At 71.1% G+C, this 56,918-nt stretch carries 48 protein-coding genes (1 of these 48 cut by a window edge); 21 read left to right on the top strand and 27 right to left on the bottom strand.

Translation table 11 applies throughout. From position 1 onward, the window contains the following. The 6 genes in view from JYK18_RS28475 to JYK18_RS28500 are tightly spaced (at most 58 nt apart) and all read left to right on the top strand, a layout consistent with a single transcriptional unit that may run on beyond the window. Nucleotides 1-2,831, top strand: the 3' portion of a protein-coding gene (locus JYK18_RS28475) for a non-ribosomal peptide synthetase (RefSeq protein ID WP_206806523.1). The gene continues 661 nt to the left of window position 1, outside the view; 2,831 of the gene's 3,492 nt are visible here — the last part of the coding sequence; the start codon falls outside the window, past its left edge; the stop codon is at nucleotides 2,829-2,831. Further along, nucleotides 2,828-4,219 carry a condensation domain-containing protein gene (locus JYK18_RS28480; protein WP_206806524.1) on the top strand — a complete coding sequence of 464 codons (1,392 nt, stop codon included), beginning with the start codon at nucleotides 2,828-2,830 and terminating at the stop codon, nucleotides 4,217-4,219. Before JYK18_RS28475 ends, JYK18_RS28480 begins: the two co-directional genes overlap by 4 nt. Beyond that, a complete protein-coding gene (locus tag JYK18_RS28485; RefSeq protein ID WP_206806525.1) occupies nucleotides 4,216-5,559 on the top strand; it encodes an MFS transporter in 1,344 nt (447 codons plus the stop codon). The genes JYK18_RS28480 and JYK18_RS28485 overlap by 4 nt, the downstream gene beginning before the upstream one ends. Next, nucleotides 5,559-5,738, top strand: a complete 180-nt coding sequence (locus JYK18_RS28490) for an MbtH family NRPS accessory protein (RefSeq protein ID WP_206806526.1) — start codon at nucleotides 5,559-5,561, stop codon at nucleotides 5,736-5,738. Before JYK18_RS28485 ends, JYK18_RS28490 begins: the two co-directional genes overlap by 1 nt. Next, the gene (locus JYK18_RS28495) at nucleotides 5,735-6,886 is read left to right on the top strand and encodes a thioesterase domain-containing protein (protein ID WP_206806527.1); all 1,152 of its coding nucleotides are present in this window, start codon (nucleotides 5,735-5,737) and stop codon (nucleotides 6,884-6,886) included. The genes JYK18_RS28490 and JYK18_RS28495 overlap by 4 nt, the downstream gene beginning before the upstream one ends. 58 nt (nucleotides 6,887-6,944) lie before the next feature. Beyond that, nucleotides 6,945-7,763, top strand: a complete 819-nt coding sequence (locus tag JYK18_RS28500; RefSeq protein WP_206806528.1) for an AraC family transcriptional regulator — start codon at nucleotides 6,945-6,947, stop codon at nucleotides 7,761-7,763. Here the strand turns inward: JYK18_RS28500 and JYK18_RS28505 are convergent. Together JYK18_RS28505 and JYK18_RS46970 are read right to left on the bottom strand one after the other, a co-directional pair. Continuing rightward, on the bottom strand, nucleotides 7,741-8,076 hold the full coding sequence (locus tag JYK18_RS28505) for a CrcB family protein (RefSeq protein ID WP_206806529.1): 336 nt from the start codon (nucleotides 8,074-8,076) through the stop codon (nucleotides 7,741-7,743). The genes JYK18_RS28500 and JYK18_RS28505 overlap by 23 nt on opposite strands. Further along, on the bottom strand, nucleotides 8,073-8,468 hold the full coding sequence (locus JYK18_RS46970) for a CrcB family protein (protein ID WP_307796105.1): 396 nt from the start codon (nucleotides 8,466-8,468) through the stop codon (nucleotides 8,073-8,075). The genes JYK18_RS28505 and JYK18_RS46970 overlap by 4 nt, the downstream gene beginning before the upstream one ends. A 292-nt stretch (nucleotides 8,469-8,760) precedes the next feature. On the opposite strand from JYK18_RS46970, the gene JYK18_RS28515 reads away from it, so the two are divergent. The 4 genes from JYK18_RS28515 to JYK18_RS28530 all read left to right on the top strand — a co-directional run bounded on the left by JYK18_RS28515 (nucleotide 8,761) and on the right by JYK18_RS28530 (nucleotide 14,601). Continuing rightward, the gene (locus tag JYK18_RS28515; RefSeq protein ID WP_307796106.1) at nucleotides 8,761-10,218 is read left to right on the top strand and encodes an aminotransferase class I/II-fold pyridoxal phosphate-dependent enzyme; all 1,458 of its coding nucleotides are present in this window, start codon (nucleotides 8,761-8,763) and stop codon (nucleotides 10,216-10,218) included. Continuing rightward, nucleotides 10,215-11,489, top strand: a complete 1,275-nt coding sequence (locus JYK18_RS28520) for a lysine N(6)-hydroxylase/L-ornithine N(5)-oxygenase family protein (RefSeq protein ID WP_206806531.1) — start codon at nucleotides 10,215-10,217, stop codon at nucleotides 11,487-11,489. The genes JYK18_RS28515 and JYK18_RS28520 overlap by 4 nt, the downstream gene beginning before the upstream one ends. An 89-nt stretch (nucleotides 11,490-11,578) precedes the next feature. Then, complete coding sequence (locus JYK18_RS28525) at nucleotides 11,579-13,318, top strand: IucA/IucC family siderophore biosynthesis protein (protein WP_206808177.1); 1,740 nt, start codon at nucleotides 11,579-11,581, stop codon at nucleotides 13,316-13,318. After that, a complete protein-coding gene (locus JYK18_RS28530; RefSeq protein ID WP_206806532.1) occupies nucleotides 13,315-14,601 on the top strand; it encodes a glutamine synthetase family protein in 1,287 nt (428 codons plus the stop codon). The genes JYK18_RS28525 and JYK18_RS28530 overlap by 4 nt, the downstream gene beginning before the upstream one ends. Here the strand turns inward: JYK18_RS28530 and JYK18_RS28535 are convergent. Next, nucleotides 14,561-15,793 (bottom strand): glycosyltransferase 87 family protein, encoded by a 1,233-nt coding sequence (locus JYK18_RS28535; protein ID WP_206806533.1) that lies wholly within the window; start codon nucleotides 15,791-15,793, stop codon nucleotides 14,561-14,563. The genes JYK18_RS28530 and JYK18_RS28535 overlap by 41 nt on opposite strands. A gap of 27 nt (nucleotides 15,794-15,820) precedes the next feature. Beyond that, a complete protein-coding gene (locus JYK18_RS28540; RefSeq protein ID WP_206806534.1) occupies nucleotides 15,821-16,792 on the bottom strand; it encodes a GlxA family transcriptional regulator in 972 nt (323 codons plus the stop codon). A 95-nt stretch (nucleotides 16,793-16,887) separates the two neighbouring features. Between JYK18_RS28540 and JYK18_RS28545 the strand changes: the two genes are divergently transcribed. The 3 genes from JYK18_RS28545 (at nucleotide 16,888) to JYK18_RS28555 (ending at nucleotide 20,147) form a co-directional block, all read left to right on the top strand. Next, complete coding sequence (locus JYK18_RS28545; RefSeq protein WP_206806535.1) at nucleotides 16,888-17,586, top strand: DJ-1/PfpI family protein; 699 nt, start codon at nucleotides 16,888-16,890, stop codon at nucleotides 17,584-17,586. 112 nt (nucleotides 17,587-17,698) lie between these two features. Then, on the top strand, nucleotides 17,699-19,006 hold the full coding sequence (locus JYK18_RS28550; RefSeq protein WP_206806536.1) for a glycosyl hydrolase family 18 protein: 1,308 nt from the start codon (nucleotides 17,699-17,701) through the stop codon (nucleotides 19,004-19,006). Between the two features lie 163 nt (nucleotides 19,007-19,169). Further along, entirely contained in the window at nucleotides 19,170-20,147 is a 978-nt protein-coding gene (locus JYK18_RS28555) for a sorbosone dehydrogenase family protein (RefSeq protein WP_206806537.1), read from the top strand. Between the two features lie 121 nt (nucleotides 20,148-20,268). Here the strand turns inward: JYK18_RS28555 and JYK18_RS28560 are convergent, their stop codons facing one another. Beyond that, a complete protein-coding gene (locus JYK18_RS28560; RefSeq protein WP_206806538.1) occupies nucleotides 20,269-21,027 on the bottom strand; it encodes a D-Ala-D-Ala carboxypeptidase family metallohydrolase in 759 nt (252 codons plus the stop codon). A 151-nt stretch (nucleotides 21,028-21,178) separates the two neighbouring features. Then, on the bottom strand, nucleotides 21,179-23,812 hold the full coding sequence (locus JYK18_RS28565; protein WP_206806539.1) for a BTAD domain-containing putative transcriptional regulator: 2,634 nt from the start codon (nucleotides 23,810-23,812) through the stop codon (nucleotides 21,179-21,181). An 81-nt stretch (nucleotides 23,813-23,893) separates the two neighbouring features. Here JYK18_RS28565 and JYK18_RS28570 point away from each other — a divergent pair, with 81 nt between their 5' ends. Continuing rightward, the gene (locus JYK18_RS28570; protein WP_206806540.1) at nucleotides 23,894-24,922 is read left to right on the top strand and encodes a methyltransferase; all 1,029 of its coding nucleotides are present in this window, start codon (nucleotides 23,894-23,896) and stop codon (nucleotides 24,920-24,922) included. Here the strand turns inward: JYK18_RS28570 and hpaD are convergent. From hpaD to JYK18_RS28600, 6 genes are all read right to left on the bottom strand, one after another. After that, on the bottom strand, nucleotides 24,900-25,943 hold the full coding sequence (gene hpaD, locus JYK18_RS28575) for a 3,4-dihydroxyphenylacetate 2,3-dioxygenase (protein ID WP_206806541.1): 1,044 nt from the start codon (nucleotides 25,941-25,943) through the stop codon (nucleotides 24,900-24,902). The two genes, JYK18_RS28570 and hpaD, sit on opposite strands and share 23 nt — an antisense overlap. Continuing rightward, entirely contained in the window at nucleotides 25,940-27,451 is a 1,512-nt protein-coding gene (gene hpaE, locus JYK18_RS28580; protein WP_206806542.1) for a 5-carboxymethyl-2-hydroxymuconate semialdehyde dehydrogenase, read from the bottom strand. The genes hpaD and hpaE overlap by 4 nt, the downstream gene beginning before the upstream one ends. A gap of 2 nt (nucleotides 27,452-27,453) precedes the next feature. Then, complete coding sequence (gene dapA, locus JYK18_RS28585; RefSeq protein ID WP_206806543.1) at nucleotides 27,454-28,383, bottom strand: 4-hydroxy-tetrahydrodipicolinate synthase; 930 nt, start codon at nucleotides 28,381-28,383, stop codon at nucleotides 27,454-27,456. Nucleotides 28,384-28,408: 25 nt separating this feature from the next. After that, a complete protein-coding gene (locus JYK18_RS28590; protein WP_206806544.1) occupies nucleotides 28,409-29,092 on the bottom strand; it encodes a GntR family transcriptional regulator in 684 nt (227 codons plus the stop codon). Then, nucleotides 29,074-30,501 carry a fumarylacetoacetate hydrolase family protein gene (locus tag JYK18_RS28595; RefSeq protein WP_206806545.1) on the bottom strand — a complete coding sequence of 476 codons (1,428 nt, stop codon included), beginning with the start codon at nucleotides 30,499-30,501 and terminating at the stop codon, nucleotides 29,074-29,076. Before JYK18_RS28595 ends, JYK18_RS28590 begins: the two co-directional genes overlap by 19 nt. Before the next feature lie 125 nt (nucleotides 30,502-30,626). After that, nucleotides 30,627-32,060: an aldehyde dehydrogenase gene (locus JYK18_RS28600; RefSeq protein WP_206806546.1), complete on the bottom strand. Its 1,434-nt coding sequence runs from the start codon at nucleotides 32,058-32,060 to the stop codon at nucleotides 30,627-30,629. 147 nt (nucleotides 32,061-32,207) lie between these two features. Here JYK18_RS28600 and JYK18_RS28605 point away from each other — a divergent pair, with 147 nt between their 5' ends. Further along, entirely contained in the window at nucleotides 32,208-33,653 is a 1,446-nt protein-coding gene (locus JYK18_RS28605; protein ID WP_206806547.1) for a GMC family oxidoreductase, read from the top strand. Here the strand turns inward: JYK18_RS28605 and JYK18_RS28610 are convergent. From JYK18_RS28610 to JYK18_RS28620, 3 genes are read right to left on the bottom strand one after another with little or no spacing between them, the layout of a single operon-like run. Further along, entirely contained in the window at nucleotides 33,637-34,563 is a 927-nt protein-coding gene (locus JYK18_RS28610; RefSeq protein WP_206806548.1) for an alpha/beta hydrolase, read from the bottom strand. The two genes, JYK18_RS28605 and JYK18_RS28610, sit on opposite strands and share 17 nt — an antisense overlap. Then, nucleotides 34,560-35,510, bottom strand: coding sequence for an aldo/keto reductase (locus JYK18_RS28615; RefSeq protein ID WP_206806549.1), 951 nt, complete (start codon nucleotides 35,508-35,510; stop codon nucleotides 34,560-34,562). The genes JYK18_RS28610 and JYK18_RS28615 overlap by 4 nt, the downstream gene beginning before the upstream one ends. Before the next feature lie 9 nt (nucleotides 35,511-35,519). After that, entirely contained in the window at nucleotides 35,520-36,623 is a 1,104-nt protein-coding gene (locus JYK18_RS28620) for a zinc-binding dehydrogenase (RefSeq protein WP_206806550.1), read from the bottom strand. Between the two features lie 50 nt (nucleotides 36,624-36,673). Here JYK18_RS28620 and JYK18_RS28625 point away from each other — a divergent pair, with 50 nt between their 5' ends. Beyond that, nucleotides 36,674-37,999 carry an amidohydrolase gene (locus JYK18_RS28625; RefSeq protein WP_206808179.1) on the top strand — a complete coding sequence of 442 codons (1,326 nt, stop codon included), beginning with the start codon at nucleotides 36,674-36,676 and terminating at the stop codon, nucleotides 37,997-37,999. Here the strand turns inward: JYK18_RS28625 and JYK18_RS28630 are convergent. Then, on the bottom strand, nucleotides 37,916-38,692 hold the full coding sequence (locus JYK18_RS28630) for an SDR family NAD(P)-dependent oxidoreductase (protein WP_206808178.1): 777 nt from the start codon (nucleotides 38,690-38,692) through the stop codon (nucleotides 37,916-37,918). The genes JYK18_RS28625 and JYK18_RS28630 overlap by 84 nt on opposite strands. A gap of 42 nt (nucleotides 38,693-38,734) precedes the next feature. Here JYK18_RS28630 and JYK18_RS28635 point away from each other — a divergent pair, with 42 nt between their 5' ends. Continuing rightward, a complete protein-coding gene (locus JYK18_RS28635; protein ID WP_206806551.1) occupies nucleotides 38,735-39,670 on the top strand; it encodes an aldo/keto reductase in 936 nt (311 codons plus the stop codon). A gap of 132 nt (nucleotides 39,671-39,802) precedes the next feature. Here the strand turns inward: JYK18_RS28635 and JYK18_RS28640 are convergent, their stop codons facing one another. The 5 genes from JYK18_RS28640 to JYK18_RS28660 are packed head-to-tail and all read right to left on the bottom strand — an operon-like array spanning nucleotide 39,803 to nucleotide 45,661. After that, complete coding sequence (locus tag JYK18_RS28640; RefSeq protein ID WP_242582179.1) at nucleotides 39,803-40,507, bottom strand: alpha/beta fold hydrolase; 705 nt, start codon at nucleotides 40,505-40,507, stop codon at nucleotides 39,803-39,805. A 12-nt stretch (nucleotides 40,508-40,519) separates the two neighbouring features. After that, nucleotides 40,520-41,374 (bottom strand): ABC transporter permease, encoded by an 855-nt coding sequence (locus JYK18_RS28645; protein ID WP_206806552.1) that lies wholly within the window; start codon nucleotides 41,372-41,374, stop codon nucleotides 40,520-40,522. Next, nucleotides 41,371-42,324 (bottom strand): ABC transporter permease, encoded by a 954-nt coding sequence (locus tag JYK18_RS28650; protein ID WP_242582181.1) that lies wholly within the window; start codon nucleotides 42,322-42,324, stop codon nucleotides 41,371-41,373. The genes JYK18_RS28645 and JYK18_RS28650 overlap by 4 nt, the downstream gene beginning before the upstream one ends. Then, nucleotides 42,321-43,901, bottom strand: a complete 1,581-nt coding sequence (locus JYK18_RS28655) for an ABC transporter substrate-binding protein (RefSeq protein WP_206806553.1) — start codon at nucleotides 43,899-43,901, stop codon at nucleotides 42,321-42,323. The genes JYK18_RS28650 and JYK18_RS28655 overlap by 4 nt, the downstream gene beginning before the upstream one ends. After that, complete coding sequence (locus JYK18_RS28660) at nucleotides 43,898-45,661, bottom strand: ABC transporter ATP-binding protein (protein WP_206806554.1); 1,764 nt, start codon at nucleotides 45,659-45,661, stop codon at nucleotides 43,898-43,900. The genes JYK18_RS28655 and JYK18_RS28660 overlap by 4 nt, the downstream gene beginning before the upstream one ends. A gap of 213 nt (nucleotides 45,662-45,874) precedes the next feature. Here JYK18_RS28660 and JYK18_RS28665 point away from each other — a divergent pair, with 213 nt between their 5' ends. Together JYK18_RS28665 and JYK18_RS28670 are read left to right on the top strand one after the other, a co-directional pair. Continuing rightward, a complete protein-coding gene (locus JYK18_RS28665) occupies nucleotides 45,875-46,861 on the top strand; it encodes a methyltransferase dimerization domain-containing protein (protein ID WP_307796107.1) in 987 nt (328 codons plus the stop codon). After that, complete coding sequence (locus JYK18_RS28670) at nucleotides 46,858-47,793, top strand: alpha/beta hydrolase (protein WP_206806556.1); 936 nt, start codon at nucleotides 46,858-46,860, stop codon at nucleotides 47,791-47,793. Before JYK18_RS28665 ends, JYK18_RS28670 begins: the two co-directional genes overlap by 4 nt. On the opposite strand, the gene JYK18_RS28675 is transcribed toward JYK18_RS28670, so the two are convergent. From JYK18_RS28675 to JYK18_RS28690, 4 genes are read right to left on the bottom strand one after another with little or no spacing between them, the layout of a single operon-like run. Further along, nucleotides 47,780-48,367 carry a TetR/AcrR family transcriptional regulator gene (locus tag JYK18_RS28675; RefSeq protein ID WP_206806557.1) on the bottom strand — a complete coding sequence of 196 codons (588 nt, stop codon included), beginning with the start codon at nucleotides 48,365-48,367 and terminating at the stop codon, nucleotides 47,780-47,782. The genes JYK18_RS28670 and JYK18_RS28675 overlap by 14 nt on opposite strands. Nucleotides 48,368-48,408: 41 nt before the next feature. Then, nucleotides 48,409-50,040 carry an amidohydrolase gene (locus JYK18_RS28680; protein WP_206806558.1) on the bottom strand — a complete coding sequence of 544 codons (1,632 nt, stop codon included), beginning with the start codon at nucleotides 50,038-50,040 and terminating at the stop codon, nucleotides 48,409-48,411. Nucleotides 50,041-50,043: 3 nt separating this feature from the next. After that, nucleotides 50,044-50,832: a molybdenum cofactor biosynthesis F family protein gene (locus JYK18_RS28685; protein WP_206806559.1), complete on the bottom strand. Its 789-nt coding sequence runs from the start codon at nucleotides 50,830-50,832 to the stop codon at nucleotides 50,044-50,046. Continuing rightward, complete coding sequence (locus tag JYK18_RS28690) at nucleotides 50,825-52,693, bottom strand: primary-amine oxidase (protein WP_206806560.1); 1,869 nt, start codon at nucleotides 52,691-52,693, stop codon at nucleotides 50,825-50,827. Before JYK18_RS28690 ends, JYK18_RS28685 begins: the two co-directional genes overlap by 8 nt. Nucleotides 52,694-52,815: 122 nt before the next feature. Here JYK18_RS28690 and JYK18_RS28695 point away from each other — a divergent pair, with 122 nt between their 5' ends. Beyond that, nucleotides 52,816-53,535 carry an SDR family NAD(P)-dependent oxidoreductase gene (locus tag JYK18_RS28695; RefSeq protein ID WP_206806561.1) on the top strand — a complete coding sequence of 240 codons (720 nt, stop codon included), beginning with the start codon at nucleotides 52,816-52,818 and terminating at the stop codon, nucleotides 53,533-53,535. Between the two features lie 13 nt (nucleotides 53,536-53,548). Continuing rightward, nucleotides 53,549-54,343, top strand: coding sequence for an SDR family NAD(P)-dependent oxidoreductase (locus JYK18_RS28700; protein ID WP_206806562.1), 795 nt, complete (start codon nucleotides 53,549-53,551; stop codon nucleotides 54,341-54,343). Between the two features lie 49 nt (nucleotides 54,344-54,392). Here the strand turns inward: JYK18_RS28700 and JYK18_RS28705 are convergent, their stop codons facing one another. Beyond that, entirely contained in the window at nucleotides 54,393-55,088 is a 696-nt protein-coding gene (locus JYK18_RS28705; protein ID WP_206806563.1) for an ABC transporter ATP-binding protein, read from the bottom strand. Further along, entirely contained in the window at nucleotides 55,085-56,785 is a 1,701-nt protein-coding gene (locus JYK18_RS28710) for an ATP-binding cassette domain-containing protein (protein WP_206806564.1), read from the bottom strand. The genes JYK18_RS28705 and JYK18_RS28710 overlap by 4 nt, the downstream gene beginning before the upstream one ends. Nucleotides 56,786-56,918 lie beyond the last annotated feature (133 nt).

Consider the following 56,918-nt stretch of genomic DNA (forward strand, 5'->3'; position numbering starts at 1 on the left):
CCGACTTCGGCGTCCGCAGTTCGATCGCCGCCGGTCTGCGCGAGCTCGCCGCCGCCGAAGACACGTCGGTGACCACCGTGGTCGCGGCCGCGTTCGCGGTGTTGCTGCACCGCCAGCTGCGCACTCCCGAACTCGTGCTCGGCGTGCCGGTCGACAGCCGGGAAGCGGGCGCGGAACAGGCGATCGGCCCGTTCACCGAAGCGCTGGTGCTGCGATTGCGCCTGCCCCATGACCCGACGTGGCGCGAGGCCGTCCAGGCGGTGCGCGACGGGATCCGCGAGGTCGAGGCGCACGGGGAGATCCCGTTCCGGGTGCTGGCCGGCTTCGCCAGACCGGACTGGCACCCGTCGATGCACCCGCTGTTCCAGATCCTGGTCACCGGCGAGCCCGCCGCGCCGCCGCCGCGCACGGTCGCCGGGGTCACCTACGACCTGCGGACCGTCGACCCCGGGCGCTCGCCCTACGACGTCGAGTTGCGGGTGTCCGAATCGGACGTCCTCAGTGGAGCTTTGACCTTCCAGGAGGACCTGTTCGACGGCCAGGACATGGCCGGACTGGCCGAGCAACTGGTCCGCCTGCTGCGGCAGGCCGCCGCCGAACCGGACCGGCACCTGTCGAACTGCGCGTTGCTCGGCGAAGACGAACGCGAGCGCGTGCTGTACGGCTGGAACCGGACCGAGGTGGACTTCCCGCGGCACAGCGCGGTCCACGAGCTCTTCGAGGAATGGGCCGACCGCACCCCCGACGCGCCCGCGCTGCACTGGGAGGGCACCACCTACACCTACGCGGAACTGGACCGCCGCGCGAACCAGCTGGCGCACTACCTGCGCGGGCTCGGTGCCACCGAGGAAACCCGGATCGGGCTCCACTTCGGCTACGCGGCCGAATGGGTCGTCTCGGCGCTGGCCGCGCTGAAGGCGGGGGCCGCCTACGTCCCGCTCGACCCGTCGTACCCGCCGGACCGGCTCGCGATGATGTGCGAAACGGCGGGCGTGGAAATCCTGCTCACCCACGCCGGAGCCGGGGAATCCCCGGAAACGGCGGGGATGCGGCACGTGCTCGTCGACGAGGAACAGGCGATCGACGCCGAACCGGACACGCGGCCGGGCATCGGCGCGGGACCGCATCAGCTCGCGTACGTCATGTTCACCTCCGGTTCCACCGGCCGCCCCAAGGGCATCGCGGTGACCCACCGCAACATCGTCCGGACCGTGCGCGGCATCACCTACACGCGGTTCGCGCCGGGGGACAGCGTCGCGCAGGGGTCGAACATCTCCTTCGACGCCACCACGCTGGAAACCTGGGGCGCCCTGCTCAACGGCGCGCGGCTGGTCGGGCTGCGCAAGGCCGACCTGCTCGAACCGCAGCGGCTGGAGCGCCAGCTGGTCGAGCACCGGATCGACATGATGTTCCTGCCCGCCGCGCTGATGAAGCAGCTGGTGGCCGAGGCCCCGCACACCTTCGCCTCGCTGCGGTACTTCCAGTCCGGCGGCGAGCAGGCGGACTTCCACACGCACCAGCGGATCATCGCGCACGGCCCGCCGGAGAACCTGATCAACCCGTACGGTCCGACCGAGACAACGGTGAACGCCACGGCGTACCGCACGAACGGGCTCACCGACGCCGAACGGCACGTGCCGATCGGCTTCCCGCTGGCCAACACCACCTGCTACATCCTCGACCAGTACTGGCAGCCGGTGCCCGCGGGTGTGGTCGGCGAGCTCTTCGTCGGCGGTGACGGGGTTTCCCGCGGTTACCTCGGGCAACCCGGGCTGACCGCGGAGAAGTTCGTGCCCGACCCGTACGGCGAGGTGCCCGGCGCGCGGCTCTACCGGACCGGCGACCTGGCCAGGTACCGCGCGGACGGCGCGATCGAGTTCCTCGGCCGGGCCGACCGGCAGGTGAAGATCCGCGGGTTCCGGGTGGAACCGGGGGAGGTCGAGGCCGCGGTGCTCCGCTCGGGACAGGTGCGCGAGGTGTCCGTGCAGGTCGGCGTGGACGCCGGGGGAGACCAGGTGCTGGTCGCCTACTTCGTGCCCGCGGTGCCCGGCGCGGATCCGGCCGCGTTGCGCGAGTTCACCCGCGAGCAGGTGCCGACCTACATGGTGCCCGGGGTTTTTGTGCCGCTGCCCGCGTTGCCGTTGAACGCCAACGGGAAGCTGGACACCGGGGCGCTGCGGGAGTTCCTGCCCTCGGCCGTGCCCGCCGAGCTGGTCGAACCGCGCACGGCCACCGAAGGCAGGCTCGACGTCCTGCTGACCACGGCCCTGCAGGTGCCCGCGATCAGCGTGCACGACAACTTCTTCCGGCTGGGCGGGGATTCGGCCAAGGCGGTGGCGCTGGTGCTGCGGGCGCGCACGGTGTTCGGCATGGACCTCCCGCTGTCCTCGTTCTTCGGCAATCCCACCGTGGCCGGGTTCGCCGCCGAGATCGACCGGCTCCGGACCGGCGGGGTGGTGGTGCCCGAACCCGAGCCGGTGCCGGTACCCGTGCCGGTCGAGCCGGTGCGGCGGCCGTCACCACCGCCGGTCCGGGTGGAGTCCGGTGGCTCGACCTCGGCGCGGCTGGTGGAGATCTGGCGCGAGGTGCTCGACCTGCCGGACCTCGGGCCGGAGGACGACTTCTTCGCCAACGGCGGGCATTCGCTGAAGGTCACCAGGGTGGCGTCGCGGGTGAAGGCCGAGTTCGGCGTGAACGTGCCGTTGCGCCTGCTGTTCGCGAATCCGACGGTGATCGCGTTCGCCCGTGCGGTGGACGAACTGCTGCAGCCGGGTTCCGGCGCCCGTGGGCTGGACGCCCTGCTCGACGAGGTGGAACGGCTCCCGCGATGAGCGACGTCGTCAGCGTTGTCGACCGGTTGGACAACCTCCCGGTGCACCGTCGCCGGGCCGCGCTGGAGGTGATGCGCGAGCGCGGCGCCGAGTTCGGTGTCCACCCGCTGACCTCGGCGCAGCGGCGGCTCTGGTTCCTCTGCACGCTCGACGGCGACCTCCCGATCTACAACGTGCCGTACGCGTTCCGGTTGCGCGGCCCGGTGGATCCCGGCGCGATGAAGGCCGCCGTCGAGGCGGTGATCGCCCGGCACGAGATGCTGCGCGCGGTGTTCTTCGACATCGACGGCGAACCGTTCTACGCCGTGCATCCGTCGATCGCCACGCCGTGGACCATGCGGGGCCTGCCCGCCGATTTGGCCGCACTGCTCGACGAAGAGGCGCGACGCCCGTTCGACCTCCGCCGCGGCCCGCTGCTGCGGACCGGGTTGTGCACCAACGGCACGGACGAGCACGTTCTCCTGCTGACCCTGCACCACCTGGTCTGCGACGGCTGGAGCCTGGCGATCATGTTGCGGGAGCTGGGAAACGGCTACCTCGCGATCCGTGACGGCCGGATACCGGACCTCGGCCCGCCGCCCGCGGGCTTCGCCGAAGCTGTGCGAAGACAGGAGATCGCCGAGCTGAACGGCCGCGCCGAGCACCTCGCCTACTGGACCGACCGGCTCGCCGGTGCACCCGAACTACTGCCGTTGCCGACCGACTTTTCCCGTCCCGAGGTGGAAAACCACCGCGGCGCCCAGGAGATCTTCTTCTGGCCGCTCGAACTCCGCCGGGCGGTCGAGGAGTTCTCCGCGCACCACCGGGCAACGGTGTTCATGACCGCGCTCACCGCGTTCGAAGTGCTGCTGCACCGGCTCACCCGCAGCGAGGACCTGGTCGTCGGCGTCCCGGTGTCCGGCCGGACCAGCCTGGAAACCGAGGACCTGGTGGGGTTCTTCGTCAACACCGTCGCGGTGCGCGTCCGTCCGGCGGCCCGGATGGCCTTCGCGGAGTTGCTGGACGAAGTGCGCGAGGCGGTGCTGGCCGCGCAGGCCCACCAGGAAACCCCGTTCGAGGTGCTGGTCGAAGCGCTGGGCACGCGGCGGAACCTGGACCACCACCCGCTGGTCCAGGTGTGCTTCGTGGTGCTGGAGACGGAGAACGAACTGCTGCGGCTGCCCGGCGTGCGCACCGAACTGGTCCAGGGGCACACCGGCACCAGCAAGTTCGACCTCACCCTGTCGCTGATCGCGGTCCCGGCGGGGCTGCGCGGGGTGGTCGAGTACGACAGCGACCTGTTCCGCCGCGAAACCGTCCGGCGGCTGATCGACGACCTGCGCGCGATCCTCACCGACGCCGTCGCCGATCCGGCGCGGGAAATCGCGGTACTGGGGGCGTCGCGGTGAAGCAGCTGACCGGCCTCAAGGGCTTCTCCGTGTTGTGGGCCGGGCAGATCCTGTCCGCGGTCGGCACCCGGATGACCAACTTCGTGCTGGGCATCTGGGTCTGGCAGGAAACCGGGCAGGCCTCCGCGCTGGCCCTGCTGACCTTCTGCGCGTTCGGCGCCACCGTGTTGTGCAGCCCGCTGGCCGGTTACCTGATCGACCGGCTGAGCCGGCGGGTGACCATCATGCTCAGCGACCTCGGTTCGGCGCTGGCCACCGGGATCATGGTGCTGCTGTTCCTCACCGGCGACGTCCAGCTGTGGCAGCTGGTCCTGACCAACACGCTGACCGGCGGCTTCCTGGCCTTCATGTTCCCGGCCTACGCCGCGACGGTGGCCGAGCTGATGCCCAAGGAGCACTACCCGAAGGCCAACGGCATGCTCTCGCTGGTGCGGTCGGTGCCGGGGATCGCCGCGCCGGCACTGGCCGGGGTGCTGCTCGGGGTGGTCTCGCTGAGCACGCTGCTGCTGGTCGACGTGTGCTCGTACCTGATCGCGATCGGCACGGTTTTCCTGGTACGGCTGAAAAAGCGCGCGCCCACCGGGGAACGGGCCGAATCGCGGTGGCGGGACTGGACCGCCGGGTACCGCTACATCGCGCACCGGCGCGGGCTGGTCGGCCTGCTCGCGCTGACCGTGGTGATCGGGTTCACCTCGGCGATGGGCTTCATCGTGCTGATCCCGATGATCCTGGCGCGCACCGGCGACAACGAGGCGCAACTCGGCCTGGTCCAGTCGATCGGCGCGGTCGGCGGGGTGCTCGGCGCGCTCGCGCTGACCCGCCTGCGGTCGCCGTCGCGCAAGATGCCCGCGGTGTTCGCCGCGGTACTGGTGTTCAGCCTGCTCGGCCAGGTCGGCATCGGGCTCGGGAACACGGTCGCGCTGTGGGCGGTGGCCTGGTTCTTCGCCTGGCTGGCGGTGCCGTTCGTGGAGGGCTACAGCCAGTCGATCTGGCAGCAGAAGGTGCCGCACGCGGTGCAGGGCCGGGTCTTCGCCGCCACGCAGTTGTTCGAGAACCTGGCGCTGCCGATCGGCTTCGCCCTCTCCGGTCCGCTGGTGGACCACGTCTTCGCGCCGCGGATGGCGCCGGGTGGCGGGCTGGCCGAGGTGTTCGGCCCGCTGGTCGGCACCGGCCAGGGCGGCGCGATGGGGCTGGTGTTCCTGCTCGCCGGCACGATCGGCGCGATCACCGCGGTGGTGGCGGCGTGTACCCCGAGCGTGCGGAACCTCGAAGCCCGGTTGCCCGATCACGACGAACCGCCGGTGGCCGCGAGCGCGACCGGCCGGAGCGGGGAGGACTGATGGATCGCCCGGTGGCGAAAGTGGTGGTCAACGACGAGGGGCAGCACGCGCTGTGGCCCGCGTTCCGGGAGAACGCGCCGGGCTGGCGCGACGAGGGCTTCCGCGGGAGCGAGTCGGCCTGCCTGGCCCACATCGCCGAGGTGTGGCCGGACATCCGGCCGTTGAGCGAGCGGAGATGAGCGCCGTGCACCGGGTCCCGCTCCTGGCGACCGCCGACCTCACCCGGCTCGACCACGCCTGGCGCCAGGTGGTGGTCCGGAACTCGCTGTGCGCCGGTCCGCCGCCGGCGCTCGGGCGGGTGCGGTGGGCCGAGGCGGACGACGCGCTGCACGAAAGCCTGGCGGGCGAACTGGCGACCGCGCCGGTCGACGGGGTCCGGGCGGTGGCGCTGCGCACGGGTGAGCGCGCGGAACTGAACCTGTGCGCCGATCCCGCGGTGCTCGACGGCGCCGGTCTCGACCGGCTGGCGGCGAGCGTGCTGGAGGTCTTCCGGCGACCGGGACCGGTGGCGGCGATCCCGGCACAACGGGAGAACCGGGCGCCGGTGCCCGCGGCGAACCCCTCCGCCGCACCGCCGGAACTGGTGGTGCTGCGGGACGCGGGCCGTCCGCACGCGCACTTCTACTACCCGGGTTCCGGGGTCGGCGCGGCGTACCGCGACCTGGTCGCGGCGCTGCCCGCGCACTGGACCGTGACCGCCTGCGACGACGTGGCGTCCGCGAACACGGTCGAGGGGATGAGCGAGGGCTACCTGTCCGTGCTCGGCGGGCGGTTCGCCCGGCCCGACCTGCTCGGCGGCTGGTCGATGGGCGGGCTGGTCGGCCTGGACGCGCTCCGGCGGCTGCCGTCCCGGGGCGCGCCCGCGTTGCTGCTGCTGGACAGCCCGCCGCCCACCGTGCCGGGCACGGAGTCCGGTCAGGGCGAGGACGTCGGCGCGTTCGCCGAGTTCCTCTGGGAATCGTTCGGCCTGCGGCAGTTCCGGCCCGCCGAGCTCTCGGCCGGTGACGACACGCTCGGGCTCGGCTTGCTCGCGCACGGGCTGGCCAAGGCCGGTGAGGAGGTCCCGCTCGGCTGGCTGAGCGCGTGGCTGGCGGAGTACCGGCGGCAGTTGCGGCTGCTGGCCGGTTACGTCCGGCGGGATCTGGTCGACGCGCGCGCGGTGCTGTTCCTCGGGGAACTCCTTGAGGCGCAAGTGGTGCGGTGGCGTGGGCTGATCGGGTCGGACCTGGTGGTCGAACGGCTCGGCGGCGGGCACTTCGACCTGCTCCGCCCGCCGCTGGTGACCGAGGTCGGCCAAACACTGGCCAAGACCTGGGAAGCGTGGTGACCGGGACGGCTAGACTGAGGTGGCTGTGATCGCGGTCACTCGACGAAATGAGGGGGACATGCGCAGCACCACTCGGCTGGCCGGTGGGCCCGGCTTCGCCATCGACGACATCCGCGTCCGGATGGACGCCCCGTGCTGGACCCGGCCGGAAGCCACCCCGGCCTACCGCCTGGTCTTCGTGCGCCACGGGGTGTACCGGCTGCGGCTGCGGCGCTGGGAACTGCTGGCCGATCCGGCCACGGTGTACGCCGCGCACGCCGGGGACGAGCAGTCGATAGCCCATCGCGCCGGGGCGCAGGACACGGCCACGGCGATCACGCTTTCCCCGGAACTGCTGGCGGATTTCGTCGGGGACGGGAAGCCGGCCCCGGCCGGCCCGCAGTTCACCGACGGCCGGATCGATCTCGCGCACCGGGTGCTGCTCGCGCGGGCCCGCCGCGGTGCCGACGACTTCGAACTGGCCGATCGCGTGCTGCACCTGGCCGGGGAAGTGCTGGCGCCCCAGCGGGATTCCGCGCGCCCGGCCGCCGCGCGCGGGAGCGGGGCGGGCAGGCGGATGGCCGAGTCGGTCAGGGAAATCCTGGTGCACGACCCGGTTTCGCTGTCGCTGGACGGACTCGCCGCCAAGGTCAACGTCTCCCCGGCGTACCTGTCACGGGTGTTCTCCAGGGAGACCGGGCTGACGCTGACGCGGTTCCGCAACCGGTTGCGGGTGCGCCGGGTGCTCGACCGGATCGAGGAGGGCGAGACCAGCCTGTCCTCGCTGGCGGTGGAACTCGGGTTCGCCGACCACGCCCACCTGAGCCGGACCGTGCGCGAGGAGATCGGCTGCTCGCCGTCGGCGGTGCGGGTCGCTATGGGAACAGCTGCCAGGTGAGCGCGGCGCTGCCGAACCCGGCGGCGAGCGTGGCGCTCACGTAACCCAGCGCCCGGGCGGTTTCGCCCCGGTTGAGCAGTTCGACGGTCTCGTAGCCGAAGGTGGAGTACGTGGTCAGCGCACCGCAGAGGCCGACGCCGAGCAGTGCCTGCACCGCGCCGGTGGTGCCGGTGAGCAAGCCGAGCAGTGCCGAGCCGGTGACGTTGACCCAGAAGGTCGGCCACGGGAACCCGGGCGATTTCCCCAGCCGGTGCACGAGGTACCGCAGCACCGCACCGACCGCGCCCCCGGTCGCGACGAGCAGCACGGTCATTTTTCGCCCGATCGGGTGGCCAGCCGCGGCGCCGGTGCGAGCCGGATCCCCGCCGCGACGGCCAGCAGGCAGGCGGCCAGTGTGCCGAAGGTGTACCCGAACGCGGTGAGCAGGTGTCCGTTTTGCCCGGCCCGCAGGGCATCGAGCACGGCGGTCGAATACGTGGTGTAGCCGCCGAGCACACCGACCCCGAGGAACGGCCGCCACAACGGGTGCGCGGTGACCGTGTAGAGCACCCCGATCAGCAGGCAGCCGGTCACGTTGACGAGCATTGTGGACACCGCGAATCCGCCCGGCGGGTGCGGAAACACCCCCGACAGCCCGAAACGGGCGACGCTGCCGAGCGCACCGCCGAGCGCCACCGCGCCCAGAGTGGTGAATAACCGATTCACCACGGTGAAGCTGTCCTCGCGAGAAGCCGCCTGAGAACCCGCTGCGGTGCGGGTGGACGGCCCACAGCAAGCGGCTCCGCCGCTTCGAGCAAGACCACGTGGCTGTCCGGACCGGAAGACCGGCTGCTCACCACCCGCATCGGCAAGATCGTCACCTCCGCGGGCGAATCTACCTCGTGGGGCGGGAGGTAGACCGGATGGCGGAACCGTTGCGCGCCCGGCCACCCACATGATGAGGCGGGCAACGGCGGTCCGTACCCTTGATCAGGGTAGGCATACCTAAGGAGGACGGGTGGCGAACTCGCGCGGGGAACCGGGGCCGGCACTGGCCGGCGGGGCGGCCGGGCACGAGCGGCTGGCCGAGCTGATTCCCTTCGCGTTGCGGGGTTTCGCCCGGGGCGCCGCCGAGCGCGGCGGGCCCGCGCCGGAGGGCGGACCGGCCGCGGTGGCGGCGGAACTGGCGTCCGCGTTGCCGGGTGGGACGCTGCTCGCCGACGGCGTCGGCGCGGAACGCGCGCTCACCGAACTGGGCGCGCTGCTCGCCGCCGGCTCGGTCGATCCCGCGGATCCTTGGTGCGCCGCGCATCTGCACTGCCCGCCGCTGGCCGTGTCGGTGGCCGCGGACGTGGTGGCCGCCGCGCTCAACCCGTCGATGGATTCCTGGGACCAGGCGCCGATGGCCAGTGAGCTGGAACGCGAGTTCACCGCCGCGCTGGCCCGGGTGTGCTTCCCCGTAGACACCACTGCCGCCGCTCCCGACGCCGTGGTGACCAGTGGCGGCACCGAATCGAACCTGCTCGGCCTCCTGCTCGCCCGCGAACACGCGCCGGGCAACCGCGTGGTCCCGGTCTGCGGGGCCAACGCGCACCACAGCGTGGCGCGCGCGGCGTGGGTGCTGGGCCTGCCCGCCCCGGTGGTGGTCGCCTGCGACGGTGACCGCCTCCGCCCCGACGCGCTCGCCGACGCGCTCGGCGCGCTCACCGAACCGGCCGTGGTGGTGGCGACCGCGGGCACCACGAACACCGGGGAGATCGACCCGCTGGCCGAGATCGCCGCGGTGTGCCGGGCCGCGGGCGCGCACCTGCACGTGGACGCCGCGTACGGCGGCATGGCCCTGTTCAGCCCGGCGCACGCGGGACTGCTGACCGGGCTCGCCGAGGCCGACTCGGTCGCACTGGACATGCACAAGTTCGGCTGGCAACCGGTCGCCGCCGGCGTGCTGGCCTGCCGCGACGCCGACCGGCTGACCGCGCTGAACGTGCGCGCGGAGTACCTCAACGCCGACGACGACACCGAAGCCGGGCTGCCCGACCTGCTCGGCCGGTCGATCCGGACCTCCCGGCGGCCGGACGCCTTCCGCATGGCGGTCACCTTCTACGCACTGGGGCACCGGGAGATCGGCAGGCTGGTCGCGCGCTGCTGCGAGACCGCCACCGAGGTCGCCGAGGACATCGCCGCCGATCCCGGGCTGCGCCTGTGGGCCGCGCCGTCACTGTCCACTGTGCTCTTCCGGCCGCGTGGATCGGACGAGGTGGTGGCCGGGGTCCGCCGGACCCTGCTGGAGGCCGGGACCGCGGTGCTCGGCCGGGCCACCATGCCCACCGGGCCCGGCGGGGCCGACCAGGTGTGGCTCAAGCTGACCCTGCTCAACCCGGAGGCCACCGCGGCGGACTACCGGCCGTTGCTGGCGCTGGCCGGGAAAACGGCCGCGGCGATGGCCGCCGCCGGAGAGGAGCGGGTTCTTTCGTGAACCGCCCGGTGGACCTGGCCGGGGTCGGCATCGGCCCGTTCAACCTGTCCTTGGCCGCGCTGGCCGCCGGGGTGCCGGGACTCGACGCGGTGTTCTTCGAGCGGCGGCCCGTTTTCCACTGGCACCCCGGCCTGCTCATCGAGGGCACCACCCTGCAGGTGCCGTTCCTCGCCGACCTCGTCTCGCTCGCCGACCCGACCAGCGAACTGTCCTTTCTGAACTACCTGCGCGCGAAGGACCGGCTCTTCCCGTTCTACTTCGCCGAGCGCTTCCACATCCCGCGCGCGGAGTACGACGACTACTGCCGCTGGGTGAGCGAACGGCTGCCGTCGTGCCGGTTCGGGCGTACGGTGACCGACGTGCGCTGGAACACCGAGGAGAACGCGTTCACGCTGTCCTTCGAGGAAGGCGATCCGGTGGCCGCGCGCAACGTGGTGCTCGGTGTGGGCACCTCCCCGCGCGTGCCGGAGCCGTTGCGGGAGCTCGTCGACGATCCCGGGGTGCTCGCCGTCCATTCGGCGGATTACCTCCAGGCGCGGGAAGAACTGCTCATCGCGCCGTCGGTGACCGTGCTCGGGTCGGGGCAGTCCGGCGCCGAGGTGTTCCTGGACCTGCTGCGGGCCCGGCCGCACGGCCTGCGCTGGCTGAGCCGGACCCGTTCGTTCGCGCCGATGGAATATTCGAAGCTGGGCCTGGAGCAGTTCACCCCGGACTACACCGACTACTTCCACGGCCTCGCCGAACCGGTGCGCGATCGCCTGGTCCCGTCGCAATGGCAGCTGTACAAGGGCATCGACGCGGAAACGATCGCCGCCATCCACGACGAGCTGTACGAACTGGGCATCGGCGGGCGCTGGCCGGACGTGACGCTCACGCCCGGCGTGGAGGTGACCGGCGCCGGGCTCGCCGACGGCGGCATCGAGCTGCGCCTGCGGCACCCCGAGCAGGGCACCACCGCGACCGTCCACACCGGAGCGGTGGTCGCCGCGACGGGGTACACCGAGACGCTGAGCCCGTTCACCGGCGACTGCGTGCGCGACGGCAGCGGGCGCCCGGCGATCGGCCGCGACTACCGGCTGGCGCTGCCGCCCGAGGTGACCGGTTCGATCTTCGTGCAGAACGCCGAGCGCCACACCCACGGCGTCGGCGCCCCCGACCTCGGCCTGGCGGCCTGGCGATCGGCGAGCATCCTCAACGCGCTCGGCGGGCGTACGGTCTACAGGTTGCCGGAACGCACCGCGTTCACCAAGTTCGGACTGGAGGGCTCGTGACCGAGACAGCGCAGGTTTCCCTGGCCACCGACGACCCCGCGGACGCCGCCGCGGCGTGGCGGGCGGCCGGTGCGCTCATCGTGCACAAGATGCTGGGGGAGCTGTCCTACGAGGGCCTGCTGCGGCCGGAACCCGCCGATCCGGCGGACCCGGGCACGGACCACCGCGGCTGGGTGCTCACCCTGCCGGACGCGCGCTACGAGTTCCGCGCGCGCCGGGGCGCGTTCGACGCGTGGACCGTGCAGGCGGGCAGCGCGAGGCGTTTCGCCGACGGTGCCAGCGCGCCCGCCGACGACCCGCGCACGCTGGTGGTGGACGCGAGGGCCGCGCTCGGGCTGAGCGGGCTGCGCCTGGCCGATGTGCTCGCCGAGCTGACCGCCACGGTGGCCAACGAAGCCGCCCGCATCGCCGGCGCGCCGAGCGCCGCCGTGTTGTCCACTATGGACTACAACCTGGCGGACGGGCACCTGACCGGGCACCCGAGGCTGGTGCTGAACAAGGGCCGCGTCGGCTTCTCCGCCGCCGACCGCGAGCGGTACTCGCCGGAATCCGGCGCCGACGTGGTGCTGCGGTGGTTCGCCGTGCACCGCGACCACGCCCAGTTCCGCTGCATCGACGAACTCAGCGAGGAACGCCTGCTCGCCGAGGAACTGGACCACGACCTGCGTGCCGATTTCACCGCGCAGCTGGCCGAGTACGGCGATCCGGCGGACTACCTGCTGGTGCCGGTGCACCCGTGGCAGGCCGACGAGATCATCGGCACGCTCTACGCCGCCGAGCTGAGCACCGGCGTGCTGATCGACCTCGGCCAGGGCCACGACCACTACCGTCCACACCAGACGGTCCGGACGCTGGCGAACGTGGGCAGGCCGGAGCGCCGCGACGTGAAGACGGCCGTTTCGGTGCGCAACACGCTGGTCTACCGCGGTCTCAACTCGGCGGCCACGCTGGCCGGACCGGCGATCACCGCGTGGCTGAAGCAGGTCAGCGACGCCGACCCGCTGCTCACCGAGCAGTACCGCTTCGAACTGCTGGGTGAGGTGGCCAGCGTGTCGGTGAGCCACCCGCTCTTCGGCGCGCTGGACGAACTCCCGTACCGGTTCCACGAAACGCTCGGCGCGCTCTGGCGCGAACCGCTGCGCGAACGCGTCGCCGACGGCGAGCACGCGCTGTCCTTCGCCGCGCTGCCCTATCGCGGACCGGAGGGGCCTTCGGTGCTCACCACGCTGATCCAGCGGTCGGGGCAGAGCCCGGAAGACTGGTGCGCCAAGGTGTTCGACCTGCTCCTGACGCCGCTGCTGCAGTGGCTGCTCCGCTACGGCGTGGGGTTCTGCCCGCACGGCCAGAACCTGGTCCTGATCGTGGACGAGGACGGCAGGCCGTTGCGCGTGGCGATCAAGGACTTCGCGCAGGGCGTGGACCTGCTCGACGAGGACGTGGATGTGTACGCCCAGCTGGCGCCGGAGGCGGCCGAGGAGATGTTGCGCTGGCCCGCGCACCTGCTCGCGCAGTCGCTGTTCAGCTCGGTGTTCTCCGGCCAGTTCCGGTTCTGGGCCGAGCTGCTGCTGGACGAGCTTTCGCTGCCACGTGCCCGGTTCTGGGAGCTGGTGCGCGAGGTGGTCACGCGGTTCCGCGAAGCCAATCCCGAGCTGGCGGCGCGCTTCGACGCGTGCTCGCTGTTCGCGCCCGACGTCGAGCGGGTGACGCTGAACCGCGAGCACCTCGCGGGCGGTGGGTTCGACAAGGTCGAGCGCGACGACGAGTTCGACGTGCGCTGGGGCCGGGCGCCGAACCCGTTGCACAGCCCCGATCCGGCGGGCGCCTGGTGACCGGTTCACCGCGTCCGGTCGGGCCGCGCAGCCTGGCGCAACGGCGGGAAGCCGCGCGGGTGCCGGACGGCCTGGCCGACGTGGGCCGGGTGCTGCTGCTGGTGCCCGACCCGCACGCCCGGTTCGCCGGGGTCGAGCTGGACGGCCGGTTCTTCGCCGACGGGGTGGTCACCGGCGGGTACGGCGTGTGCTCGTACGTGTTCGTCTGGGACGTGCACCGGGACGTACCGGCCACTCTGGATGAATCGCTGCGCCGCTACGCCGACCGGTTCGGCGATCTGCGGATGCGGCCGGACTTCGCCACGCTCACCCCGGTACCGGACGCGCTGGCGGTGGTCTGCGACGTCGAATGGCCGGACGGTTCGGCCGTCGACATCGCGCCCCGCACGGTGCTCACCCGGCAGCTGGCGGCACTGGAGGAGCGCGGTCTGGTGCCGTCGATCGGCATCGAGCACGAGGTGACCTTCCGCGGTCCCGACGGCGAACCGCTGACCACGCAACCGGTGGACTACGCGCTCGGCGGCACCGAACGCCTCCGCCCGGTGCTCCGGACCGCGGCCGCACTGCTCGACCGCGCGGGCCTCGGCGTCGAGTCCGCGCGGGCCGAGTGCCACCCGGGCCAGTACGAGATCGTGCTGCGCCACCGGGACGCGCTGGCCGCCTGCGACGACGCGCTCCTGCAGCAGTTCCTGGTCCGCCACGCCGCCGCCGGGCACGGTGTCACCGCCGGGTACCTCGCCGCCGAGCAGACCGGCCGCGGCAGTTCCGGGCACGTCCACCTTTCGCTGTCCACTATGGATGGTCAGCCGGTGGAGCGGCGGCGGCTGAACAGTTTCCTCGCCGGTGTGCTGCGGGAGGCCAGGGCGCTGACGCCGATCTGGGCGCCCACCTGGAACAGCTACGTCCGCCTGCGCACCGGGCCGTTCTCACCGCGCGTGCTGCGCTGGGGCACCGACGACCGGACGGCGTCCGTGCGGGTGGCCGGTGGTGACGAGCCACGCCTGGAGTTCCGGTTCGCCGGTGCCGACGCCCAGCCGCACCTGGTGGTCGCGGCCCTGCTGGCGGCGGGCATGACCGGCCTCGACGAGGACCTGGAACCACCGCCGGAAGGGGAGTCGTGCGGTGAGCTGGCGGGCAGCCCGTGGGAGGCGCTGGCGGGGATCTCCGGTCTGCTCGGCCCGGAGGTGACCGCGCAGCAGACCTCGTTGCTGCGCGCGGAGATCGACGCAGGGCTGGAGTCGGTCAGCGATTGGCAGCGTGATCGGGCTCGTTCGCGCTCCTGAGCCGGGCGAGCGCGGGCAGCGCCAGGCAGAGCAGGAAAACCAGCGCCAGCAACAGGTAGATGTTCCCGGCGAACTGCTCGCCGGTGGTCCACAGCAGTTCCTTGTCGTTGTAACCCGGCAGTTCGTGGAACGGCGCGAGGGTGAAGGCGATCGTGGTGGCCAGCGCGGCGGTGAACCAGCCGACCGCGGTCAGCGAGCTCTCGGTGACCCGGCGGACCACGTAGGCCAGCATCACCACCAGCGCGGGCACCACCCAGACCCAGTGGTGCGACCACGAGGTCGGTGAGATGACCAGTGCCAGCGCGGCGTTCGCCATCAGCGCCGGGGCCGGGTCGGAGCGGCGCATCGCCACGACCGTCACGCCGAGCACGACCAGCCCGAGCACGATCCACCACACCGTCACGTCGGTGGGGGAGAGGCCGAACCGGGCCAGCGCCGCCTCGATCGCCTGGTTGGTGCGGAACGGTGAACCGCTGACCTCGGCGAGCCCGTCGGAACCCCCGGTCCAGAACTTCACCGAACCGGCGAAGTCGACGACGAACCCGGCCGCGGTGGCCGCCACGCCGGTGATCGCGGCCACGAGCGCCGACCGGTAATCCTTGCGCAGCAGGAAGAACAACACGAACGCGGCGGGTGTGAGCTTGACCGCGGCGGCGAGGCCGACGCCGATGCCGCGGGGCCACCAGGTCTTCGGCGCCAGGCAGTCGACCGCGACCAGGCCCATCAGCAGCAGGTTGACCTGGCCGAAGGAGAAGGTGTCGCTGACCGGTTCGAGGAACACCGACAGCGGGGTGGCCGCGGCGGTGATCATGATCGCGCCCCGCGGGCCGCCCGCGGGCCACACGTGCCTGCCGACCACGTAGACGGTGGCCGCGATGGCGGCGAAGTTGGCCAGTACCAGCAAGGTGTTCGCGGTGAACCAGGGCAGCGCGGCGAACGGCAGCAGCGCGATCAGCGCGAACGGCGGGTAGATGAACGGCAGCGGGTTGCCGATCTGGGTTTCCGGCATCACGCCGTAGAGGTCGCCGTCGGCCAGCCAAGCGTGGTAGCCGTTGCGGTAGACCTCCAGATCGATCTGCCACGCGCCGGCGTCCTCGACCAGCGGCCACAAGGTGAACCAGGCACCGGCGACACCGAGCGCGAGCACCACCCAGAAAAACCTCAGCGCGACCGGCTTTTCGTTCGTCAACATGCCCCCTTGGCTGAAACCGCGCACAGTCTAGGCGCTGTGCTGCCGCCGGTGCGTGCGGCGGTAGGCCGAGGGCGGGGTGTCGTAGTGGTCGAGGAACGCCTGCCGCAGTGACTCGGTGGAGCCGAACCCGCACCGCCGGGCGACCGCCGCCAGCGGCAGCTCGGTGGTGGTGAGCAGCTGGGCGGCGACCTCGGTGCGCACCCGGCGCACGTGCCGGGCCGGGGTGGTGCCGAGGTGGGTGTCGAACAGGCGCGTGAGCTGCCGGGTGCTCAGGCCCGCCCGCGCGGCGAGCGCGGGGGCGCCGAGATCGGCGTCGAGACTGCTGGCGATGTACCCGGTCAGGTCGCCGACCAGCCCGTGCTCGGGCGGCGGCGCGCTGAGGAACATGCTGACCTGCGCCTGGTTGCCCGGCCGCTGCAGGTAGGTGACCAGGTACCGGGCGATCTGCCTGGCCATCGACGGGCCGTGGTCGGCCTCGACCAGTGCCAGTGCGAGGTCCAGCCCGCTGGTCACCCCGGCGGAGGTGTAGACGTTGCCGTCGCGCACGTACAGCGGCGCCGGGTCGACCTCGATCTCCGGGTGCTGCCCGGCCAGCCGCGGCGCGTCGACCCAGTGCGTGGTGCAGCGGCGGCCGGTGAGCACCCCGGCCGCGGCGAGCAGGGTGGCCCCGGTGCACACCGAGGCGATCCGGCGGCTGACTCCGGCGAGCCGGCGGATCTGGGTGATCATCCGCCCGTCCGCGGCGGCGGCCAGGTGCCCGAAGCCACCGGCCACCAGCAGCGTGTCGATCGGCCCGGTGACCTGGTCGAGCCGGGCCTGCGGGGCGAGCGCGAGCCCGGACTGGCACCGGATCGGCTTGCCGTCCAGCCCGGCCAGCCGGATCTCGTAGGCGGGCTTCGCCCGGAGCCGGTTCGCCGCGTCGAACACGTCCGACGGGCAGGCGATGTCGAGCAGCTCCGCCTCGGGGAACGCCACGATGAGCACCTGCCTGGTCGTCATGGCGCGACGATAGCAGCGGATGTCTTACCGACACGGATCGCAGGATTCCGGACATCGGCACCTCGCCGGGTGCGGGCGGCCGCCAGGGTGGCCGTATGACTGAACCGAAGACGATCGCGTGTGTGCTGTACCCGGGGCTGACCCCGCTCGACCTGGTGGGCCCGCTGCAGGTGTTCGGCGCGCTGGCGGGGGTGACGCAGGGGTACCGGGTGGTCGTGGTGGGCCGGGGTCGGGAGGTGGTGGACACCGACACGCCGCTGGGGCTTCGCCCGAGCCACACCTTCGACGAGGTGCCGTCGCCGGAGATCGTGGTCGTGCCCGGCGGGGGCGCGCCGACCTGGCGGGCCGCCACCGACGAGCGGCTGCTGGCGTACCTGCGGCAGGCGGCGGCCGAGAGCGCGGAGGTGGTCGCGTCGGTGTGCACCGGTTCGCTGATCCTCGCCGCGGCCGGGCTGCTCGACGGCCGCAAGGCGAACACGCACTGGAGCCACCGGCGGTTCCTGGCGGAGTTCGGCGCCGAGCCGGTGGCCGACCGCTGGGTGGAGGACGGGAAGTTCCTCACCGCCGCCGGGGTGTCCGCCGGGGTCGACATGGCGCTGCACCTGGTGGCGCGGCTGGCGGGGGAGCAGGTCGCGCGCGCCGTGCAGTTCGCCATCGAGTACGACCCCGAACCGCCGCAGGGCGCGCTGGACTGGGCTCAGGCACCGCACGAATGGTTCGCGCCGTGGACGGACCGCATGATGCGCGAGGGTTTGGCCGGAACGGCTCTGGCCGAACGCCTGCTCCGGGAGTAAGGTCTAGACCACCCCGCCGCCGCAGGGATTCGAAGGGAACTCTTCCATGCCTTCACTCGCTCCCCGGCGACGGTGGGCCGCGGCGGCGGTCGCCGTGGCCACGGTCGCGACCGTGACGACCGGATTCTCGGTCGCCGTCGCCTCGGCCGAAAGCCCGGGCGTCGCCGCGCTACCGGACGGTTTCCGCAGTGTCGGCTACATGCCGTCCTGGTCCGGCAGCGTCAACAGCATCCAGTACGGCAAGCTGACCCACATCAACTACGCCTTCGTGCTGCCGAATGCCAACGGCAGCCTGCAGGCGGTGCCCGATCCCGGGAAGTTGTCGTCACTGGTGACCCAGGGGCACAACAACGGCGTCAAGGTGTCGCTGGCCATCGGCGGTTGGAACGACGGCAACGACTCGGCGTTCGAAGCGCTCGCGGCGAACTCGGGCAGCCGGACCACGTTCGTCAACAGCGTGGTCAACGTGGTGAACCAGTACCACCTCGACGGCGTCGACATCGACTGGGAGTACCCGGATCCGGGCACCTCGGGCAGCAACTTCACCGCGTTGATGCAGCAGCTGAGCACCGCGATGCACAGCCGGGGCAAGCTGCTGACCGCCGCGGTGGTTTCCGGCGGCAACACCGCCAACGGGGTGCAGCCCGCGGTGTTCGGGTACGTGGACTGGCTCAACATCATGGCCTACGACGGCGGCAGCCCGCACGCGAACTACGACTGGTCGATCGCCTCGGCGAACGAGTGGAAGAGCCGCGGGCTGCCCGCCGCGAAAACCGTGCTGGGCGTGCCGTTCTACAGCCGTCCCGGGTACCTGACCTACGCACAGCTGGTGGCGATGGACCCGGCCAACGCCAACCGCGACTGCGTCACCGCGAACGGGGCGCAGCAGTGCTACAACGGCATTCCGACGATCAAGCGCAAGACCGAGTGGGCGCTGGCGAACGCGGGCGGCATCATGAACTGGGAGCTGTCGCAGGACACCACCGGCAGCACCTCGCTGGTGAGCGCGATCTACGACACCGCGTCCGGTGGCTCGGGCGGTAAGACCGGCCAGATCACCGGCTACGGCGGAAAGTGCGTGGACGTGGCAGGCGCGGCGACCGCCAACGGCACGCCCATCCAGTTGTGGACCTGCAACGGCAGCGCCGCCCAGCAGTGGACCTCGACCGGCGGCACGCTGCGCGCGCTGGGCAAGTGCCTGGACGTGACCAGCGCGGGCACGGCGAACGGCACGCCGATCCAGCTGTGGGAGTGCAACGGCACCGGTGCCCAGACCTGGACCGCGACCGGCGGCGCCCTGCGGAACCCGGCTTCGGGCCGCTGCCTGGACGCCACCGGCCCCAGTTCCGGTGACGGCACCCGCCTGCAGATCTGGGACTGCGCGGGCTCGAGCAACCAGCTCTGGCAGATCCCGGCGTAGTTCCTAGGGCACGAAGGTGGCTTCGGGGGCGAAATCCGCTCCCGGAGCCACCTTCGCAGTGACCCGGCATAGCCCGAATGGTGGTGTGCAATTAACCATCCATGCTGGTTCGATTCACGGCACCGCCGCCGGTAGTCATCGGTCACTGCAAAAGGAGCAGTCCATGTCCCTGCGCCGCCGTATCGCCACGGTAACCGCCGCGGTCGCCCTCGCCGGTCTGCTGTCCCCGGCCGCCGTCGCCGGGGTCGGGCCGCTGGCGATCAAGCAGGTCGCCAGTGGTCTGAACCAGGCCTGGGCGGTCGACTTCCTGCCCGACGGCACCCCGCTGTTCACCCAGCGCAACGCCCGGTCGATCAGCAGGATCACCGGCGGGGCCGTCGAACAGGTCCAGACCATCAACGACGCCGTGGTCACCGCCGAGGGCGGGCTGCTCGGGCTGGCCGTCTCCCCGGACTACGCCACCGACCAGACGGTGTTCATCTACTACACCTCGAACTCCGACAACCGGATCGCCAAGCTCACCCTCGGCTCCGCGCCCACCCCGATCGTCACCGGGATCCCGCGCGGCAGCCAGTACCACCACGGCGGGCGCCTGCGGTTCGGCCCGGACGGTTACCTCTACGCGGGCACCGGCGACGGCCAGAACGCCGACAACGCGCAGAACGACGGCTCGCTCGGTGGCAAGGTGCTGCGGGTGGACACCGACGGCAACGCCGCGCCCGGCAACCCCGGCGGTCACAAGTGGATTTCCAAGGGCCACCGCAACGTCCAGGGCGTGACCTGGGCGGGCAGCGACCTCTACATCGCCGACATCGGCCCGAGCGACGTCGACGAACTGAACAAGATCGAGCCCGGGGGCAACTACGGCTGGCCGACGTGTTCCGGTCCGTGCAGCAACCCGGCGTTCAAGAACCCGGTGAAGACCTGGCCCACCTCGACCGCGACACCGAGCGGGCTGGCGTACTACAAGAACAGCCTGTACATGGCCTCGCTCAAGGGCGGCACGTTCAAGCTGACCACCTCGGGCGAGGGCGGCAAGATCTACCCCGAGCTCGGCCGCACCCGGGACGAGGTGGCCGGCCCGGACGGGCAGCTGTGGGTGGTCACCCCGAGCGCCATCTACACCGCCGACGGTTCCTGACCGGGCGCGGAGCACACCGACCGGCAGGCACCGTCCACACCGGACTGCCCGAAGTGACGGCGACGGCGTACCGGCTCCTCCCGATCCCGGGCCGAGCCGATACGCCGTCACCTACCGCCGGTCAGATCCCGCAGGTCGGTGCCGACCAGAACTGGCCGGACCGGTGCGCCACGTGGGTGTGGTCGTCGTGGCCGGGGTAACCCGGCCCGAGGATCTCGCTGAACCCGTGGTTGCGGGCCTGCTTGGCGAGCCCGCAGAAGCCCTGCGAACCGGCCCCCAGGTCCACCGCGTCCCCGTAGAGGTGGCGGCTGTTCGTCGCGCCGCCGACCGCGTTGTTGCAGGCGACGCTGCGGAACCCGCCGTTGACCACGATGCCCTTGTCGCCCATGGCGTGCCGCATCGCCTGCAGCTTCCACATCGACACCAGCGCGTTGGCCTTCGCCGTGGCGGCCGAGACGTTGCCGCCCGACCAGTCCGAGTTGCAGTTGTTCAGCTCGTCGTAGCTGAAGTTGACCGGCGTGCAGTCGTTGTCCTGCAGCTCGTAGATCTTGGCGAACGTGTTCGGGCCGGCGATGCCGTCGGCCCCGAGCCCGTACGCCTGCTGGAACCGGGTGACCGCGGCCTTGGTGCCCGCGCCGAACTGGCCGTCGATGGCCAGCACGCCCCCGTAGCCGGGATAACCGGCCACCCGGATCTGCAGTTGCCGCACGTCGTCACCGGACGCGCCCTGGGACAGCGTGCGCCCCCACGTGTAACAGGCATCGGCGGCGGCCACGTCCTCGGCCGTCACCGGACCCGGATCGGCGGCCACCGGAGCGGCCACCGCGGTGCCGAGACCGGCCACGAGGGCCAGCATCGGCAGCAGAAAACGGATTCTCATCGGACAGAACACCTTTCATGGCAGGGAAGGTGAGGTCCGCAGCGTGTCGATGTGACATCCCGGATGTCAATGAATCACCAGGCAAAGGCCTGGTTCGGCCGAAAGTGACCGCCTGAACGGCTCACGACGAAAGGATCTTGACAAACCACCCCTACCGCACCCGGACTGCCATTCCGCTGGTCGCGCGGGCGTGTTCGACGTGCTCGCCGATCGCTGACGCGAGGTCGAGCGCCGCGGAATGGTGCCGCGCGGCTTCCGCCGGGTCGTCGGCGGCCTCACCCAGCGCGTTCAGGGCCCGCGCCATCAGCTGCCGGTTGCCGACGGCCTCGGCGGCTTCCAGTGCCTCGCGGAGGTGGGTGCGAGCCCGCCCGTGCTCGCCGAGCTTGAGGTGGACGGTCCCGAGCTGGTACCGGGCGTCGGCGTGGACGAGGTGGTGGCCGCTGGCGGCCGCCGCGGTCAGCGTGCGGTCGAGGTAGTCCAGTGCTTCGGCGTAGCGGCCGGTGTCCTCGCACAACGCGGCGAAGTGGCAGAGGTTGACCGCCTCGGTCCCGCGGTCGGCGGTGTCCTTGTTGGTGGCCAGCGAACGTTCCAGCAGTTCGGCCGCGCGTTCGTGCTCACCGAGGTGGCGGTACGCGTCCCCGAGGTTGCCGAGGATGGCGGCGGCGAACGTGTGGTCGCCGGTTTCACGTTGGCACGCCAGCGCTTCCTCGTAGCAGCGCGCCGCTTCACCGAATTCGTTGGCGATCGCGTGCATCAGCCCGAGGTTGTTCAGCACCCCGGCGCGGGCGGCGGGCTCGTGAAGTGCCGAGGCGCGTTCGAACGAGCGCATCGCGGCTTCCCGTTGCCAGAGACGGAAATGCGCCAAGCCGATCCGGTTCAGCACGACGGCTTGGGCGGTGGGTTCTTCGGCCGAGTCGAGCGCGAGCGTGTGCAACTTCAGCGCGTCGTCGTTGTAACCGCCGTTGTCCAGGTATCGCCAGAGCAGGGGCGAGAGGAGTCCGGCATATTCGGTCCGTTGTGGACTGGCGGCGAGCAGCAGGTTGACGCGTTCGGCGTCGAGCCAGCGCAAAGCCTGGGGATAAACGGAAAACCTCGGCACGGCCGCGGCGGGTGGTTCGATCTCCGGGCGCCGGCCGGACTCGTGCGGGGAAACGCGGTCCATCGCACGTGCGGTCGTGTACAGGTACCAGCCCAGCAACCGGGGGAGCGCCTCGGCTGCTTCTTCCGGTGAAGCGAGTTCGACGGCGTAGGCGCGCAGGAGGTCGTGCAGCTGGTAGCGGCCGTCGGCGGTCTCCTCCACCAGGTGCGCCCGTCGCAGTTCGTCCACCGCCCGCCGTGTGTCGGTGCCGGCGAGTGCGGTCAGCGCGGGCAGGTCGATGTCCAACCCGGGATGCACGCCGAACAGCCGGAACAGGCGCGCCGCCGCCGGCCGCAAACGGTGGTACGACCAGGAAAACACGGTCCGCACGTCGCCGCCCAGCGCCTCGGGATCGGCCTCGGGGTGCGCCTTGATCGACTCGGCGGCGATGCGCAGGGCCAGCGGCAGCCGGGCGCACCGCTCGACCAGCCGGGCGGTGGTCTCGGCATCGGTGGTCACCTGCGCCGCCCGCAGCAGTTCGGTGGCCTCTTCGCCGGTGAGCCGGTCCAGCGCGATCCGGTGCGCGCCCTCGCGGACGACCAGCCCGGCGAGCGCGTCCCGGCTGGTGATCACCACCTGGCAGGACGGCGTGCCGGGCAGCAGCGGGCGCACCTGCTCCACGCCCGCCGCGTTGTCCAGGACCAGGAGCAGCCGCTTCCGGTCCAGCAGCGTGCGGAACCGGGCCGCGCGCTCCTCCGGATCGGCCGGGATCCCGGCGCCCCGCACCCCGAGCGCCCGCAACAGGGTCGCCAGTGCTTCCGTCGCGGGCATCGGCTGGTCGGGGCCGTAGCCACGCAGGTCGACGTACAGCGAACCGTCCGGGAAGCGGGCGCGGACCCGGTGTGCCCAGTGCCGGGCCAGGCTGGTCTTGCCGACGCCCGCGGTACCGGTCAGCACGACCAGCGGGCCCGCCGAGTCCAATTCGGACAGTTCGGCCCGGCGGCCGGTGAACTCCCGCGGTGGCGAGACCGGCGACAGGCGGCGTTCGAGTGCGCGCAACTCCGGCCCTGGTTCGAGGCCCAGTTCCTCGATCATCGTCTCGCGCACTTCCCGGTACAGGGCCAGCGCGGCGTCGGTCTGACCGGTCTCGTGTAGACAGACCATCAGCAGCGCCTGCAGGCTTTCGCGCAAGGGGTGGGTGGCGGCCAGCGTGGCCACGTCGGGCAGCACTTCGGCGTGATGTCCCAGCTCGGCCTCCGCCCGGTACAGCTCTTCGGTCGCCGCCAGCCGCCGATCGAACAGGCGACGGCGTTCGGCGACGAGCATGGGCGCCGTCAGCCCGTCGTACGGTTCGGCACGCCACAACTCCAGCGCCGCCCGGAGCAACTCGGCGCGGCGGGCGGGCTCGTGTTCGGCTGCCTCGGCGAGCAGCGATTCGAACCGCTCGACGTCGGACTCGCCGGGCAGCACGCGCAACCGGTAGGCGTCCGCCTCGAAGGACAACCGGTCCGGTTCGGGGAGTACCCGCCGGAGCCGGAAGATGTGCAGCTGGAGCTTCGCCGGACTGCTCACCTGACCCGGCCAGAGCTCTTCGGCGAGCACGTCGGCGGGCACCGGCCGGTTGGCGCGTGCCAGCAGAACCCCCAGCAGCGTGCGCTGCAACCGCCCGCGAAACGCCGGCGGGCCGAGCACCGAGTACGTGTCCACCCGCCTCACCCCCGGGCACAGTCTGCCCGTTTTCGCTATGGTTAGGCTAGGCTAACTTGGTCCGGCAACCCTGGGGGAACGATGACGGAAGCCCAACCTCGTGAACTGATGCGCCTGGTGTTCGGCGGGATGGCGGCGCAGGTGATCGGTGTCCTCACCCGGCTCGAACTCGCCGACGCGATCGGGGACGGCGGCGCGACGATCGCCGAACTCGCCGCCGCCAAGGACATCCCCGGCCAGCAGATGTACCGGCTGCTCCGCGCCGCCGCCGGGCTGGGGTTGCTGGCCGAGCACGACGGCGGGCGGTTCGAGCTCACCCCGCAGGGCGCGCTCCTGCGCCGGGACTCGCCGGCTTCCCTGCACGCCTTCGCCCGGATGTTCACCGACCCGATCATGCTCGCCGCGTGGCCGAACCTGGAACACAGCCTGCGCACCGGCAGCACCTCGTTCGAGGACGTGTTCGGCGCGAGCTTCTTCGACCACCTCGCGAAGGTGCCGGAGATGTCGGCCCTGTTCAACGCGTCGATGAGCCAGGCGACCGGCGCGGTGGCGGCCACCCTGCCCGCGGCCTACGACTTCGGGAGGTTCCACACGCTCGCCGACATCGGCGGCGGGGACGGCACGCTGCTTTCCGCCGTGCTCACCGCGAATCCCGACCTCCGCGGCCTGCTCTTCGACAGCGAAGCCGGTGCCGCGCAGGCGCCGGAAACCCTCGGCGAACTGACCCAGCGGTGCGAGGTCCACACCGGGAACTTCTTCGAGTCCGTGCCCGCCGGAGCCGACGCCTACCTGCTCAAGAGCATCCTCCACGACTGGAGCGACGAGCAGTGCGCGGCCATTCTCGGGCACTGCCGCGCGGTACTGCCCGAGAACGGCCGCGTGCTCATCGTCGAACCGGTGCTGCCGGAGCTGGTGCCGCCCGGTGGACCGGGCGGCATCTACCTCAGCGACCTCAACATGCTGGTCAACGTCGGCGGCCGCGAACGCACCCGCACCGACTTCGAGAACCTGTGCGAGAGCGCCGGTCTGCGCCTCACCGAGGTGATCCCGTTGCCACCGCAGACCGGGTTCAGCGTGCTCGAAGCCGTCAAACCTGCTGACCGAGCTTGAACCCCTCCCGCGAGGCCGTGTAGGAGAAACCGTCCGCGCCGATCGTCACGTCCGACTCACGGGCCTCGGCGCGGACCACCAGCGGCTGCGGTTCACCGTCGAGGTCGAGCACGGCCGACGCCTCGGCGTACCAGCTCGGCACCACCGGATTGCCCCACCAGTCCCGCCGCTGGTTGTCGTGCACGTCCCAGCTGATCACCGGGTTGTCCGGGTCACCGGTGTAGTAGTCGTGCGTGTAGATCTCGATGCGGTGCCCGTCCGGATCCCGCAGGTACAGGTAGAACGCGTTCGACACGCCGTGGCGGCCGGGACCGCGCTCGATCATCTCCGGTTTGCGCAGCGCGCCGAGGTGGTCGCACAGGTGCAGGATCTGCGACCGCTCGTGGGTGGCGAACGCCAGGTGGTGCAGGCGCGGCCCGTCACCCCCGGTCAGCGCCACGTCGTGCACCGTCGGCTTGCGGAACATCCAGGCCGCGTAGACGGTTCCCTCGTCGTCCTTGATGTCCTCGGACACCCGGAACCCGAGGCCTTCGTAGTACTCCCGCGCGGCGGGCACGTCCGGCGTGGCCACGTTGAAGTGGTCCAATCTGGACAGTGCGCCCGCACCGTGCACGTCGTAGCGCTGGGTGAACCGTTCGGTGTGCTCGGCGTGGTGGAAGAACTCCACCGGGAAGCCGAGCGGGTCCTCCACCCGCACCGCCTCGCCGATGCCCCGCGTCGCCCCGGCCGGACGCCGTTCCACCCGCACGCCCAGCTCGCGGTAGTACGCCTCGGCCAGCGCGAGGTCCGCCTCCCCGCGCACCCGGTAGGCGAGCACGGCCACCGCGGGCACCGGCCCCTTGCGCAGGATCAGCGAGTGGTGCAGGTACTCCTCGAACGCGCGCAGGTGGATCGCCTCGTCGTCCTCGTGCGTGACCAGCAGGCCGAGCACGTCCACGTAGAACGCGCGCGAGGCGGCCAGATCGGTGACCACGAGTTCGGCGTAGGCGCACCGGATGACGTCCGGCGGGGTGGTGGTCATGACTGTCCCTTCTGGACCGCGCCGAAGCGGGCGGTGTGCACTTCGCCGAGCGAGACGTGGATCGCCTGCTGGTCGGTGTAGAAGTCGATGGAGCGGTACCCGCCCTCGTGGCCGAGGCCGGAGGCCTTCACCCCGCCGAACGGGGTCCGCAGGTCGCGGACGTTGTGCGAGTTGAGCCAGACCATGCCGGCCTCGACCGCCTGCGCAAACGTGTGCGCCCTGGTCAGGTCCGAGGTCCAGAGGTAGGCGGCCAGGCCGTACTTGACGTTGTTGGCCAGTGAAAGCGCCTCGGCGTCGGAGTCGAACGGGGTGAGCGCGACCACCGGGCCGAAGATCTCCTCCTGGAAGATCCGCGCGGTGGGCGGCACATCGGCGAACACCGTGGGGGCCACGTAGTTCCCGGTGTCCAAACCGGACGGACGACCGCCGCCGGCCAGCAGCCTGCCCTCGGTCTTGCCGATCTCGACGTAGCTCATCACCTTCTCGTAGTGCTCCGGGTGCACCAGCGCGCCGACCTCGGTGGCGGGGTCGTGCGGATCGCCGACGACGATGTTGCGCGCCCGTTCGGCGTACCGCTGGCAGAACTCGTCGTAGATCGCGCGCTCGACGAGGATCCGGCTGCCCGCGGTGCAGCGCTCGCCGTTCAGCGAGAACACGCCGAACAGGGTGGAGTCGATGGCCGCGTCCAGGTCGGCGTCGGCGAACACCACCGCGGGCGACTTGCCGCCCAGTTCCATCGACATGCCCTTGAGCGAGGCAGCGCAGTTGCGGTAGATCAGCTGCCCGGTGGTGGTTTCGCCGGTGAACGAGATCAGCGGCACGTCCGGGTGCTTGACCAGCGCGTCGCCCGCTTCCTCACCGAAACCGTTGACCAGGTTGAACACCCCGTCCGGCAGGCCGGCGTCGGCGAAGATGCCCGCCCACAGGCTGGCCGAGAGCGGGGTGAACTCGGCGGGCTTGAGCACCACCGTGCAGCCGGACGCCAGCGCGGGCGCCAGTTTCCAGCTCTCCAGCATGAACGGCGTGTTCCACGGCGTGATCAGCCCGGCCACGCCGATCGGCTTGCGGTGCACGTAGTTCACCTGCCGTCCCGGCACGCGGTAGGTGTCGTCGGCCTGCGCCACGACCAGGTCGGCGAAGAAGCGGAAGTTCTCCGCCGCGCGCTGCGCCTGGCCGAGCGCCTGCGTGATCGGCAGGCCGGTGTCGAAGGTCTCCAGTTCGGCCAGGCGCTTGTCCTGCGACTCGACCGCGTCGGCGATCTTGTTCAGCACGCGGGCCCGCGCCCGCGGCAGCATTCCCGGCCACGGCCCGTCGGTGAACGCCCGGCGCGCGGCGGCGACGGCCCGGTCGACGTCCTCGGCCTGCCCGGCGGCCGCGGTCACGTAGGTCTGGTTGGACACCGGGTCGAGCACGTCGAAGGTCTTGCCGGAGACGCTGTCGACCAGTTCGCCGCCGATGTAGTGCTGGATCTTCGACGGCAGGTCGTCCGGAACGTGGTGCTTCGCCATGCTTACTCGCCCTCCACCGCGGTGAGAAATCGTTCGCCCTGCGCCAGCAGGTCCTTGATCCGGGCGATCCCGGGTTCGGTCGGGGTGATCAGCGGCGGGCGCACGTACCCGGAGCCGATCAGCCCTCGGTGCTCAAGCACCCACTTGCCCGGGGCCGGATTGGTCTCCACGAACAGCAGGTCGACCAGCGGGTGCAGGCCGTAGTGGAGTTCCCTGGCCCGGTCGAAGTCGCCCGCCTGCCACGCCTCGTACATCTCGGCGCACGCGGCGGGCGCGATGTTCGCCGTGGCACTGACAAAACCGGCCCCGCCGAGGGCGAGCAGCGGCAGGCACAGCAGCTCGATCCCGGACCACACCAGCAGTTCCGGCCCGCACAGGTGCAGCACGCGCGAGAAGTGCTCGAAGTCCTTGGTGGTCTCCTTGACCCCGACGAAGTTGTCCACCTCGCGGAACAGCCGCGCCACCGTCTCCGGCGCGATGTCCACCGACGTCCGGCTCGGCACGTTGTAGGCCACGATCGGCAGGTCCGGGAACTCCCGCGCGACCGTGCGGTACCAGGTGTAGAGCGCTTCCTGGGTGGGCCGCGCGTAGTACGGGGTGATGATCAGCGCGGCGTCAGCGCCCGCCTCGTGCGCGGCGGCGGTGAGTTCGAGGGTCTCGTCGAGCTTCGCCGAACCGGTACCGGGCACCACCGGCACCCGGTCGTCCACCGCGCCGATGACCGTGCGGATGGCTTCGGCGCGCTCGGCCACGGTCTGCGCGCCGGGTTCCCCGGTGGACCCGCCGATGGAGATCCCGTGCGAGCCCGCCGCGAGCTGCCAGCGCACCAGGTTCGCCAGCCCTTCGTGGTCGAGGGCGCCGTCGGCGGTGAACGGGGTCATCAGCGGCGCGATGGAGCCCCTGATGGCCTGCGGATCCGAGCGGAATCGCATGGGTTTCCCTTTCTGCTGTGGCAGTTCAGTGGCGGCCCGCCTGGTACGCCATGAAGGCGTCCAGGGTGGCCAGCCGGTGCTCGCGCACGGCCATTTCGATCTCCGCCGCGGGCGCGCCGCGGTCGAGCAGATCGAGGATCCTGGTGTGCTCGGCGACCGATTCGTGGGCGCGGCCGGGCACGAAGCTGAAGGTCGAGGTGCGCAACCCGCTGAGCCGGTTCCAGCCGCGGTTGACCAGGTCGAGCACGTGCGGGTTCGGGCAGGTGGTGAACAGCGCGCTGTGGAACTCGCGGTTCAGCGCGGTGAACCGCGACGGCTGGAAGTCCTCCAGGCACGCGGCCAGTTCGTCGTTGAGCTTCTTCGCCCTGGCCAGCGCTTCGGCGGGCAGCGTCGGCGCGGCGAGCGCGGCGGCGTAGCCCTCGACCAGCGCGAGCGTCTGCATCGTGTGCTGGTACTCGCTCTCGTCGACCATCGCCACCTGCGCGCCGACGTTGCGCTCGAAGGTCACCAGCCCTTCGGCTTCGAGCAGCCGGATCGCCTCGCGGATGGGCACCGGGCTGACGCCGAGTTCCTGCGCGAGCTGCCCGAGCACCAGGCGGTAGCCGGGGGAGAAGGTGCCGTCGCCGATGCGCGCCTTGATCCAGTGGTAGGCGATCTGCGACTTGCTCATGGTGGCGGAGTTCGCCGGTTTCACCGCTTCGCCAGCCATGCGGCGTACCTCCCCCGCCACTCGTCGTTCATCGGGTACAGGCCGTCCACGCGTTCCCCCGCGGCGACCTGTTCGGCGATGAAGGTCTCCTGCCGCTCCTGCTCGATGGCCGCGTCGGCGACCTCCTCGGCCAGGGGCGGCGGGATGACGAGCACGCCGTCGTCGTCGCCGACGATCACGTCACCGGGCTGCACCGAGGCGCCACCGCAGGCGATCGTGAGGTCGGTGTCCCACGGCACGTGGCGCCTGCCGAGCACCGCGGGATGCGCGCCGGAGTGGTAGGTCGGGATGTCGAGCGCGGCCACCGCGGCCACGTCCCGCACCCCGCCGTCGGTGACGATGCCCGCCGCGCCGCGGACCTGGGCGCGCAGGGCGAGGATGTCGCCGACCGTGCCGGTCCCGGTCTCGCCACGGGCTTCCATCACCAGCACGTCGCCCGGGCCGAGCGCGTCGAAGGCACGCTTCTGGGCGTTGTAGCCGCCGCCGTGCGCGCGGAAGAGGTCCTCGCGGAACGGGAGGTAGCGCAACGTCTTCGCCCGTCCGATCAGCTTGGCGCCGGGCCGCGTCGAAGTGACGCCGTCGATGGACACGTCGTTGTAACCGCGCTTGCGCAACTGGGCCGACAGCGTCGCCGTGCCCACACTGGCCAGCTTCGCCCTGAGTTCGTCGGTGAGCACAAAACCCGGCTCCCCGTAGGCTTCCGCGCGCTGCTGGGCGTCCACCCTGGGCCGGGCGCCGAACGCTCCGAAGTGGACGGTGCTCTCGGTGATCGGGGTGACGAGCCTGCCGGTCGTGCGTCCGTCGGCGGTGTCGACCTCGACCTCCACCACGTCGCCGGGCACGACCACCGAAGCGCCCGCCGGCGTCCCGGTCAGGATGACGTCGCCGGGTTCGAGGGTGATCAGCTGCGACAGGTCGGCGACCAGCCTGCCGAAGTCGAACAGCAGGTCCGCGGTGGTGTCCTCCTGCTTCAGTTCACCGTTGACCCAGGTGCGCAGGCGCAGCGCGGCCGGGTCGACGGCGTCGGCGGGCAGGATCGCGGGCCCGAGCGGGGTGAACCCGTCGCCGCCCTTCGAGCGCAGGTTGGAGCCCTTGTCCGCGTACCGCAGGTCGTACAGGCCGAAGTCGTTCGCGGCGGTCACCCCGGACACGAACGACCAGCCGTCCTCGGGACTGACGTGACGCGCGGATTCGCCGATGACCAGCGCGATCTCACCCTCGAAGGCCAGCAGTTCGGTCCCCGCGGGCCGGGGGAGCGCGTCGCCACCGGCCGCGACCGAGGTCGGCGGCTTGAGGAAGTACGAGGGCTGGGCCGGGGTGCGCCCGCGCTGCGCCGCCCGGGAGGGGTAGTTCAGGTGCAGCGCGATGATCTTGCCCGGGCGGGCGAGGCCGGGAACGGTGCTGGTCATAGGCGTGGTCCTGACTGACGGAAGAACATATCTGAGAAGGTATACGATCTGCGGCCCGCTGCGAATGTGGCTTTCACTGCGGAATGTGCTGTGAAAGCCACATTCACTGCGGCGGGCGGGGGCCGTCAGGCGTAGTGCAGCCAGACGGACTTGGTCTCGGTGTAGGCGTCGATCGCCCACGGGCCCATCTCGCGGCCCCAGCCCGAGGCCTTGTACCCGCCCCAGGGCGCGGCCATGTCCGGGATCGACGGCATGTTCACAAAAACCGCGCCCGCGCGCAGGCCGTTGGCGTAGCGCTGCGCGGTGGCGATGTCGCGCGTCCACACCGTGGCGGCCAGCCCGTACTCGGTGTCGTTGGCCCGCGCGAGCAGCTCGTCGCCGTCGTCGTACGGGGTGACCGCGAGGACCGGGCCGAAGATCTCCTCACGCATGATCGTCATCTCGTCGGTGGTCCTGGCGAACAGCGTGGGGGCGTAGAAGTAGCCGTCGCCGTCGACCACGCGCCCGCCGGTGACCAGTTCGGCGCCCTGCTCGCGGCCGGTCGAAACCAGGAAGTCCACGTGCTCGCGGTGTTTCGCCGAGACCAGCGGCCCCACCTGCGTCGACTCGTCGAGCCCCGGCCCGATCTTGAGCCCGTCGAGCCCGGCCGCCAGCTTGTCGACGAACTCCTGCTCGCGCTTGCGGTCGACGAAGAAGCGCGTGTACGCGGCGCAGACCTGCCCGCTGTTCAGCGTGGCGCCCGCGAGGTTCCCGGCCACCGCGGCGTCGATGTCGGCGTCCGCGGCGATGATGCTGGGTGCCTTGCCGCCGAGTTCCAGGGTGAGCCGCTTGAGGTTGGACTGCGCGCTGGCCGCGGTGATCAGCTTCCCGACCGCGGTCGACCCGGTGTAGGACAGGTGGTCGACGCCGTGGTGGCGGCTCAGCAGCGCACCCACCTCGCCGTCGCCGGTGACCAGGTTGACCACGCCCGGCGGGAAACCCGCCTCGGCCACCAGCTCGACCAGCCGGACGCTGGTCAGCGGGGTGACCTCGCTCGGCTTGATCACCACGGTGTTGCCGGTGGCCAGCGCGGGCGCGAGCTTCCAGACCAGGATCATCAGCGGGAAGTTCCACGGCGTGATCAGCGCGTTCACCCCGACCGGCTCGCGGCGGGTGTAGTGCAGCGTGTCCGGGAAGGACACCGGGTTCGTGGTGCCCTGGATCTTGGTCACCCAGCCGGCGAAGTACCGCAGGTGCTCGGCCGCGCCGGTCACGCTGACCTGCCGCGAGACGCCGATCGGCTGACCCTGGTCGCGGGTCTCCAGCGCGGCCAGCTCCTCGTGGTGCTTCTCGACCAGTTCGGCCAGGCGGAACAGCAGCGCGGCCCGCTGAACCGGCAGCAGTCCGGCCCACGCGGGGTCCGACAGCGCGCGGCGAGCGGCGTCGACCGCGGCGTCCACGTCGGCCGCCGAAGCGGTGCCGACCTCCTCGATCACCTTGCCGGTGGCCGGATCCCGCGTCGGCAGGGCCCCGCCGCCGGCGGCGGTCCACTGTCCGTCGATGAACAGGCGTGTGGCCATCCCTAGCTCCTCCTCAACCGGTGTGCGATCGAGTATCCGACGCCACGCGGGCCTCGGTCTTGCTCGCCAGGGCACGCCGATTGTCGGCCAGCGAACCGAATGCGCCGGACCGCCCGCCCGGCGCGATGGGCCGGTGAGACTGGGGACATGGACGTGATCGTGGTGGGTGCGGGTTCGGCCGGTTCGGTGGTGGCCAGGAGACTGGCCGACGCGGGTGCCGCGGTGCGCCTGCTCGAAGCGGGCGGGCCGGACGGCAACCCGGCCATCCACGACCCGTCGCGGGCCGGGGAGCTGTGGCACGGCCCGGAGGACTGGGACCACCACACCGTGCCGCAGCCCCACGCGGCGAACCGGCGGCTGCACCTGCCGCGCGGCAAGGTGCTCGGCGGTTCCCACGCGCTGAACGCGATGATCTGGGTGCGCGGCGCGCCCGCCGACTACGACGGCTGGGACCTGCCCGGCTGGCGGTGGCCGGACGTGCGGCCGGTGTTCGAGCGGATCGAGAAGGACCTGCTCGAGATCGTGCCGAACGAGCCGCTGCACCCGATCCAGCAGTCCATTGTGGAAGCCGCGGTGCAGACCGGGCTGGAATTCAACCCGGACTACCACGGCGACCGGCTCGACGGCGTGTCCGTGCAGCGGATCACCCTGCGCGACGGCCGCCGGTTGAACACCTGGATCGCCTACGCCCAGCCGATCGCCGGGCAGCTGACCGTCCACACGGGAGCGCTGGTGCACCGGCTGCTGTTCGACGGCACCCGGGTGGTCGGCGTGCTCGCCGAGCTCGACGGGCAGCTGGAACGGGTGCTCGCGGACCAGGTCGTGCTCGCCGCCGGTGCGCTGGCCTCGCCCGCGATCCTGCTGCGCAGCGGTGTCGGCCCGGCGGACGAGCTGGCCGCGCTCGGCATCGACGTGGTCGCCGACCTGCCGGGAGTGGGCCGCAACCTGCACGATCACCTGCTCTCCCCGGTCATCTTCGCCACCGACCGGCGCGAGGTGGAGCCGCCTTCGCCCGGCCGGTCGGTCACCCAGACGCACCTGTTCTGGCGCAGCCGTCCCGGCCTGGCGGTGCCCGACACGCAGCCGATCCACTTCAGCGTGCCGATGTACGAGTCGTGGATGACCGGCCCGGAAACCGGGTTCTCGCTGATGGCGGGCATGGTCTCGCCGCGCAGCCGGGGCAGTCTCAAGCTGTCCGGGCCGGAGCCCGGCGACGAACCGCTGATCGACCTCGACGCGCTCGCCGATCCCGCCGACTTCGAGAGCCTGGTCGCCTCGGTGGAGCAGTGCCGCGAGATCGGCCGCGCCCCCGCGCTGGCGGAGGAGTGGGGGGCCCGCGAGCTGTATCCCGAGCCCGGCGACGACGTGCGCGAGTACGTGCGGCGGACCGCGATCACGTACCACCACCAGGTTGGCACCTGCCGGATGGGCACCGGCGAAACCGCCGTGGTCGACCCCGAACTGGTGGTCCACGGGCTGGAGGGGCTGCGGGTCGCTGACGCGTCGGTGCTGCCGAAGGTGACCACTGGCAACACCAACGCGCCCGCGGTGCTCGTCGGTGAGCAGGCCGCGAGGTTCATGCTCGGCCGATGACGCGCCGCAGCCAGGAGGACCGGGTGGCTCGCGCGGCCCGGCTCACCTCGCTGTCCGGCGCGATCCGGTCGAAGCCGTGGTACGCGCCCGCCCACACGTGCAGTTCCGCGGGCACCTTCGCCTGCCACAGGCGCCGCGCGTAGTCGACGTCCTCGTCGCGGAAGATCTCGGCCGCGCCGACTTCGATGAACGCGGGCGGCAGCCCGGACAGATCGGTGGCCGTGGCCGGTACCGCGTACGGCGAGCTGCTCCCGTTCAGCAGCGACCGCCAGCCGAACTCGTTGCTGGCGCGCCCCCACACACCGCGCTCGGCGAATTCCACAGTGGACGCCGAGTTGTTGCGGCTGTCGAGCATCGGGCACAGCAGCAGCTGCCCGGCCAGCGCCGGGCCACCGCGATCCCGCGCGAGCAGGGCCACGCCCGCGCTGAGCCCGCCGCCCGCGCTGCCCCCGCCGACGACCAGGCGCGCCGGGTCGAACCCCAGCTCGCCGGCGTGGGCGGCCATCCAGGTCAGGCCCGCGTAGCAGTCGTCGAGCGGGGCCGGGTGGGGGTGTTCCGGGGCCAGCCGGTACTCCACGGTCACCGCGACGAAGCCGAACTCCTCGACCAGCGACACCATGCGCGGCAGGTCGGCGAACCGGTTGTCCACCACCGTGCCGCCGCCGTGGATGTTGTAGAAGCCCGGGGCTCCCGGTTCGGCGTGCCGCGGTTTGATGACGGTGACCACCACGTCCGTGCCGGGCACGTCGTGGTCCGTCCACACCAGATCCCGGTCGCCGATCGCTTCAGCGCAGGTGAGGTTCGCGTCGGTCATCGCCTGCCGGACGGCGGGCAGCGACTCGGCCGTCAGCGGCGGCCCAGCCGGAAGTCCGTGCAGGGCTCCAGCCAGCTCGGGGTCGAAGGCGGTCACGGGCCCTCCGGGTCGACGACCCCGCGGTCCGCCCAGAACGGTTCCACCAGCTCGCGCAGCTCACCCACGCGTTCGGCCAGCTCGACCGCGCCCAGGTTGTCGCGCAGCTGGTCGGTGCTGGTGGCGCCGAAGAGCGTGGTGGTGTTCGCCGGGTGGGTGAGGGTGAAGGCGAGGCACAGCTGCGCCGGGGTCGCGCCCAGCTCGTCCGCGAGCTTCCGGATGCCCTCGGCGGAATCGGCGATCCGCTGCCGGATGCCGCCGGGGTCGCGCCCGACCTGCCGCGCGCCGCTGTTCTTGCCCAGCAGCACCCCGCCCTCGAAGATGTCCGAGGACTGCAGCGTCACCCCGAGATCGGCGAACACCTTCGCGAACGGCTCACCGTCCGGAATGGACCGGCGGGCCACGCTGTACTTGAGTTGCGCGATCGCCGGGCCGGGCACGTTCTCGGCCTCGGCGAACTCGTGCAGCGCGCGGATGGTGGTGGCCGACCAGTTGTTCACGCCCCACTGCCGGATGAGCCCGGCCCGGCGCAGCCCGTCCAGGTCCAGCACGAGCTGGTGCAGGTCGGTGTCGTCGTGCCGGAGGTCGCCGAGCACCACCAGGTCGGCGTGCTCGACCCCGGCGCGGAACAACGCGTTGTCCAGCTGGTCGCGCAGGCTCTGGCCCGGATAGCCCTCCAGCCAGAGCTTCGCCGAGAGCAGGTAGTCCTCACGCCGGAGCCCGGCCGCCCGCACCATCGCGGAGAACAGCACGTCGGTGAACACCGGGGTGCTGCCGGGAAAGCCGTAGACGCCGACGTCGAAGAGCGTGATGCCGTGGTCGACCGCGGTCCGGACCAGCGCGACGGCCTCGCGGAAGTCCATCCGGTCGTAGGTGTGCCACGAACCGAGCGAGAGCACACCGGTGAGCGGGCCGTCGCGGCCGATGCGGCGTTGCGGGATGGCCATGGGTTTCTCCTAGGGGAGCCGGGGATCGATGACGGCCTTGAGCTCGCCGAGCCGGGACATCGACTCGATGCGGTCGGAGGCGCCGGAGAGGCCGACGGGCGTGCTGAACAGCTCGTCCCACGGCATCCGGTCGGCGAAGGTGCGGAAGAAGGACACCGAACGGTGGTAGTCGGCGATGTCGCCGTTGAGCGAGCCGACGACGGTGAGTTCCTTGCCCATCACCGTGCCCAGCGCGACGGGGGACGGTTCGGGGCCGGTGGAGCCGACGATGGCGACGGTGCCGCGTTGCGCGGCGAACGCCACTGCCTCCTCGCCGATGGTCGGGCCGCCGGCGAAGTCGAAGACGTGGTCGGCACCGCGTCCGCCGGTGAGCCGCTGGACCTGCTGGACGCGGTCCTGCGCGGTGCCGTCGACCGGGATCGTCGCGGTGGCCCCGAAACGTTCGGCGATCTTCAGCCGGTCGCCGGGACCGCCGATGGTGATCACCGCCCCGGCCCCGGAGATGCGTGCGACGGCGGTGGCGAACACGCCGAGCGCGCCGGCGCCCTGGACCACGACCGTCGCACCGGGACGGATGCCGCCCGAGCGCTCGACGGCCCGCACCACGGTTTTGCCCGCGCAGCCGGACATCGAGGCCCACGTGTCCTTGACGTCGTCGGGCAGGACGAGCTTCGCGGCGCCCGGCGTGACGTAGCAGTACCGCACGAGCCCGCCGGTGGCGTAGGGGAACGCGTCGGCGCGCTGGAGGAAGCCGTAGCCCCGGCTGTCGCAGGCGACCGGCTCCCGCAGGATCGTGCAGCCGTAGCACTTCCCGCAGGTTGATTCCGACCAGCCGATGCGGTCACCCGGCACGATCTCGCGGCCCAGTGCATCGGTGGTGCCGGGGCCGGTGGCCACCACTTCGCCGACCATCTCGTGGCCCAGCACCATCGGCAGCATGCCGGGAAAGGTCATCTGCCCGGACCACAGGTGCACGTCGGTCCCGCACAAGGTGGTGCAGGTGATCCGGACGAGGGCGGCGCCCGGTTCCGGTTCGTCCGGCAGCGGGAGCTCCCGCAGGGTGAGCGCGGACCCGTGTTCGGTGAGCACCGCGGCTTCGGTTCTGGTGGGCATGTTTTTAGTCTACAGTCGTGGAAGAAAAAGTCCAGGTCCGGGAGGAAACCATGTCGTCGCAACAAGTTCGTCCTTCGCTGGTGGTGCGCGGCGGGCCGATCCACACCTTCGACGCGGCGGGTTCGGTGGTGGACGCGCTCGCCGTGCGGGACGGCCGGATCGTCGCGGTGGGGGACGACGTGGTCGCCGGGCCGGACACCGAGGTGATCGAGCTGGCGGGCCGGACGGTGCTGCCCGGTATCAACGACTCGCACCTGCACGCGGCCTGGCTTGGCGCGCGTTGGCCGGAGACGCTGCTCGGCGGGTTCACCGGTGATGCGGTGGTCGAGCCTCGGGCCGCGATCCTGCGGGCGGGGGAGGTGTGTGCTTCGTTGGGGATCACCAGCTATACCGAGCCGGGGTTGGGGCCGGGGGAGACCGGGTGCTTCGCGCCGGAGGTGCTCGAGGAGTACGCGGTGTTGGCCTCGGAGGGGTTGCTGCGGGCCCGGGTGACGGTGTTGCGGTTGTTCGGGTTGCTGGACGGACCCAGTTCGCTGGCCGGTTTCGAGCGTGGCCTGGCGTCGGCGGTGCCTTCGGCGGATCCGTTGTGGGTCAGTGTTTCCGGGGTCAAGATCTTTGCCGACGGCATCCCGCCGATGCGGTCGGCGTGGACGCACCACTGTTACGCCGACGGTTCGCACGGGTCGCTGCTGCTCGACGAACGCGAGTTGCCGGTGATGATCTCGCTGGCGCACGAGGCGGGGTTGGTGGTCGGTGTGCACGCGACGGGGGATCGTGCCGTCGAGGCGGCGCTCGGGTCGTTGCGGCGCGGGGATCATGTGGTGCACGGGGATTTGGTGACGGCGGAGCAGTTGGGGCGGATGGCGTCGCGGGGGATCGGGTTGACCACGCAGCCGGCGATCGCGGAGGCGATGCGGGGGATGGTGGCCGACGCGCTGGGTGCCGAAGCCGGTGCTCGGGCGTGGCCGTTGGCGGAGATGCTGGCTTCGGGGGTGTCGCTGACGTTGAGCAGTGACGCACCGGTGGTGACGCCGGATTGGCGGGTGCATCTCGCGGCGGCCGGGCGGCTGCTGGGGGTGTCCGGTGTGGACGGTTCGTTGCTGGGGCGATTGTTGCGCTGTTACACGACCGCGGCCGCCGAGCAGGATGGTGCGGCGTCCTGGAAGGGATCGCTGACGGTGGGCCGGGTTGCCGACTTCTGCGTCCTGGATGCGAATCCGTTCGGGGTCGCCTTCGAGGACCTGCCCGGGGTCGGCGTCGAACTCACGGTGGTCGGCGGCCGGGTCGTGTACTCAGGTGAGCAGCTGCCCGCCGTCGACCTGGAGGCTCACGCCGGTGAGGTGGCCGGCGTCGGCGGAGGCGAGGAACAGCACTGACGGCACCACGTCGGCGACGGAAGCGATGGTGCCCAGGGGAATCCTCGCTTCCCAGGCCGCGCGGGCCGCGGTGTCGGCGGCGAACCCGGCGGTCATCGGGGTGAGCACGGGGCCGGGGGCGACCGCGTTGACGCGGATGCCGTGCGGTGCCAGTTCGAGTGCGGCGGAACGGGTGAGCGCTTCGACGGCGGCCTTGGTGGCTTCGTAGTGGCCGAGGCCGGGAGTGGGCTGGCGGGCGCCAATCGAAGAGATGTTGACGATGGTGCCGCGGGTGCCGTTGGCGACCATGTGCGCGCCGACGGCTTTGGTCATCAGGAAGGTGCCGCGGAAGTTGACGCGGACGCAGTGGTCGAAGACTTCGGGGTCGAGGTCGATGAGAGGGGCGGCGCCGGCGGCGAGGCCGGCGTTGTTGATCAGGACGTCGATGGGGTCGTGGTGTGCGATGGCAGCCTCGACCTGGTCGGCGTCGGAGATGTCTAGGGTGACGTATTCGGCGAGGCCGGTGGGTTTGGCGAGGTTGGTGGATTCGGCGAGGTCGGTGGATTCGGCAGGGTTGGTGGGTTTGGCGGGGGCGGCGGATTCGGCAGGATCGGTGGGTTCGGTTGCGAGGTCGGCGATGATTACGCGGTCTCCGGCGGCGAGGAAGGCGTCGGCGATGCCTCGGCCGATGCCGCTGGCGCCGCCGGTCACCAGTACTGTTCGTTTCATTCTACGATCGTAGACGAAAGGGATGATGTGGTGGAGAAGCAAAGCGGGTTGGGTTTCGGCACTTCGCTGCTGGGACTGGGATCCTGGAACACCTGGGACCGCATGGAGTTCGGCGACGCGGTGGCGTTGCTGCGACAGGCCGTCGATGCCGGGGTGACGTTGTTCGACGTGGCGCACTACAACATGGGGCCGCATGCCGAGCAGTCGCGTACCGACGTGATTTTCGGCCGGGCGCTGCGCGAAGCCGGGATCGGGCGGTCGGAGTTCCAGTTGTGCGGGAAGTTGTGGCTTTGGGACTATCCGCGGGTCGGGTTCGCGGAGCAGTTGGATGTTTCGTTCGAGCGGGTGGGGGTGGAGGCGGCTGAGGCGGTGGTGGTGGGTGATTACTTCGGCCCTCTTGATGTGCCCCGTGTGGTGACGGAGGTGGCCGAGCAGGTTCGGGCTGGGCGGTTTTTGGTGTGGGGGGTGAACAACTGGCGGGCCGCTGATGTGGTGCGGGCGCTGGAGTTCGCGGAGGCGGAGGGAGTGCCGGGGCCTCGGTTCGCGCAGTTGAAGTACAGCGTGGTGCGGCGGTCGATGGCGGAGGGGGCGTTCTATCGGCGGTTCTTCGATGCGGGGTTGGGGTTGCAGGCGTCGGATGTGTTCGAGGGTGGGGTGCTGCTGGGGCGGGAGCCGTCGCGGAAGATCGGGGCGGATGTGGGTGGGATTCGGGAGTCGATCAGGGCTGCGGCCGAGGTGGTGGGTAGGGCGGCGGCTGAGTTCGGGGTGAGTCCCGCGCAACTGGCGATTGCGTTTTGTCTGGCGTTTGAGCCGGTGGCGAATGTGTTGTTCGGGGTCAGTCGGGTGGGGCAGTTGATGGACAACCTTGGGGCGGTGCGGTTGGCGGCGGAGTATGGGGGTGAGGTGCGTTCGGCTGTGGGGTCTTTGTGGTTGGATGCTGCGGTTCCTGCGGATGGGGCGTAGGACCCCGCCCCGGTCTTTTGGTGTGACTACGGCGAAGGCCCCGATGTCAAGGCGGGAAAGATGCCTTGACGTCGGGGCCTTCGCCGTGTTTTGGGCGGTGGTGTGTGTTGGGTGCGCGGCCGCCCCTCGGTATTAAAGGAGGAAATTCAGGGTGGTGGCTTTGAATTCTGGGCTGCGTAGGGTGCCGCCGTGGTCGCTGGGGATGTGGGTCAGGGTGGAGCCTGGGATCAGGGTGGTGAGGTGTTCGATGCCGGTGGTTATGGGGTCCTTGGTGCCTGCGACGAAGTGGGTGGGGACGGTGAGCGGGGTGGGGGTAAAGGGCTCTTGGCGCAGGCCTTCGATGCAGCGGGCCAGGGCGGTGGGGTTTCGGCCCGGGGCCGTGATCATGTGCGCGATCATGGCGGTGAGGGGGTCGGAGGGAGGTTTGCCGCTGGCGGCGAAAGATCGGACTGCGTCCAGGTCGACGGAGCTGAAGGGTTCGGTGGGGCTCAGGCCGCCGAGGACCAGGCGTCGGATGGGGGCTTGTGCTGGGAGGTCCCAGGCCAGTCGTGCGCCCAGGGAATAGCCGACGACGTCTACTTCGGACAGATCGAGGATGAGTCTGGTCAGGTCGGCGGTGATTGTTTTGGGGGTGGGTGGGTCGACGGGCGCTGGGCTGGAGCCGTGGCCGGGGAGGTCTGGGATCAGGACTGAGCGGCCGGCGTCGGTGAGAACTGCGGGCCAGCCGGTGGTGATCCAGTCCGTGTGACCGTCGGAGGCGAAGCCGTGCAGCAGCAGGACGGGTGGGCCGGTCACCGTTTCCGGGGTGAAGCGGCGCACGGCCAGTGAAATCGACAAATCATTCCTTCCTCAGGTGCGGGCGGGGCGGGTGCGCAGGTGCTGCAACTCGCTCAGCGTCCGGGCGCGGGCGTCGACGGCGATCCGCAGTGACGAACCGATGAGGTTCAGCAGGAACACGCAGATCATGATGGTCACCCCGGGCACCACCACCAGCCACGGCGCCACCACCAGGTAGCTGCGGCCTTCGGCGATCATGTTGCCCCAGGTCGGCGTCGGCGGGGCGATGCCGAGGCCCAGGAAGCTCATCGCGCCGTCGACCAGCATCGCCGCGGCCGACAGGATCACCACCTGCACCAGGGCCAGCGGGAGCACGTTCGGGAACACGTGCACCACCAGGATCTTCGCCCGGCTCATGCCGGACACCCGTGCGGCACCGATGTAGGCGCGCCCGGCGATGCCGAGCACGCGGCTGCGGATGACCCGGGCGGTGAACGGGGTGAAGATCACCGTCAACGCGATCAGCTCGGTCCAGATGCTGGCCCCCAGCGAGATGGCCAGCGCCATCGCCAGGATGATCGCCGGGAACGACATCCACGCGTCCATCACCCGCATCAGCACCGCGTCCGCGGCCCGGTAGAAGCCGCTGACCAGGCCGATCACCAGGCCCGAGAACGCCGCGCACAGGGTGATCAGCGCGGACAGCCCGAGCGAGGCCCGCCCGCCAGAGACCAGTCTGGCCAGCACGTCGCGGCCGAACGAGTCGGTGCCGAGGGGGTGCGCGGCCGACGGCGGCAGCAGCCGGTTGACCGGGTCGGTGGCGCTGACGCTGGGCAGGAAGAACGGCAGCACCACCACCGCCACCACGATCAGCGCCAGCAGGGCGGACGAGACCACCAGCAGGCGGTTGCGCCGGAATCGGGTCATGCCACCCGCACCTTCGGGTCGAGCAGTGCGTACGACAGGTCCACCAGCAGGTTGACCAGGACGAACAGCACCGCGACGAACAGGGTCACGCCCTGGATCAACGGGAAGTCGCGGGTGGACACCGCGCCCATCAGCAGGTGGCCGAGGCCCGGCACGACGAAGATCGACTCGATGATCACGATGCCGCCGACCAGCATGGCGAAGTTGCTGCCCAGCTGGGTGATCAACGGCATCAGCGCGTTCGGCAGCACGTGCTTGAGCATCACCTGCCGTTCGGACAGGCCCTTGACCCGCGCGGTGCGCAGGTAGGCCAGCGGCAGTTCGCCCAACAGGCTTTCCCGCAGCGTCAGCACGAACAACGCGGTCTGCCCGATCACCAGCACGGTCAGCGGCAGCACCAGCGCGGGCACCGCGGTCGCCGGGTCGGTGAACAGGTTCTCGTACCCGCTGGACGGGAACCACCGCAGCGTCACCGAGAACACCAGCACCAGCACCAGCGAGATCCAGAAGTCCGGCACCGCCATGCCGAGCGAGGACAACCGGTCGAGGCCGCGTGCCACCGGGTTGCGCGGCGAGACCGCCTGCCACGAGGTGATCGCCACCGACAGGAAGAAGCTGATCACCGTGGACAGCACGGCCAGCGTCAGCGTCGGCACGATGTGCTCGGCGACCACGCCCAGCACCGGCGCGTGGTAGGTGATCGACGTGCCGAAGTCGCCCCGCAGCACGTTGCCCGCCCAGCTCAGGTACTGCTCCCACAGCGAGCCGTTGAGCCCCATGCTTTCCCGCAGCGCGTCCACATCGGACGGGCGGGCGGTCGGGCCGAGGATGGCCTGCGCCGGATCACCGGGGATGAGCCGGATGACGAAGAACATCATCGTGCCGACGATCACCAGGATGATCAGCAGATCGCGCAGCCTGCGCAGCAACAAGCCGGTCATGCCGGTCATGACGCCAGCCAGCTGTTCCAGAAAACGCGGTAGAAGTCCCCGTAGCCCTTGAGCTTCGGCGAGTACGCCGCGTACAGCTTCGACTGGCTCAACGTGATCACCGACAGCTGCTGCCAGGTGAACGCCTGGAACTTGTCCACCACCGTCTTCGCCTGCGCCCGGGTGGCCGAGGCGTTGTACTCGGCCATCAGCGCGTCCAGTTCCGGCGAGGACGAGCCGTTCAGCGTGCCCAGGGTGAGCGCGGGCATCTGCGCGGGTGAGGTCAGCGCCGAGTCGAAGAACAGCGTGGTCAGGTCCCAGCCACCCGGTTCCTTGGTCAGCGTGCCCAGCATGGTGGCGAAGTCGAAGGTGTCGATCTTGGTGGTGATGCCCAGCTTGGACAGTTCGTCCTGGATCAGCACCGCCCACTTGCCGAACTCGGGGTAGGAGTTCGTGGTGACGATGCGGATCGTCGCGCCGGCGTTGATCCCGGCTTCGGCCAGGAGCCGGCGTGCCTTCTCCGGGTCGCGCTGGCGGTAGATCTCGTCGCCGACGGTGGAGTAGAACGCCTGGTTGTCCGGGGAGGCGAAGGCGCCGGTCTCGATGGTCAGGTCCTTGCTGCCGCCGGTCGCCGCGTTGATCGCCGGTTTGTCCAGCAGCAGGTTCAGCGCCTGCCGGGCACGGGGATCGGCGAAGCGCGAACCGGGGTTGAAGTTCGGGATGATCACGTTCTCGTTGCCGCCGGGGAGGTTGTGCACCACCAGTGCCGGGTTCGCGCGCAGCGTCTCGTACTGGTCGTTGGTCGGCATCGCGTGGTCCCACTGGCCGGTCTGCAGGCCGTTGATCAGCGCGTCCTGGTCGCCGACCACCTTGTAGGTCACGGTGTCCAGGTAGGCGTGCTTGGCCCCGGCCTGCCCGCCCCAGTCCTCCTCGGTGCGCGACAGGTATCCCGCGTGGCGCTCCAGCACCAGCTCGCGGCCGATGTCCCAGCTCTTCAGCTTGTACGGCCCGGTGCCGATCGCCTTGTCCTGGCCGAACCCGGTGGGCGGCAGCCCGGCCAGGTTCTTCGCCGCGTAGATCTCGGTGCCCGCGCCGGCCAGTTCGTCGATCAGCGGGTACCGCGGCCGCTTGAGGTGGATGGTCACGGTGCCCGCGTCGGGCGCGGTGATCGAGTCGATGTCCGGGGAGACCAGCTGCCCGGTGCGATGACCCTGCTGCCAGCGCTGGAGGCTGGCCACCACGTCGTTCGCGGTCAGCGGGCTGCCGTCGTGGAAGGTCACGCCCTGGCGCAGCCGGAAGGTGTAGGTGAGCCGGTCGTCGCTGGTGGTGTAGTCCTGCACCAGCATGGGCCGCGCGGCGAAGGTGCGGTCCACCTCGAACAGCTTCTCGTACATCATGTTGCCGATGTGCGCGGTCACCTGGCCGGGATTGGCGACCATGTCCAGCGACTGCGGATCGGTGGGCACCGCGACGTTGAGGTTGCCACCGCGCACCGGCGGGCCGTCGGCGGCCGGGCCGCCACCGGCCGCTCCCATGCAGGAGCTGAGCAGTACGGCGCTCACCACGCCGAGCACGACCGAGGTCAGGGTTCGTCTCATGGGTTCCGCAATCCTGTGTTGGCGGTCTGGGGGAGCCGGGGGAGTTCGGGGTTCGCCGCGAGCAGGCGGCGGGTGTACTCGTGGCGCGGGGCGAGCCGGATCTCGTCCGGGTCACCGGTCTCGATCAGCTCACCCCGGTACATCACGCCGACGCGGTCGGCGACCGAGAGCACCAGGCTGAGGTTGTGCGTGATGAACAGGAAGCTCAGCGCCCGGGTGGCCCGCAGTTCCAGCAGGAGGTTCATCACCTGGCCCTGCACCGAGACGTCGAGCGCGGAGGTCGGCTCGTCGGCCACGATCAGGTCCGGTTCCGCGGCGATCGCGCGGGCGATCGAGACCCGCTGCCGCTGCCCGCCCGAGAGCTGCGACGGCAGTTTGACCGCGGTCCCGGCGGGCAGGCCGACCTCGTCGATCAGCTCGGTCACCCGGCGATCCAGTTCGGCGCCGCGCAGGCCGGTCAGCTCCCGCAGCGGTTCGGCGATGATGCGCGCGGCGGTGTGCCGGGGATCGAGCGAGCTCTGCGGGTCCTGGAAGATCAGCTGGGCGCGGCGGCGGAACGCGCGTTCGTCGCCGTCGAGCCCGGACGGGGTGCACCGGTGCGCGCCGAAGGTGATGGTGCCGGCGGTCGGCGGTTCGAGCGCGCTCACCAGGCGGCCGAGCGTGGTCTTGCCCGAGCCGGATTCCCCGACCAGGCCGAAGAACTCGCCGGGCGCGATGGTCAGCGACACGTCCTTGACCGCGTGCACCTCCGGTTCGCGGTTCAGCGAGAACCGGCCGCGTCTTCCGTACACTTTGGACACGGAGTCGATGACCAGCGTGGTGCCGGAGTTCGTCGCACGTGACTGGGTCAGCGTCCGGGTTTCGGTGGTCGCCGCCGATCCGCCGTTCATGGCGGCTTCCAGCAGTGCCTCGGAAATGGTCGGGAACCCGTCGCGCCTGCTCACCCCGAGCTGGGGCACGCAGTCGAGCAGCGCCTTGGTGTACGGGTGCCGCGGCGCGCCCAGTATGTCCTCTTTGGACCCGAGTTCGACCAGCCGTCCCCGGTACATCACCGCGATCCGGTCGGCCACCTGCGCGGCCACCCCCATGTCGTGGGTGATGAACACGCAGGCCGTGCCGTGGTCGCGGCGGACGCGGTCGAACAGGGTGAGGATCTCCGCCTGCGTGGTCACGTCGAGCGCGGTGGTCGGCTCGTCGGCGATCAGCAGGCTCGGATCGGCCATCAGCGCCAGCGCGATCATCACCCGCTGCTGCATCCCGCCCGACATCTGGTGCGGGTACAGCGAAAAGACGCGGTCGGTGTCGGTCAGGCCGACTTCGGTGAGCAGCCCGCGAGCCTTCTCCACGGCTTCGCGGTGCAGCGGCGTGCCCTTGCGCACGGCCTGGCGTGGCAGCGATCCGGGCCTTCGGTAGGCCTCGACCAGCTGCTTGCCGACGCGCTGGCTGGGGTTGAGCGAATCCAGGGCCTCCTGGAAGATCATCCCGATGCGCGGCCCGCGATAGGCCCGCATCTCGTCGGCGGACAGCTTCGTCAGGTCCACACCGTCCACAGTGATCTCACCGTGGGTGCGCACCGGCGCGACGAACTCCAGCAACCGGATGATCGACAGCGCGGTGACGGTTTTCCCGCTGCCGGACTCGCCCACCACGCAGAGCGTCCGGCCTTGGTCGAGATCGAAGGAAAGCTCGCGGACCAGTGCGCGTTCGTCGGTGCCGCTGAGCAGTCCGACGGTGAGGTCTCGCAGTTCGAGCAGGGTCATGAAATCCCCTTCCTCGTGCCCGCCCCAATGCGGACCAGGGGGTAGTTCTACGCATGTTGACACCGGGGGATCAGCCGTGTCAATGGTTATATTCTACAAACGTAGGAAGTTGGTATCCGCCCGGTTTTGCTTGGCATGCGGGGAAAACTGGCACTGGCTTCTTTCGTCTACGTCTGTAGAATCTCGTCGGGTTCAAGCCGAAGGAGGACGCTCGTGAGCGAGCCGACAAGCACCAGGAGTCCCGAGCGGATCGTGGACGTGGCCGTCGGGTACATGGCGGCCAAGCAACTGTTCGCGGCGAGCCGGATCGGGCTGTTCGCCGCACTCGGCGGTGGTCCGCTGACCGCCGGCGAACTGGCGCTCAAGACCGGCAGGCCGGAGAACATCACCAGGATCCTCGCCGACGCCATGTCCGCGCTGGGCCTGCTGTCCCGTGTGGACGGACGGTACGAGCTGACCGCGGACACCGCGGCCTATCTCGGTGGCGGCGAGCTGGACCTGGCGCCGTTCCTGACCTTTCTCGAAGAGATCAGCTACGGGCACTGGCTGCAGTTCGGCCGCACCGCCGACACCGGCGAACCCGGCGAGCTGGACATGGACGACCAGCGCTGGGGCACCTTCCTGAACGGGGTGATGACCTACAACGCGCTGCACGCGAAGATGCTGGCGGCGGCGTTCGACTACACGCCGTACCGGAAGCTGCTCGACTTCGGCGGGCTGTCGAGCGCGTTCGCGGTCGAAGCCATGACGGCCAACGCGGACCTGCACACCACCTTCGTGTTCGACCCGCGATCGGTCGAGCCGGTCACCACCGCGGTGGCCGAGGCCGGGCTGGCGGACCGGGCGGAGGTGGTCGGCGCGGAGACCGCGACCGCCCAGCCGGCCGGCCGGTTCGACCTGATCATGGTCAACCACGTGGTGCACCGGTTCACCGCCGAGCAGAACGCGGTGATCCTGCGCCACGCCCGCGCGGCCGCCGCGGCCGGCGCCCGGTTGCTGCTGCTCGACTTCTTCCTCGACGAGGACGAGGTGCAGCGCCCGATCGACGCCCTGCACGCGGGGGAGTACCTGGTGATCGACGGAACGGTCGTCTACCCGGAGACCGAGGTGCGCGCGTGGCTCGCCGACGCGGGCTGGCGGGTGGCCGACCGGCTGACCCTGCCGGGCAGCCCGCGGGTGCTCGTCGCGGAAGCGGTGTGAGCATGACCCTCGATCCCGCTGTCCGGGAACTGCTCGCGCGCAGTGCCCCGGCCGAAGCCCCGGCCGGGCCGCCGCCGACCGCCGCCGAGCTGCGGGCCGCCTTCGACGCCGCCTGGCGGCGCCCGGAGTCGGTCGAGCCGGTCGCCTCGGTCACCGACCACCAGGTGCCCGGCGGGGTGCGCGTCCGGCTGTACCTGCCCGAGTCCTCGACGCCGGTGCCGGTTTTCGTCTGGATCCACGGTGGCGGGTGGACGATCGGCTCGATCGACGAGAACGAGGTCGCCTCACGCGCGGTGTGCAACGCGGCGAAGGTCGCGGTGGCCGCGGTGGACTACCGCCTCGCGCCGGAGCACCCGTTCCCGGCGGCCCCCGACGACTGCTACGGCGTGGTCGACTGGCTGGCGGCCGGTGGCGCGGGCCCGGCCGTGAACCCCGCGCGCATCGCGATCGGCGGGGAGAGCGCGGGCGGCAACCTGTCCACTGTGGTCTCGATGATGTCCCGTGACCGGGGCGGGCCGAGGCTGGCCGCGCAGGTGCTCGTCTGCCCGGTCTACGCCCACCCCGACGACGGCTTCGCGTCCTATGCGGACTACGCCGAGGGCTTCGGCATGACCGCCGGGGCGATGCGGTTCTTCTTCGAGCAGTACGTCACCGATCCGGCGCAACTGGACGATCCGTACCTGCTCCCGTTGCGGGCGGCGGACCTGACCGGCCTGCCGCCGGCGCTGGTGATGACCGCTGAGTACGACGTGCTGCGCGACGAGGGTGAGGAGTTCGCCCGTCGCCTGGCCGCCACGGGCACCCCGGTGGAGCTGACGCGGTACACGGGCCAGATCCACGGTTTCTACGGCCTCTACACCGACCTGCCCGCTTCTCCGCGGTCACACGCGCAGGTCGCCGGCTACCTGCGCGCGGTGTTCAAGGACGCGTGAGGCGGTCGAAAAAGGACTCCAGGTGCGCGCGTTGCAGTGCGACCGTGGAGAACTCGCCGCTGACCAGGCTCATCACGTTCGCCCCGGCGTTCAGCAGGACGATCTCGTCGACCAGCTGCTCGTCGGGGGTCGTGGTGAGGATGTCGCCGTCTTCGCGGCCCTCGGTCAGGTACCGGTGCAGCAGGCCACGCCACTCGCGCACGTGCTCCAGGTACTTGTCGTGCAGCTTCTGGTTGGTCAGCGACAGCTGCCAGAAGGTCAGCAGCACCCGCCCGGCGGCGATGCGCTCCTCGTCGATCGGCATCGACGACACGCACAGCTCCCGCAACGCCACCAGCCCGCGCAGTTCGTCCAGCTCCACATAGGTGCGCATCATGCCGAGCGCGCGCTCGTAGGTGGCCTCGATGATGTCTTCCTTGCTGGGGAAGTACAGCTTGAGCGCGCCGTTGGCGAAGCCTGCCGCCGCCGCGATCTCACGCATCGTCGCGGCCTCGATGCCGCCCCGGGTGATCAGTTCCCAGGTGACGTCGACGATCTCGCTGCGACGCTGGTCGTGATCGATGATCTTCGGCATCGGCGCACCTCCCGCACTGGTTCGTCTACCAGTGTAGGAGATCAGCCCCGGTGGAACACCCGGTGCCCGGCGAACCACGTCTCGGTCACCTCCGTCGCGGCGATCCGGTCCGGGTCGGTCCGGAAGGGATCGCGGTCGAGCACCAGGAAGTCGGCCGACTTCCCGGGCGTCAGCGAGCCGGTCACGTCGTCGAGCCCCATCGCGCGCGCCCCGGCCAGGGTGAAGCACTCGATCGCCTCGGGCAGCGAGATCGCCTGCTCCGGCCACAACGCGCCGGGGTGCGTCCCCGCCGGATCCCGGCGGGTGACCAGGCCCTGGATGCCCTCCCAGGCGTTCGGCGACTCGCTCACCGGCCAGTCGGAACCACCCGCCACCAGCGCACCGCTGTCGAGCAGGTCGCGGTTGGGCTGCATGCGCGCGGCCCGCTCGGGCGGCAGCACCTCGGCGATGGCGGCCGGGATGACGCCGGGTACCCAGAGGAACGGCGAGATGTCGGCGGCGACGCCCAGTTCGGCGAACCGCGGCAGGTCGTCCGGGTGCACGAACTGGCCGTGCGCCACCTGGAAGCGCGCCTCGGTGAAGCCCGCGGCCCGCACCTTCTCGACCGCGTCGAGGGTGGCGCGGACGGACGCGTCGCCGGTGCAGTGGACCTTGGCCGACAGCCCGGCCTCGGCCGCCGTGCGCAGCCAGCCAGCCAGTTCCTCGGCGGGCATGGTGGTCGCGCCGAGGTGACAGGCGCCGTGCGCGTCGTCGGGCAGGTACGGCTCCAGGAAGGCCGCGGTGCGCGTCGGCGGCACGCCGTCGAGGAAGATCTTCACGAAGTCCGGCCGGTGGTGCTCGGTGCGGTACCGCCCGGCCACCTCCAGCAGCGGCGCGCCGATCGGGTCGAAGCCGAAGATCGGGTCGTTGATCAGCAGCGACGACACCACCCACGCGGGCAGCTCGCCCGCGTCGTCGAGGGACTTCAGCGCGCGCAGGATGTCGGCGGAGACCCCGGCGTCCTGGAACGCGGTGACGCCGTATGAATGCAGGGTGGCGATGCCGTGCCGGGACGCGGCCGCGTGCTGCTCGTCGGTGAGCGTCCGGGTGGCGCGCAGTGCGTGCTCGACCGGGACGCCCGCGGCCTCCAGCAGCACGCCGGTCGGCGCGCCATCGCGGTCGCGGACGATCTCGCCGCCGGCCGGATCCGGTGTCGCGGCGGTGATCCCGGCCAGTTCCAGCGCTCTGGTGCTGACCCAGCGGTTGTGCCTGCTGTCGTCGGCGAGCGAGACCGGACGGCCGCCCGCCGCCTCGTCGAGCGCCAGCCGCGCCTCCGTTCGGGAGAGCGTTCCGACCAGTGTGGACGCCCAGGCACCGCCGACCACCCATTCGTCCGGGCCGAGGGACCCGGCCTGGGCGCGGACCGCGGCGAGGATGTCCTCGAAGCCCGCCTCCGCGCCGAACCCGAGTTCGAACAGGGCCGCGCGCCCGGCCAGTGCGTGGTGGTTGTGCACGTCGACCAGGCCGGGCAGGACGAACGCGCCACCGAGGTCGAGCACCTCGGTCTTCGGTCCCCGGTCGAGGTCCTCCAGCGAGAGCACCCGGCCGTCCTTGACCGCCAGCGCGGACGCCCACGGCCTGCCCGGGTCCACCGTGTACACCGTGGCGTTGGTGAGGATCAGGTCGGCGGCCAAGGTTCAGCGCGCCGGGTCGAAGGTTTCCGGGTGCACGGTGGTGCTGAGCAGCCTGCCGTGCGCGCCGAAGGTGAAGTGGGTCGGCGTCTTCCCGGTCGAGTCCAGTCCGAACAGGACGCCGTGCGAGCGCAGGTTCCTGGCGTCGCGGTGATCGGCGACGGTCACCGAGGCACACGGGATCACCTTCTCGCGCCAGGTGAACACGTAGATCCCCGGCCGCAGTTCGTAGACCGAGTTCTCGTCGGTGTCGGCGAGCCCCTTCTCCGGACCGGCCAGGCACTGCCAGGTGTACCAGTGCGGGCTGAGGTACACGTGTTCGTAGGCGTGGGCCGTGCTGTACACCCACAGCACCCGGCGGCCGACCAGCGAGGTGCTCGGCGCGAGCGGTTCCCCGCGGGCTTCGAGCCCGGCCACGGTGGCGGGCAGGAAGGTCTGGGTGACCCTCGGCGAGGTGTCGCCGATCCGGCTGAGCACCAGCAGCGCGCGGCCCTGGCGCAGGTCGAGCAGCAGGGTGAAGGCCTCCTCCTGGCGGGCGCGCGGGTGGAACTGCACGTAGTAGAGGTCGTCGTCGACCAGGAAGGTCTCGCACCGGTCGGTGCCGGAGCCGTGGTAACGCCATTCGATCCGGGTGCCGGTGAACGAGGCGCCGAAGGTGGTGCCGTCGGCGCAGGTCAGCTCGTACGAGCGGCCGTGGAGGTCCCCGACGGTCGGCGCCTTGTTCGCGTCGAACCCGGGCGCCAGGCCGTCCAGCGGCAGCCAGGTGGAGGTGTCGGACAGGGTCAGCTCAGGCATGGGTCGGTCCTTGGTCGTCGTGGCAGTGCCCGGCGGAGCCGGTGGGGAGGTCGAGTGCGGGATTGCGGTCGTGGAAGCCGTACGGGCGCAGGGTGAAGCCGGAGTAGTCGACGGGCATCACCGGCCAGTCCTCCGGCCGTGGCACGTGGGTCGGCCCGAACACGTGCCACAGCACCAGGTCGGTGTCGACGAGGTCGCGGTCCGCCGCGGTCCACGCGGGCAGTCCGGCGCCGCCGGGGTGCGCGTTCGGCCGGTCGCCGGCGGGGAACCGCTCGCCGGCCCGGAACGGGGTGGCCCACAGGTGGTGGGTGGCGAAGGTCGCTCGCTGGTGGACGGTCGATTCCGGTTGCGCCATCAGCGTGGCCGACGGCCTGGGCACGAGCTGGTAGGCGGTCGGCGTGCCGAGGCGGTTGGTCTTGTCCGCACTGCGGATCTCCCACACGCGTGCCTTGGCCGGGTCTGCCTCGCGCTGTGCTTCCTTCTCGGTGCGCAGCGGGGTTTCGCGCCAGGTGAAGGCGTTGCCGTACGGGTTCCGCTCGCCGGTCGGCACGCCTTCGACGTCGATCTCGAACAGCGAGTTGCGTTCTCCGTCGACGGCCATGTCCAGCCGGGCGCAGAACAGGTGCTGGTGCACCGGGGCGAACAGACCGGGCGCGATCTCGTTGGCGTGCCGTTGTTTCTCGCCGGGGTGCCCGGCGCCGGCGAACACGATGCCGGTGGCCTTCGCCTCGAGTTCGATGGTGCCGTCGAGGTAGAGGTACCAGAAGAAGCCGTAGTCGTAGTTGCCGATGGTCGAGATCGAGGAGATGACGAGCCGCCGCGACCGGCGGACCTCGGCTTTGCCGTCGAGATCGGTGTGCTTCCAGAGGATCCCGTAGTCCTCCTCGTGCAGGCAGATCGCACGCGGGATCTCGACGGGGTGCCCGTGGTCGTCGGCGACGAACGCGGGGAAGTAGTGGATGACGCCCAGGCAGTCGCAGCCGAGCCGCAGGTTGTTGCCGTTCTTGCCGAGCAGGTACTCGCCGGCGTCGAAGTAGCTGATCCAGAACCGGCTGGGGGAGGTGTCGCCGTAGGGCACCACCATCTCCGGCATCGACGCCCGGTGGAGCACCGAGCGCCCGCCGAAGGTGAGCTGGTGCAGGGTCAGGCCTTCGCGGGCGTTGAAGCCGACGCGCAGGCGCCAGCCTTCCCAGGCGACCTCGCTGCCGTCGACGGTGAAGCTGGGGCCTTCGGGCTGGGTGATCTCGATCGGCTTGAGCGTGGTGCGGGGCGGGACGTCGCCGTACCGGCCGTGCTCGGGCGGGACCGGGACGTCGCCCTCGTCCTCGACGCGGATGACCCGGCGTTCGGTGAGGTCGATGTGCACGATGAGGCCTTCGACCGGGTGGGCCCAGGGGCTGTCCTGGTCGTGGTCGCGCAGGAAGGTCAGTGACCGGATCACCCGGCCGGTTTCGTCGGGCCTGCCGAAGTAGCCGGGTGCGAGCGGGGCGCAGAAGGCGTGGTCGACGCGGTCGGTGAGGCCTCGGCGGGCCATCGCCTTGCGCCATTCCGGGGCGGCTTTGGTGATGGCGGCGGCGAGGTCGTACTCCTCGAAGAGGTAGGCGGGCTGGCCGGTCTCGATCTCTTCGCACGAGAGCAGAGCGCGCTGGGTCACCGAGACCACCGCGTCGGTGGCGCGGCCGGTGGCGGTGTCGAGCAGCGTGTACTGGATCCGGCGGTTCAGCGCTTCCGGCTCTGTCTTGTCGGGTTCGACCGGGATCGCCTGCGGGACCCGCGTGGTTTCGGTGAGCAGGCCCTCGGCGTCCAGAACCGCGCGGCCCGCGGCCAGCTCCTCGGCGGTCAGCGGGTCGAGTGGGTGCATGTCCGCAGTCTCGGGTCTTCGCGGACTCGGCGGAACGCTCTGGTGGGCGCCGTGCGGTCGCGGACAAGAAGGGTGCACTGACGGCCAACCAGGCGCCGGGCGCGGGCCCGCAGGATGGCGGCATGCGACTGGATCTCGCGGGCAAGACCGTGCTGGTGACGGGCGCGGCTTCGGGCATCGGCCTGGCTTGTGCCCGGGCGTTCCTGGCCGAAGGGGCCCGGGTGGGCGCGCTGGACCGGGCCTCCTCCGGGGACGTCGGCCCGGATGTGCTGGAAGTCCGTGCCGACGTGACGGACGAGTCGTCGGTGGCCGCGGCGGTGGAAGCGGTGGCCGGGAAGTTCGGCGGGATCGACGTGGTCGTCGGCTGTGCCGGGATCCAGGGGCCGGTCGGGGCGCCGATCGCCGAGACTTCGGCGTCCGAGTTCGGCGAGGTTCTCGCGGTCAACGTGACCGGGCAGTTCCTGGTGGTCAAGCACGCGGCACCCCGGCTGACCGCGGCTGGTGGCGCGGTGGTGCTGCTGGCCAGCGATTCGGCCTTCACCAGTGCGCCCGGCATGGTGCCGTACTGCGCGTCGAAGGGGGCGGTGGTCGCGCTGACCAGGGCGCTCTCGGTCGATCTGCCGGGCGTCCGGGTGAACTGCGTGTGCCCGTCGGTGGTGGACACGCCGATGGCACGCGCCGATCTCGGTGCGGTGCTCGATGCGCCGGAGTTCCCGGTGCAGGCGGCTTCGGAGGTCGCACATCAGGTGTTGTTCTTGGCTTCTTCGCTGTCGCGGACGGTCAACGGCCAGGCCGTGCTCGCCGATTTCGGGGTGTCCGCGCGGTCCGGTTTTCCTGCCTAGAAAGGACTTTGAGTTGGACGAGAGGGTTGTCGCGATCACGGGTGGCGGTACCGGCATCGGCGCGGCGGTGGCCAGGCGGTACGCGTCCGAGGGTGCGCACGTGGTGGTGCTCGGCCGCCGGCGCGAGCCGTTGGAGGAGGTCGCCGCGGACACCGGGGCGCACGTCATCGCCTGCGACGCCAGCGATCGGGTGGCGGCGGAGGACGCGGCCGCGGAGATCATCGGGCGGTTCGGCAGGCTGGACGTGGTGGTGGCGAATGCGGGCGGGCACGGTCTGTCCTCGGTGACCGACACGGGCGACGAGGAATGGGAACTGGCGCTGCGGTCCAATTTGTCCAGTGCCTTCGTGTTCTGCCGGGCGACCTTGCCCTCGCTGGTGGAAAGCGGCGGGCAGGTGGTGATCGTGTCGTCGCTGGCCGGGTTGTTCGCCGGGCCGAACGTGGCGGGGTACACGGTGGCGAAGCACGCTTTGATCGGCCTGACGCGGACGATCGCGCGGGACTACGGACCGCGGGGCGTGCGGGCGAACGCGGTGTGCCCGGGCTGGGTGCGCACCCCGATGGCGGACGGTGAAATGGACCAGTTCGCGGCGGCGGCGGGTTTCACGGGTGGGCACGACGAGGGCTACCGCCGGGTCACCGCCGAAGTCCCGCTGCGGCGGCCGGCGGAACCCGAGGAAATCGCTGCCATCGTGCGGTTCCTGGGGTCGGGGGAGTCCTCGTACATCACCGGGGCGGTGCTGGTCGCCGATGGCGGCGCACATGCGGTGGATCTGCCCACGCTGGCTTTCGAGCGGGCTGGGATGTAAGGGGTGAGGCTGCACGACCGGGGCGTCTACCACGCCCGGTCGTGCAGCCTCACCGGCCGCCGAGGTAGGCGGTGTGCAGGGTGTCGGGGGAGGACAGGAGGGTGGCCGCGTCGCCGGAGTAGGTGACGCGGCCGGAGGACACCACCAGCGCGTCCCGGGCGACGCCCAGTGCCAGGTGCGTGAACTGCTCGACCAGCAGGATCGCGGCCCCTTCCTCGGCGAAGCGGGTGACCATCGGCAGGAGCCGGGTGAACACGACCGGGGCCAGGCCCAGGGACATCTCGTCGATCAGCAGGAAGGACGGGCGGGCGGCGAACGCCCGGGCGAGCACGACCATCTGCTGCTCGCCGCCGCTGAGCAGGGCGGCGGGGGAGTCGCGGCGCTTGGCCAGTTCCGGGAACAGGTCGAACAGCTCGTCCGCGCGGGTGCGGGTGTGGGCGGTGAGCATCAGGTTTTCCAGCACGGTGAGGCCGCCGAACACCGCGCGGCCCTGCTCGATGTGGGCGACACCTCGCCGGGCGCGGGCCACCCTGGAGTGCTTGGTGACGTCGACCGCTCCGATGTGGACGGTTCCCGCCGCGGCCGGGACCACACCGGAGATGGCCTCCAGCAGGCTGGTCTTCCCGGCCCCGTTCGGGCCGACCAGGGCGGTGATGTGCCCCGGTTCCAGGGTGAAGCCGACGTCCGAGATCACCGGGCCCGCACCGCGCGTGACCGTCAGGTCCGTTACCCGCAAAGCGTTCACAACAGCTCCGTTTCACCCATGTACGCCTTGAGCACCGCCGGATCCGCCAGCACCTCGGCCTGCGGTCCCGAAGCCAGCACCCGGCCGAAGTCGAGCACGGTGATCGTGTCGCAGACCGAGCGGACCAGGTCCAGGTCGTGCTCGATGAGCAGGACCGACACGCCGAACCGCGCGGGCACCTGCCGCAGCCGTTCGCCGAAGGCCACGTGCTCGGAGTGCGGCAGCCCGGCCGCCGGTTCGTCGAGCAGCAGCACCCGCGGCTTGGCCAGCAGGTGCCCGACGACCTCGACCAGCCTGCGGGCACCGACGTCCACCTGGGACAGTGGGGTACGAGCCGCGGGGCAGCCGAAGAAGTCCAGCGCCTCGGCGATCTCCGCGGAGGTGAGCCGTCGCCTGGCGACGAACCGCAGGTACGACTCCACCCGCAGGCCGGGTGGGACGCGGTCCTGCTGGAAGGTCCGGCGCAGGCCGGCGCGTGCGCGTTTCGACGGCGAACCGGTCAGCGGCTTGCCGTCCAGGTCGACGGTGCCCTCGGCGTTCGTCAGGAAGCCGCTGATCGCGTCGACCAGGGTCGACTTGCCTGCTCCGTTCGGGCCGATCACGCCCAGCACGCCGTGTTCCGGTACCGAGATGTCCACTGAGGACAGAGCGTCGACCTCGCCGAACCGCACGCTCAAGCCGCGGACCACCAGTACCGGCGGCCCGGGCGAAACCGGGGCGGGCGTGGCGAGGCCGTCGGCCAGTTCGAGTGTCGCGGGGACGCGGGAGCGCCGGTACCACAGCCGCCGGACCGCGGTGCCCAGGTTCCCGCCGCTGGTCAGCGCCTGGATGCCGAGCAGGCCGAACACCACGAACCCCCAGTCCTGCGGGATTCCCCAGCGCTTGAGCAGTTCCGGCACACCGACCCAGAGCACCGCCCCGAAGACCGCCATGTCGATCAGGTGCGCCCCGGACATGATCGCCAGCACGTACAGCGCCAGCGACTGGATCGCGGTGAAGCTCGCCGGGAACGCCAGCCCGACCTGCCCGGTGAGCAGGCCGCCGCTGATGCCGCCGAGTGTGGCGCTCACCGCGAACGCGGTCAGCTTCGACGTGCGCACGCTGGCCCCGGCCGCCGCGGTCCCGCGTTCGGAGAACGCCACCGCTTGCCAGCCGCTGCCCCAGCGCCCGCGCCGCAGGAAGTGCACTGCGAGGCAGCACAGCACCAGGACCACCACGGCCAACAAAAAGTACGACCGGTCGTCCGAGAAGTTTTCCGGGCGCTCGACCGACAGGCCGGAGGCGACTCCCGGGAACTGGAGTTGCACCAGGGCGAGATCGGCGGCGGCCGCCAGGCCCAGCGTGACCACGGCCAGGTTGATTCCGCGCAACCGCAGTGCCGGGAGCCCGACCAGCACCCCGACCAGTCCCGCGGCGAGCCCGCCGAGCAGCAGCCACACCAGGAAGCCGCCGGGGGCCTCGGCCGCGTTCAGCGCCGAGACCACCCAGGCCCCGACCGCGCCGAAGGTCAGCTGGCACAACGAGATCATGCCCGCGCTGCCGGTGACCACCCCGAGCCCGAGCAACGAGATCCCCGCGACGATCGCGCTCATGCCCAGGTACACGAAGTACCCGTCGAGCCCGACGCTCAGCGCATACCCGATCGCCACGGCCACCGCCGCCACCACGAACGGCAGCGCTCGCTCAACCAGCCGCATTCGGCACCTCTTCCTTCACCGGGAACGGCAGTGCTCGGTCAGCGAGCCGCATTGGGCACCTCCGCTGTCGCCACGAATGGCAGTGCTCGGTCAGCGAGCCGCATCCGGCACCTCCGCCGTCGCCACGAATGGT

Origin of the sequence: Amycolatopsis sp. 195334CR (genome assembly GCF_017309385.1) — a bacterium.
In the GTDB taxonomy this organism is placed as follows: domain Bacteria; phylum Actinomycetota; class Actinomycetes; order Mycobacteriales; family Pseudonocardiaceae; genus Amycolatopsis.

Bases quoted from the DNA above. Each gene is read 5' to 3' on its own strand.
- JYK18_RS28535 (WP_206806533.1), bottom strand. From the start codon at position 15,793: ATGTTGACGAACGAAAAGCCGGTCGCGCTGAGGTTTTTCTGGGTGGTG.
- JYK18_RS28685 (WP_206806559.1), bottom strand. From the start codon at position 50,832: ATGCCTGAGCTGACCCTGTCCGACACCTCCACCTGGCTGCCGCTGGAC.
- JYK18_RS28710 (WP_206806564.1), bottom strand. From the start codon at position 56,785: ATGCGGCTGGTTGAGCGAGCGCTGCCGTTCGTGGTGGCGGCGGTGGCC.
- JYK18_RS28625 (WP_206808179.1), top strand. From the start codon at position 36,674: ATGTCGTCGCAACAAGTTCGTCCTTCGCTGGTGGTGCGCGGCGGGCCG.
- JYK18_RS28495 (WP_206806527.1), top strand. From the start codon at position 5,735: ATGAGCGCCGTGCACCGGGTCCCGCTCCTGGCGACCGCCGACCTCACC.
- JYK18_RS28480 (WP_206806524.1), top strand. From the start codon at position 2,828: ATGAGCGACGTCGTCAGCGTTGTCGACCGGTTGGACAACCTCCCGGTG.
- JYK18_RS28615 (WP_206806549.1), bottom strand. From the start codon at position 35,510: ATGGCCATCCCGCAACGCCGCATCGGCCGCGACGGCCCGCTCACCGGT.
- JYK18_RS28650 (WP_242582181.1), bottom strand. From the start codon at position 42,324: ATGACCGGCATGACCGGCTTGTTGCTGCGCAGGCTGCGCGATCTGCTG.
- JYK18_RS28525 (WP_206808177.1), top strand. From the start codon at position 11,579: ATGCTGGGGGAGCTGTCCTACGAGGGCCTGCTGCGGCCGGAACCCGCC.
- JYK18_RS28645 (WP_206806552.1), bottom strand. From the start codon at position 41,374: ATGACCCGATTCCGGCGCAACCGCCTGCTGGTGGTCTCGTCCGCCCTG.
- JYK18_RS28675 (WP_206806557.1), bottom strand. From the start codon at position 48,367: ATGCCGAAGATCATCGATCACGACCAGCGTCGCAGCGAGATCGTCGAC.
- dapA (WP_206806543.1), bottom strand. From the start codon at position 28,383: ATGCGATTCCGCTCGGATCCGCAGGCCATCAGGGGCTCCATCGCGCCG.
- JYK18_RS28505 (WP_206806529.1), bottom strand. From the start codon at position 8,076: ATGACCGTGCTGCTCGTCGCGACCGGGGGCGCGGTCGGTGCGGTGCTG.
- hpaE (WP_206806542.1), bottom strand. From the start codon at position 27,451: ATGGCGAAGCACCACGTTCCGGACGACCTGCCGTCGAAGATCCAGCAC.
- hpaD (WP_206806541.1), bottom strand. From the start codon at position 25,943: ATGACCACCACCCCGCCGGACGTCATCCGGTGCGCCTACGCCGAACTC.
- JYK18_RS28660 (WP_206806554.1), bottom strand. From the start codon at position 45,661: ATGACCCTGCTCGAACTGCGAGACCTCACCGTCGGACTGCTCAGCGGC.
- JYK18_RS28540 (WP_206806534.1), bottom strand. From the start codon at position 16,792: ATGACGACCAGGCAGGTGCTCATCGTGGCGTTCCCCGAGGCGGAGCTG.
- JYK18_RS28555 (WP_206806537.1), top strand. From the start codon at position 19,170: ATGTCCCTGCGCCGCCGTATCGCCACGGTAACCGCCGCGGTCGCCCTC.
- JYK18_RS28490 (WP_206806526.1), top strand. From the start codon at position 5,559: ATGGATCGCCCGGTGGCGAAAGTGGTGGTCAACGACGAGGGGCAGCAC.
- JYK18_RS28590 (WP_206806544.1), bottom strand. From the start codon at position 29,092: ATGGCTGGCGAAGCGGTGAAACCGGCGAACTCCGCCACCATGAGCAAG.
- JYK18_RS28690 (WP_206806560.1), bottom strand. From the start codon at position 52,693: ATGCACCCACTCGACCCGCTGACCGCCGAGGAGCTGGCCGCGGGCCGC.
- JYK18_RS28595 (WP_206806545.1), bottom strand. From the start codon at position 30,501: ATGACCAGCACCGTTCCCGGCCTCGCCCGCCCGGGCAAGATCATCGCG.
- JYK18_RS28560 (WP_206806538.1), bottom strand. From the start codon at position 21,027: ATGAGAATCCGTTTTCTGCTGCCGATGCTGGCCCTCGTGGCCGGTCTC.
- JYK18_RS28600 (WP_206806546.1), bottom strand. From the start codon at position 32,060: ATGGCCACACGCCTGTTCATCGACGGACAGTGGACCGCCGCCGGCGGC.
- JYK18_RS28570 (WP_206806540.1), top strand. From the start codon at position 23,894: ATGACGGAAGCCCAACCTCGTGAACTGATGCGCCTGGTGTTCGGCGGG.
- JYK18_RS28620 (WP_206806550.1), bottom strand. From the start codon at position 36,623: ATGCCCACCAGAACCGAAGCCGCGGTGCTCACCGAACACGGGTCCGCG.
- JYK18_RS28500 (WP_206806528.1), top strand. From the start codon at position 6,945: ATGCGCAGCACCACTCGGCTGGCCGGTGGGCCCGGCTTCGCCATCGAC.
- JYK18_RS28655 (WP_206806553.1), bottom strand. From the start codon at position 43,901: ATGAGACGAACCCTGACCTCGGTCGTGCTCGGCGTGGTGAGCGCCGTA.
- JYK18_RS28605 (WP_206806547.1), top strand. From the start codon at position 32,208: ATGGACGTGATCGTGGTGGGTGCGGGTTCGGCCGGTTCGGTGGTGGCC.
- JYK18_RS28545 (WP_206806535.1), top strand. From the start codon at position 16,888: ATGACTGAACCGAAGACGATCGCGTGTGTGCTGTACCCGGGGCTGACC.
- JYK18_RS28695 (WP_206806561.1), top strand. From the start codon at position 52,816: ATGCGACTGGATCTCGCGGGCAAGACCGTGCTGGTGACGGGCGCGGCT.